This is a genomic window from Burkholderia sp. 4NA327C6 (genome assembly GCF_005502655.1).
Lineage (GTDB): Bacteria > Pseudomonadota > Gammaproteobacteria > Burkholderiales > Burkholderiaceae > Burkholderia > Burkholderia contaminans.
Genome location: NZ_SCNZ01000050.1, coordinates 1 through 55870 on the forward strand (window position 1 = coordinate 1; position 55870 = coordinate 55870).

Annotated in this window: 57 protein-coding genes (1 of these 57 cut by a window edge); 29 read left to right on the plus strand and 28 right to left on the minus strand. The window is 67.1% G+C overall.

The features are described 5' to 3' along the window. The first annotated feature begins 193 nt into the window (after positions 1 to 193). From fae to FFS49_RS34125, 4 genes are all read left to right on the plus strand, one after another. Entirely contained in the window at positions 194 to 718 is a 525-nt protein-coding gene (fae, locus tag FFS49_RS34110) for a formaldehyde-activating enzyme (RefSeq protein WP_039369876.1), read from the plus strand. A gap of 48 nt (positions 719 to 766) precedes the next feature. After that, a complete protein-coding gene (locus FFS49_RS34115; protein ID WP_105815803.1) occupies positions 767 to 1789 on the plus strand; it encodes an aldo/keto reductase in 1023 nt (340 codons plus the stop codon). A gap of 45 nt (positions 1790 to 1834) precedes the next feature. Next, positions 1835 to 3286, plus strand: coding sequence for an NAD-dependent succinate-semialdehyde dehydrogenase (locus FFS49_RS34120; protein ID WP_039369870.1), 1452 nt, complete (start codon positions 1835 to 1837; stop codon positions 3284 to 3286). Positions 3287 to 3453: 167 nt separating this feature from the next. After that, positions 3454 to 4788, plus strand: coding sequence for an MFS transporter (locus FFS49_RS34125; RefSeq protein WP_224756071.1), 1335 nt, complete (start codon positions 3454 to 3456; stop codon positions 4786 to 4788). 161 nt (positions 4789 to 4949) lie between these two features. Here the strand turns inward: FFS49_RS34125 and FFS49_RS34130 are convergent, their stop codons facing one another. Next, a complete protein-coding gene (locus FFS49_RS34130) occupies positions 4950 to 5243 on the minus strand; it encodes a type II toxin-antitoxin system RelE/ParE family toxin (protein ID WP_105815801.1) in 294 nt (97 codons plus the stop codon). Between the two features lie 2 nt (positions 5244 to 5245). Beyond that, entirely contained in the window at positions 5246 to 5503 is a 258-nt protein-coding gene (locus FFS49_RS34135; RefSeq protein WP_105815800.1) for a type II toxin-antitoxin system ParD family antitoxin, read from the minus strand. Positions 5504 to 5728: 225 nt separating this feature from the next. On the opposite strand from FFS49_RS34135, the gene FFS49_RS34140 reads away from it, so the two are divergent. Genes FFS49_RS34140 through FFS49_RS34150 form a run of 3 tightly spaced genes read left to right on the plus strand, consistent with a single transcriptional unit; the run spans position 5729 to position 7620 of the window. Then, positions 5729 to 6448, plus strand: coding sequence for a hypothetical protein (locus FFS49_RS34140; RefSeq protein WP_105815799.1), 720 nt, complete (start codon positions 5729 to 5731; stop codon positions 6446 to 6448). Between the two features lie 30 nt (positions 6449 to 6478). Next, on the plus strand, positions 6479 to 7282 hold the full coding sequence (locus tag FFS49_RS34145; RefSeq protein WP_226285523.1) for a hypothetical protein: 804 nt from the start codon (positions 6479 to 6481) through the stop codon (positions 7280 to 7282). Continuing rightward, complete coding sequence (locus FFS49_RS34150; RefSeq protein WP_105815797.1) at positions 7279 to 7620, plus strand: hypothetical protein; 342 nt, start codon at positions 7279 to 7281, stop codon at positions 7618 to 7620. The genes FFS49_RS34145 and FFS49_RS34150 overlap by 4 nt, the downstream gene beginning before the upstream one ends. Before the next feature lie 160 nt (positions 7621 to 7780). On the opposite strand, the gene FFS49_RS34155 is transcribed toward FFS49_RS34150, so the two are convergent. Continuing rightward, on the minus strand, positions 7781 to 8656 hold the full coding sequence (locus tag FFS49_RS34155; protein ID WP_105815796.1) for a LysR substrate-binding domain-containing protein: 876 nt from the start codon (positions 8654 to 8656) through the stop codon (positions 7781 to 7783). A gap of 218 nt (positions 8657 to 8874) precedes the next feature. Between FFS49_RS34155 and FFS49_RS34160 the strand changes: the two genes are divergently transcribed. The 6 genes from FFS49_RS34160 to FFS49_RS34185 all read left to right on the plus strand — a co-directional run bounded on the left by FFS49_RS34160 (position 8875) and on the right by FFS49_RS34185 (position 17576). Then, positions 8875 to 9813, plus strand: coding sequence for a LysR substrate-binding domain-containing protein (locus FFS49_RS34160; RefSeq protein ID WP_011356424.1), 939 nt, complete (start codon positions 8875 to 8877; stop codon positions 9811 to 9813). Between the two features lie 325 nt (positions 9814 to 10138). Next, the gene (gene aldA / locus FFS49_RS34165; RefSeq protein ID WP_105815795.1) at positions 10139 to 11563 is read left to right on the plus strand and encodes an aldehyde dehydrogenase; all 1425 of its coding nucleotides are present in this window, start codon (positions 10139 to 10141) and stop codon (positions 11561 to 11563) included. Between the two features lie 132 nt (positions 11564 to 11695). Continuing rightward, entirely contained in the window at positions 11696 to 13027 is a 1332-nt protein-coding gene (locus tag FFS49_RS34170; RefSeq protein WP_105815794.1) for an MFS transporter, read from the plus strand. Then, on the plus strand, positions 13024 to 14241 hold the full coding sequence (locus tag FFS49_RS34175; protein ID WP_039369842.1) for a mandelate racemase/muconate lactonizing enzyme family protein: 1218 nt from the start codon (positions 13024 to 13026) through the stop codon (positions 14239 to 14241). Before FFS49_RS34170 ends, FFS49_RS34175 begins: the two co-directional genes overlap by 4 nt. A gap of 15 nt (positions 14242 to 14256) precedes the next feature. Continuing rightward, on the plus strand, positions 14257 to 15924 hold the full coding sequence (locus tag FFS49_RS34180; protein ID WP_105815793.1) for a GMC family oxidoreductase N-terminal domain-containing protein: 1668 nt from the start codon (positions 14257 to 14259) through the stop codon (positions 15922 to 15924). Positions 15925 to 16205: 281 nt separating this feature from the next. Beyond that, the gene (locus FFS49_RS34185) at positions 16206 to 17576 is read left to right on the plus strand and encodes an acetate kinase (protein WP_105815806.1); all 1371 of its coding nucleotides are present in this window, start codon (positions 16206 to 16208) and stop codon (positions 17574 to 17576) included. A 114-nt stretch (positions 17577 to 17690) separates the two neighbouring features. On the opposite strand, the gene FFS49_RS34190 is transcribed toward FFS49_RS34185, so the two are convergent. From FFS49_RS34190 to FFS49_RS42205, 4 genes are all read right to left on the minus strand, one after another. Beyond that, positions 17691 to 18410 carry a hypothetical protein gene (locus tag FFS49_RS34190; protein WP_137910222.1) on the minus strand — a complete coding sequence of 240 codons (720 nt, stop codon included), beginning with the start codon at positions 18408 to 18410 and terminating at the stop codon, positions 17691 to 17693. A gap of 8 nt (positions 18411 to 18418) precedes the next feature. Continuing rightward, positions 18419 to 19111 carry a C39 family peptidase gene (locus tag FFS49_RS34195; protein ID WP_105815791.1) on the minus strand — a complete coding sequence of 231 codons (693 nt, stop codon included), beginning with the start codon at positions 19109 to 19111 and terminating at the stop codon, positions 18419 to 18421. Positions 19112 to 19114: 3 nt separating this feature from the next. Next, positions 19115 to 19555: a hypothetical protein gene (locus FFS49_RS42750; protein ID WP_039369838.1), complete on the minus strand. Its 441-nt coding sequence runs from the start codon at positions 19553 to 19555 to the stop codon at positions 19115 to 19117. Positions 19556 to 19786: 231 nt separating this feature from the next. After that, positions 19787 to 20767 carry a hypothetical protein gene (locus FFS49_RS42205; RefSeq protein WP_171026876.1) on the minus strand — a complete coding sequence of 327 codons (981 nt, stop codon included), beginning with the start codon at positions 20765 to 20767 and terminating at the stop codon, positions 19787 to 19789. 293 nt (positions 20768 to 21060) lie between these two features. Here FFS49_RS42205 and FFS49_RS34220 point away from each other — a divergent pair, with 293 nt between their 5' ends. Then, a complete protein-coding gene (locus FFS49_RS34220; RefSeq protein WP_137910220.1) occupies positions 21061 to 21480 on the plus strand; it encodes a hypothetical protein in 420 nt (139 codons plus the stop codon). A gap of 640 nt (positions 21481 to 22120) precedes the next feature. Here FFS49_RS34220 and FFS49_RS34225 read toward each other — a convergent pair. The 3 genes from FFS49_RS34225 to FFS49_RS34235 all read right to left on the minus strand — a co-directional run bounded on the left by FFS49_RS34225 (position 22121) and on the right by FFS49_RS34235 (position 25029). Beyond that, entirely contained in the window at positions 22121 to 22942 is an 822-nt protein-coding gene (locus FFS49_RS34225) for a betaine/proline/choline family ABC transporter ATP-binding protein (protein WP_105815790.1), read from the minus strand. A gap of 14 nt (positions 22943 to 22956) precedes the next feature. Further along, a complete protein-coding gene (locus FFS49_RS34230) occupies positions 22957 to 23922 on the minus strand; it encodes a proline/glycine betaine ABC transporter permease (RefSeq protein ID WP_071333309.1) in 966 nt (321 codons plus the stop codon). 69 nt (positions 23923 to 23991) lie between these two features. Next, positions 23992 to 25029, minus strand: coding sequence for an ABC transporter substrate-binding protein (locus FFS49_RS34235; RefSeq protein WP_069250603.1), 1038 nt, complete (start codon positions 25027 to 25029; stop codon positions 23992 to 23994). Between the two features lie 564 nt (positions 25030 to 25593). Here FFS49_RS34235 and FFS49_RS34240 point away from each other — a divergent pair. The 3 genes from FFS49_RS34240 to FFS49_RS34250 all read left to right on the plus strand — a co-directional run bounded on the left by FFS49_RS34240 (position 25594) and on the right by FFS49_RS34250 (position 29018). Further along, complete coding sequence (locus FFS49_RS34240; protein WP_105815789.1) at positions 25594 to 26745, plus strand: porin; 1152 nt, start codon at positions 25594 to 25596, stop codon at positions 26743 to 26745. A gap of 327 nt (positions 26746 to 27072) precedes the next feature. Then, positions 27073 to 27882 (plus strand): OXA-1043 family class D beta-lactamase, encoded by an 810-nt coding sequence (gene blaOXA / locus FFS49_RS34245; protein WP_105815788.1) that lies wholly within the window; start codon positions 27073 to 27075, stop codon positions 27880 to 27882. After that, a complete protein-coding gene (locus tag FFS49_RS34250) occupies positions 27879 to 29018 on the plus strand; it encodes an acyltransferase (RefSeq protein ID WP_105815787.1) in 1140 nt (379 codons plus the stop codon). Before blaOXA ends, FFS49_RS34250 begins: the two co-directional genes overlap by 4 nt. 129 nt (positions 29019 to 29147) lie before the next feature. On the opposite strand, the gene FFS49_RS34255 is transcribed toward FFS49_RS34250, so the two are convergent. The 7 genes from FFS49_RS34255 to FFS49_RS34290 all read right to left on the minus strand — a co-directional run bounded on the left by FFS49_RS34255 (position 29148) and on the right by FFS49_RS34290 (position 36878). Further along, positions 29148 to 29888, minus strand: coding sequence for a hypothetical protein (locus tag FFS49_RS34255; RefSeq protein WP_105815786.1), 741 nt, complete (start codon positions 29886 to 29888; stop codon positions 29148 to 29150). Between the two features lie 33 nt (positions 29889 to 29921). Continuing rightward, positions 29922 to 31313 (minus strand): alkaline phosphatase, encoded by a 1392-nt coding sequence (locus tag FFS49_RS34260; protein ID WP_039371465.1) that lies wholly within the window; start codon positions 31311 to 31313, stop codon positions 29922 to 29924. A 32-nt stretch (positions 31314 to 31345) separates the two neighbouring features. After that, the gene (locus tag FFS49_RS34265) at positions 31346 to 32779 is read right to left on the minus strand and encodes an alkaline phosphatase (protein WP_071333319.1); all 1434 of its coding nucleotides are present in this window, start codon (positions 32777 to 32779) and stop codon (positions 31346 to 31348) included. Positions 32780 to 32933: 154 nt separating this feature from the next. Further along, on the minus strand, positions 32934 to 33524 hold the full coding sequence (locus tag FFS49_RS34270) for a methyltransferase domain-containing protein (RefSeq protein WP_071333320.1): 591 nt from the start codon (positions 33522 to 33524) through the stop codon (positions 32934 to 32936). A 341-nt stretch (positions 33525 to 33865) separates the two neighbouring features. After that, on the minus strand, positions 33866 to 34306 hold the full coding sequence (locus tag FFS49_RS34280) for a GNAT family N-acetyltransferase (protein WP_071333321.1): 441 nt from the start codon (positions 34304 to 34306) through the stop codon (positions 33866 to 33868). A 106-nt stretch (positions 34307 to 34412) separates the two neighbouring features. After that, the gene (poxB, locus tag FFS49_RS34285) at positions 34413 to 36134 is read right to left on the minus strand and encodes a ubiquinone-dependent pyruvate dehydrogenase (protein WP_071333322.1); all 1722 of its coding nucleotides are present in this window, start codon (positions 36132 to 36134) and stop codon (positions 34413 to 34415) included. A gap of 243 nt (positions 36135 to 36377) precedes the next feature. Next, positions 36378 to 36878, minus strand: a complete 501-nt coding sequence (locus tag FFS49_RS34290; protein WP_071333323.1) for an Lrp/AsnC family transcriptional regulator — start codon at positions 36876 to 36878, stop codon at positions 36378 to 36380. A 197-nt stretch (positions 36879 to 37075) separates the two neighbouring features. On the opposite strand from FFS49_RS34290, the gene FFS49_RS34295 reads away from it, so the two are divergent. Next, a complete protein-coding gene (locus FFS49_RS34295; RefSeq protein ID WP_105815785.1) occupies positions 37076 to 38092 on the plus strand; it encodes a 1-aminocyclopropane-1-carboxylate deaminase in 1017 nt (338 codons plus the stop codon). Between the two features lie 173 nt (positions 38093 to 38265). On the opposite strand, the gene FFS49_RS34300 is transcribed toward FFS49_RS34295, so the two are convergent. The 3 genes from FFS49_RS34300 to FFS49_RS34310 all read right to left on the minus strand — a co-directional run bounded on the left by FFS49_RS34300 (position 38266) and on the right by FFS49_RS34310 (position 40937). Beyond that, entirely contained in the window at positions 38266 to 39279 is a 1014-nt protein-coding gene (locus FFS49_RS34300) for a hypothetical protein (RefSeq protein WP_105815784.1), read from the minus strand. Positions 39280 to 39401: 122 nt separating this feature from the next. Continuing rightward, complete coding sequence (locus FFS49_RS34305) at positions 39402 to 40229, minus strand: hypothetical protein (RefSeq protein ID WP_071333326.1); 828 nt, start codon at positions 40227 to 40229, stop codon at positions 39402 to 39404. Positions 40230 to 40349: 120 nt separating this feature from the next. Then, positions 40350 to 40937 carry an SEL1-like repeat protein gene (locus FFS49_RS34310; protein ID WP_105815783.1) on the minus strand — a complete coding sequence of 196 codons (588 nt, stop codon included), beginning with the start codon at positions 40935 to 40937 and terminating at the stop codon, positions 40350 to 40352. 358 nt (positions 40938 to 41295) lie between these two features. Here FFS49_RS34310 and FFS49_RS34320 point away from each other — a divergent pair, with 358 nt between their 5' ends. Genes FFS49_RS34320 through atsR form a run of 3 tightly spaced genes read left to right on the plus strand, consistent with a single transcriptional unit; the run spans position 41296 to position 44531 of the window. After that, a complete protein-coding gene (locus tag FFS49_RS34320) occupies positions 41296 to 42168 on the plus strand; it encodes a helix-turn-helix domain-containing protein (RefSeq protein WP_039369754.1) in 873 nt (290 codons plus the stop codon). A gap of 42 nt (positions 42169 to 42210) precedes the next feature. After that, the gene (locus FFS49_RS34325) at positions 42211 to 42714 is read left to right on the plus strand and encodes a molybdopterin-dependent oxidoreductase (RefSeq protein ID WP_039369751.1); all 504 of its coding nucleotides are present in this window, start codon (positions 42211 to 42213) and stop codon (positions 42712 to 42714) included. Next, a complete protein-coding gene (gene atsR / locus FFS49_RS34330) occupies positions 42711 to 44531 on the plus strand; it encodes a hybrid sensor histidine kinase/response regulator AtsR (protein WP_105815782.1) in 1821 nt (606 codons plus the stop codon). The genes FFS49_RS34325 and atsR overlap by 4 nt, the downstream gene beginning before the upstream one ends. A 44-nt stretch (positions 44532 to 44575) precedes the next feature. Here atsR and FFS49_RS34335 read toward each other — a convergent pair whose 3' ends face one another. Both FFS49_RS34335 and FFS49_RS34340 read right to left on the minus strand, forming a co-directional pair. Continuing rightward, complete coding sequence (locus tag FFS49_RS34335; RefSeq protein WP_039369746.1) at positions 44576 to 44995, minus strand: secondary thiamine-phosphate synthase enzyme YjbQ; 420 nt, start codon at positions 44993 to 44995, stop codon at positions 44576 to 44578. 10 nt (positions 44996 to 45005) lie between these two features. Then, positions 45006 to 45332 carry a thioredoxin family protein gene (locus FFS49_RS34340; protein WP_039369742.1) on the minus strand — a complete coding sequence of 109 codons (327 nt, stop codon included), beginning with the start codon at positions 45330 to 45332 and terminating at the stop codon, positions 45006 to 45008. A 228-nt stretch (positions 45333 to 45560) separates the two neighbouring features. Here FFS49_RS34340 and FFS49_RS34345 point away from each other — a divergent pair, with 228 nt between their 5' ends. The 5 genes from FFS49_RS34345 to FFS49_RS42755 all read left to right on the plus strand — a co-directional run bounded on the left by FFS49_RS34345 (position 45561) and on the right by FFS49_RS42755 (position 48842). Next, positions 45561 to 46262: a flavin reductase family protein gene (locus tag FFS49_RS34345; protein ID WP_105815781.1), complete on the plus strand. Its 702-nt coding sequence runs from the start codon at positions 45561 to 45563 to the stop codon at positions 46260 to 46262. Between the two features lie 187 nt (positions 46263 to 46449). Further along, positions 46450 to 46782 carry a DUF2322 family protein gene (locus FFS49_RS34350; protein WP_105815780.1) on the plus strand — a complete coding sequence of 111 codons (333 nt, stop codon included), beginning with the start codon at positions 46450 to 46452 and terminating at the stop codon, positions 46780 to 46782. Between the two features lie 108 nt (positions 46783 to 46890). Then, on the plus strand, positions 46891 to 47760 hold the full coding sequence (locus FFS49_RS34355) for a hypothetical protein (protein WP_105815779.1): 870 nt from the start codon (positions 46891 to 46893) through the stop codon (positions 47758 to 47760). A gap of 210 nt (positions 47761 to 47970) precedes the next feature. Further along, a complete protein-coding gene (locus tag FFS49_RS34360) occupies positions 47971 to 48603 on the plus strand; it encodes a LysE family translocator (protein WP_105815778.1) in 633 nt (210 codons plus the stop codon). A 77-nt stretch (positions 48604 to 48680) separates the two neighbouring features. After that, positions 48681 to 48842, plus strand: a complete 162-nt coding sequence (locus FFS49_RS42755) for a hypothetical protein (RefSeq protein ID WP_224756014.1) — start codon at positions 48681 to 48683, stop codon at positions 48840 to 48842. Between the two features lie 99 nt (positions 48843 to 48941). Here FFS49_RS42755 and FFS49_RS34370 read toward each other — a convergent pair whose 3' ends face one another. From FFS49_RS34370 to FFS49_RS34380, 3 genes are all read right to left on the minus strand, one after another. After that, positions 48942 to 49637, minus strand: a complete 696-nt coding sequence (locus FFS49_RS34370) for a YebB family permuted papain-like enzyme (RefSeq protein ID WP_105815777.1) — start codon at positions 49635 to 49637, stop codon at positions 48942 to 48944. Between the two features lie 136 nt (positions 49638 to 49773). Next, positions 49774 to 50343 carry a hypothetical protein gene (locus FFS49_RS34375; protein WP_039369798.1) on the minus strand — a complete coding sequence of 190 codons (570 nt, stop codon included), beginning with the start codon at positions 50341 to 50343 and terminating at the stop codon, positions 49774 to 49776. Between the two features lie 229 nt (positions 50344 to 50572). After that, on the minus strand, positions 50573 to 51031 hold the full coding sequence (locus tag FFS49_RS34380) for an Lrp/AsnC family transcriptional regulator (protein ID WP_006486309.1): 459 nt from the start codon (positions 51029 to 51031) through the stop codon (positions 50573 to 50575). A 124-nt stretch (positions 51032 to 51155) separates the two neighbouring features. Between FFS49_RS34380 and FFS49_RS34385 the strand changes: the two genes are divergently transcribed. The 3 genes from FFS49_RS34385 to surE all read left to right on the plus strand — a co-directional run bounded on the left by FFS49_RS34385 (position 51156) and on the right by surE (position 53151). Then, positions 51156 to 51890 (plus strand): AzlC family ABC transporter permease, encoded by a 735-nt coding sequence (locus FFS49_RS34385; RefSeq protein WP_105815776.1) that lies wholly within the window; start codon positions 51156 to 51158, stop codon positions 51888 to 51890. Continuing rightward, on the plus strand, positions 51883 to 52191 hold the full coding sequence (locus FFS49_RS34390; RefSeq protein ID WP_011356491.1) for an AzlD family protein: 309 nt from the start codon (positions 51883 to 51885) through the stop codon (positions 52189 to 52191). The genes FFS49_RS34385 and FFS49_RS34390 overlap by 8 nt, the downstream gene beginning before the upstream one ends. Positions 52192 to 52371: 180 nt before the next feature. Next, entirely contained in the window at positions 52372 to 53151 is a 780-nt protein-coding gene (gene surE, locus FFS49_RS34395) for a 5'/3'-nucleotidase SurE (protein WP_105815775.1), read from the plus strand. A 96-nt stretch (positions 53152 to 53247) separates the two neighbouring features. On the opposite strand, the gene FFS49_RS34400 is transcribed toward surE, so the two are convergent. The 3 genes from FFS49_RS34400 to FFS49_RS34405 form a co-directional block, all read right to left on the minus strand. Next, a complete protein-coding gene (locus tag FFS49_RS34400) occupies positions 53248 to 54069 on the minus strand; it encodes an SDR family oxidoreductase (protein ID WP_105815774.1) in 822 nt (273 codons plus the stop codon). Positions 54070 to 54083: 14 nt separating this feature from the next. Next, positions 54084 to 54224: a hypothetical protein gene (locus FFS49_RS42210; protein ID WP_171026877.1), complete on the minus strand. Its 141-nt coding sequence runs from the start codon at positions 54222 to 54224 to the stop codon at positions 54084 to 54086. Between the two features lie 220 nt (positions 54225 to 54444). Then, a protein-coding gene (locus tag FFS49_RS34405) for a GH92 family glycosyl hydrolase (RefSeq protein ID WP_105815773.1) crosses the window boundary here: on the minus strand, positions 54445 to 55870 show its 3' portion. Its footprint extends 1241 nt past the window's final position; only the last 1426 of its 2667 coding nucleotides appear in the window; the start codon falls outside the window, past its right edge; it ends in the stop codon at positions 54445 to 54447.

Sequence of the window (55870 nt, forward strand, 5' to 3'; positions counted from 1 at the left end):
CCCCCCTGCCGATCCCGCCCCGCCCGCCGTCGCGACAACGGCCGAGGCCCGCCCGGCGGGCATTCGCGTGCCGGATTCAGGGCTTTCCCGGAGACGACGAAAACTCATAGCCCGATCAGAAATCATCGATTCACCGGCCGCATCACGGCCCACCACAATCGCCCCACACCCCACTCATCGACGAGACACCGCAATGACCGCATCCCAACCCAGGCAGCTCTACATCGGCGAAGGCTTCGAAGGCCCCGGCGTCAACCTCGCGCACATCAACGTGCTGGTCGGACCGCGCAACGGCCCGGCGGGCCAGGCGTTCGCCACCGCACTCGCGACGCCGTCGGCCGGACACGCGCCGTTCGTCGTGATCGCGCAGCCGGGCGTGCCGACCAAGCCGCTCACGCTGTACGTGAACAAGGCGCAGATCGCCAGCGATTTCCATGGCAACGCCACGTGGGGCGCATCGCAGGCCGGCATCGCGAAGGCCGTGGCCGAAGCGCTCGAGAACGGCACGCTGCCGCCCGAAGCGGAGAACGACTGGGTCGTCGTGTCGGCGAACTGGGTGAACCCGCAGACCGACGATCTCGACGCCGTGTTCGAGAACAACTATCGCGCGTGCCGCAGCGCGATCGTCGCCGCGATGGAAGGGCTGCCGCATCGCGACGCGGTATTCGCCGCCGCGCGCGACGTGTCGAACCCGTTCTACACCCCGAAGAAAAACTGACGACGACAAGCGGCCGACGCGCGACGGACGGCCGCATCTGGAGGAAACATGGAATACGTCCGCCTCGGCCAGTCCGGCCTGAAGGTGTCCCGCCTGTGTCTCGGCACGATGAACATGGGCACCCCCGAATGGAAGCCCTGGATCTTCGACGAAGCGCAGAGCGAGCCGATCGTGCGCCGTGCGCTCGACGCCGGCGTCAACTTCATCGATCTCGCGGATTTCTATTCGACGGGCGTCGGCGAGGAAGTGGTCGGCCGCATCCTGAAGCGCAACGCGCGCCGCGAGGAGCTCGTCGTGACGACCAAGGTCGGCTACGACATGGGCAGCTATCCGAACGCGGGCGGCCATTCGCGCAAGCACGTGCTCGACGGCATCGACGGATCGCTGAAGCGGCTCGGGATGGATTACGTCGACATCTTCATGCTGCATTTCTTCGACGTGAACACGCCCGTCGAGGAAACGATGAGCACGCTGCACGACATCGTGCGGGCGGGCAAGGCACGCTATATCGGCGTGTCGACGATGTACACGTGGCAGTTCGCGAAGATCATGCAGGCCTGCGAACGAAACGGCTGGGACAAGCCGATCAACATGCAGCTGCAGCTGAACCTCGCGTATCGCGAGGAAGAGCGCGAGATGGTGCCGTACTGCATCGACCAGGGCGTCGGCGTGTCGGTGTTCAGCCCGCTCGCGCGCGGCCTGCTCACCTGCGAGCCGCAATCGACGCGCAACCAGACCGACTTCTTCACCGCACAGATGTACGGCGATGCGTCATCGCTCGCGATCGCCGCATCGGTCGCGAAGGTCGCGAAGCGCCGCGGCGTGCCGCCCGCGCAGATCGCGCAGGCGTGGGTGCTGAACCGCCCCGGCATCGCGAGCATGCTGGTCGGCGCGGATTCCGTCGCGCAGTTCGACAGCGCGCTCGGCGCGCTCGAAACGCAGCTCACCGACGAAGAGCTGCACGAGCTGGAACGCAACTACACGCCGTGCGACCTGATCAACGACTACACGGCCGGCAAGCGCATCGCGCGCGAGTCGCGTCCGGCGCAGGGCAGTTTCGCGACGGACTGACGCACTGAAGCACGAAGCTCCGAGGCACTGAAGGAACGACACACAATGAATGAATTTCTGAGGACCGGCCATTTCATCGGCGGTGAATGGCATGAATCGCATGGCGCAAGCGATGCGACCTATCCGGTGCTGAACCCGGCGACCGGCGAGACGATCGCGAAGGTCGCGAAAGGCGGCGCCGACGACACGCAGCGCGCAATCGATGCGGCCGCACACGCGTTTCCGGCGTGGCGCGCACTGACCGCAAAGGAGCGCGGCGCCCGCGTGAAGCGCTGGGGCGAACTGATGCTCGAAAACCGCGACGCGCTCGCCGAGCTGCTAACGCGCGAGCAAGGCAAGCCGCTCGCGGAAGCGCGTGGCGAAGTCGCGTACGCGGCGAGCTTTCTCGAATGGTTCGCGGAAGAAGCGAAGCGCATGTACGGCGACGTGATCCCGAGCCCGAAGCCGAACTCGCAGATCGTCGTCACGCGCGAGCCGGTCGGCGTGGTCGCGGCGATCACGCCGTGGAATTTCCCGCTGGCGATGATCACGCGCAAGGCCGGCCCCGCGCTTGCGGCCGGCTGCACGATGGTGCTGAAGCCGTCCGAGGAAACGCCGCTGTCGGCGTTCGCGCTCGCGGTGCTCGCCGAGCGCGCGGGCGTGCCGGCCGGCGTGTTCAACGTGGTGTCGGGCGACGCGGTCGCGATCGGCGAAACGCTGACGAGCTCGTCCGTCGTGCGCAAGCTGTCGTTCACGGGCTCGACGCGCGTCGGCAAGCTGCTCGCGAAGCAGTCGGCCGACACGCTGAAGAAGCTGTCGCTCGAACTCGGCGGCAACGCGCCGTTCATCGTGTTCGACGATGCCGATCTCGATGCGGCGGTCGAAGGCGCGATCGCGTCGAAGTTCCGCAACACGGGGCAGACCTGCGTGTGCGTGAACCGCTTTCTCGTGCAGGACGGCGTGTACGACGCGTTCACGCGCAAGCTTGCGGATGCCGTGCGCAAGCTGCGCGTCGGCAACGCGCTCGCGGGTGAAGTCGACCAGGGGCCGCTAATCAACGAGGCGGCGCTCGGCAAGGTCGAGCGGCACGTGGCCGACGCCACCGCGAAGGGCGCGCACGCGCTCACCGGCGGCAAGCGTCACGCGCTCGGCGGCACGTTCTACGAGCCGACCGTGCTGACCGGCATGACGGCCGACATGCTGATCGCCGAAGAGGAAACCTTCGGCCCCGTGGCCGGCTGCTTCCGCTTCGCGACCGAGGAAGAGGCCGTGGCCGCGGCCAACGACACGCCGTTCGGGCTGTCCGCATACTTCTACACGCGCGACCTCGGCCGTGCGTGGCGCGTGTCGGGTGCGCTGGAGAGCGGCATGGTCGGCGTCAACGACGGGATCATCTCGACCGAAGTCGCGCCGTTCGGCGGCGTCAAGCAATCGGGGCTCGGCCGCGAAGGCTCGAAGTACGGCCTCGACGAATACGTGGAACTGAAGTACACGCTGATGGCCGGCCTCGGCCGCTGACCCCCGGCCGCTCCCCGCGGTCGCCCCGCGCCGCGCGCCGTCCGGCCGCGCGGCGCCCTGCACGGCACGCGCGGCGGCGCGCCGCCTGCGCGCGCCGTTGCGCGCCCGATAACAATCCAGGAGGCAGCTTGACTCAAGCCAACGTTCAATCCGGCACCGCACGCGCGTTGCCGCTGTCGCGTGGCGCCGATGCGCCGCACCGCCCCGTCGCGCTCGACGACGTGCCGCTCAACCGCTTCCACGTGAAGATCGCCGGCCTGACGTTCGGCGCGCATTTCACCGAGGGCTACACGCTCGGCACGATCGGCTACGCACTCGCCGCGCTCGGCAGGCAGATGCCGATCGATGCGTTCTGGATGGGGATGATCGGCAGCTCCGCGCTGATCGGCATTTTCTTCGGCAGCCTCGTGTTCGGCTGGCTGTCCGACCGGATGGGCCGACAGAAGATCTTCCTGACGAGCTTCGTGATCATCACGGCGGCCGCATTCGCGCAGTTCTTCGTCACGTCGCCGCTCGAACTGTGCGTGCTGCGCGTGCTGATCGGCTTCGGGATGGGCGGCGACTTCACGGTCGGCCATGCGATCCTCGCCGAATTCTCGCCGCGCAAGCATCGCGGCGCGCTGCTCGGCTCGTTCAGCGTGATCTGGACGATCGGCTATGTCGCCGCGAACGTGCTCGGTCTTGCGTACAGCGACGCCTCGCCCGATGCCTGGCGCTGGCTGCTCGCGTCGGCCGCGTTGCCCGCGCTGATCGTGCTGGTGCTGCGAATCGGCACGCCCGAATCGCCGCGCTGGCTGCTCGGCAAGGGCCGGGAGAAGGAGGCGCGTGCGATCGTCGCGAAGCATTTCGGCCCGCACGTGATGCTCGACGGTTCGACCGAGCCGCATGCGCATGGCAGCTTCGCGCGGCTGTTCCAGCGTGACCTGATCCGCCGCACGATGTTCAACTGCGCGTTCTTCGTGTGCCTGGTGATTCCGTATTTCGCGATCTACACGTTCCTGCCGACGATCCTGAAGACGATCGGCCTCGCCGAAGGTTTCGGCGCGGACCTGCTGCTGAACGGCTTCCTGGTGCTCGGCGCGCTGATCGGCATCTGGCTGACGATCCGGCTGTCGCGGCGCGGCTTCCTGATCGGCTCGTTCGCGGTGACGTGCGCGTCGCTCGTCGCGCTGGCGGTGCTGCCGTCGTCGGCGGCCGTCGCGATGATCGTCGCGTTCGCGATCTTCACGCTGACGATGTCGGCGTTCAGCAACCTCGTGGGCGTGTTCCCGCCCGAGTGCTTCCCGACCGAAGTGCGCGCGAGCGGCGTGGGGCTCGCGATCGCGTGCAGCCGGCTCGGTTCGGCGATCGGCACGTTCCTGCTGCCGGTCGGCATCGCGACGCTCGGCTTTCACGCGACGATGTTCGCGCTCGCGGGCGTGCTGCTGGTGGGGATGATCGTATCGATCGCGTGGGCGCCGGAGACGAAGCATCTGACGCTGGAGGAGGCGTCGGGGCATTGATGCGGGCGGCGGGTTGGGTGACCGCCTGTTTCATCGCGCTCGATCAAGGCTTTCGTATCGACACGCCGCTGATGCGCTGTGGCGATGCTGCGCTCGATTCGAACGAACCCGGCCACGGCCGGGTTCGTTCATTCCGGACGCGATGCGATGCGTGCGGCCGCTCAGAACAGGATCGAAGCGTAATCCCGCGCGCCATGCAGGACGTGAAGAATGTCGATCCGAGCCGGCGGATCGCCGACGACCCGATAGAAGATCTGGTAGTTGCCGTACACGCGGTGCCGCACGCCGTGACGCTCGAAGCGCGGCACCAGCGGAAACGCCAGCGGCATCGCGGCAAGACTCAGGCATATATCGCGAATCTCCCGCACGAACGTCACGGCACGTTGCGGGTTGTCGCGTGCAATGTAATCGGCGATCGCTTCGAGTTCGGCAATCGCAAAATCGGACAGGCGCACGGTCAGGCCTGACGATCCGCCAGGGCCCGATACTTCGCCTCGAGGCGATCGAAGACTTCCGCCGCATCGGCGCCGCGTCCGGCTTCCGCATCGGACAGGCTGCGCGCGATCACAGCGTCCAGCGCGTTCAGCTGTGCCTCGCGATCCTGGATCAGGCGCACGCCTTCGCGAAGCACTTCGCTCTTGGATCCGTAGCGCCCCGATTCGACCAGCTTCGCGACGTAAGCCTCCAGCTGCTGGCCGAGTTCTGCACTGATCATGTCGACCTCCCGACCGGATTGAATTCGATCCGTCGAGCGTATCGCAGCTATCAACTGTTATCAAGAAGATGGTCTCCAAAAGATCGGCGCAAATACTTTCGACGTGCTGATCGGACGGACAGAACCGGACGTGCGTCAGGCAGGCTGCTCTGGCGCCGGACATTCATCCGGTTTTCGTGCGCATTCGTGTAGCCTTGCCGGACCCTCACCGTGCGAGCAGCGATCATGATTGAAGACATCGTCACGCCACAACCCGGCCTGAAGGTCTACCCGCCAGACGCCGACGTCTTTGCCGAGTCCAACGCCGCACTCGCGCGCCACCTGCATCCGCTGGTGTCGATCGACCTGTCGACGGTCAATCCGTCGTGGGAGGGCTGGATCCACCTGCTCAGCCCCGTCGAACCGTACGACGGGCTCGTCGGGCAGGACACGGCCGCGTATCACAACGACTATCTGCGCGCGAACTGGATCGGGTTCCGGCTCGACGAGAACAACCGCTACACGCTGCTCGGCGACCCGCGCTACTTCTATCTGGAGAACCCGCCCGGCGCGCATGACGCGGGCTATCGCGCGGAGCTGGAGGCGCACTACGCCGAGCAACAGGCCAGCATCGAAACCGCGCGCAAGCGGTTCGCCGAATACGGCGTGCTCTACTCGTCCAACCAGTACGCGCCGGACGAACGGGATTTCAGCCAGGAAAAACCGTGCAACCTGATCGACCAGCTCGGTGGATCGGTCGGTTGGGGCAACTGGTCGGGCACGTCGGATTTTCCGGTCGACGACAGCAATCCCGACGACGTCCGGCCGATCGGCCCCGACGGTGCGCGTTTTCGCTTCGTCGCCCGCGTCACCGGCTGGGAATACCGCGCGATGGGCGCGGACTCGATTCTCCTGTTTTACGAACCTGCCAGCCGCGTGGCGCTGCTGACGTTCGACTGGTCGTAGGGCGGGCAGGACGGGCGGTCGCGCCGTCTCGTGATCGGCCGTTTGGCGGACTCTGCCCGCCGGATTCGCGCCGATATGCTGGGGGCTTTCCACTCATCTCCGGAAGCCATGCCCGCTCAACCTGTCGATCTCGGTCATGTCCTGCCGTACGAGACGTCGTACTTCGACGATCGGCTCGAGGTCGATCGAAACGACCTCGATATCGCCGCGTTGCTCGGGGTGAGCGGCAGCGTCCCCGACGAACTGCTCGTTTCGTTGTGCGGCGCGCCGGCCGGATCGGACATTCAAGCCTATCTCGACAGCGCAGACAGGCTGACATTCAGCGTCACCCATTCCGCGTTGATCCGATCCGAAAACCGCATCGCCGTCTTTCGAGAATCGGACACGTTCGCACTCGAACTCAAGACTATCGATCTGGCTGATAGCGCTATTGCCGGGCTCGGAGCGGCCATGCTGTGGCGGATCGTCAGGGCGTGCGATACGCTGGGAATCACCCGCATCAACGCATTGGCAGCGGGTGGCCGCAAGGCTGCGCCAAAGCCCGGCGGCCGTCGACTGTTTGGGTACTACGCCTGGCCTCGGCTCGGTTTCGATGCGCCCATTCCCGACCGGCAAACCGACGAAGCAGCCCTGTTCCAGTATTTCCAGAGCGACCCGGTCGGTCTGGCCGACGGGTCGCTTCGATCTCTGCACGCACTCTATGCGACGCGATTCGGGCGAGATTTCTGGCGCGTCGCGGGATCGCATCGCTGGATGACTTTCGACGTTACGCCGCACGGAAAATCCGTTCAGACGCTGCAGAATTACTTGATCGAAAAGGGGATTTACGAATGAACGCAAAGCACACTCCGATCGCAGGGTTCCGGATCACGCGCCGTGGCCGCCCGACGAGCGAACATCGTCCCGTTCGCCTCTCGGAAGCCCGCCGCCTCCTGGATGCGGTCGTCACGCGCGAACTCCATCACAGCCTGGCTCGGGTCATGCGCAAATCTGCCGTCGAGCACGACGCACGGGCCGCCGTCACATCCGCCTCCCCGCCGAAACGAGCCGTCTTCAACGTGGGACGCATCGATCCCGCGAAGTGCCAGTTGCCGATCATCTCGGATGCCGAAGCAGAAGCCATGGCGCGCAGGGAAACACTCACGCACTTCGGACACGCACCCGATCTGTGATCGGCTGAACACAACCACACATCCCGACCGACAACGATCGTACCGATCTCCCCCTTGGTAACGATCGTTGACACAGACAGAAGGCCAAAGCAAAACACGACAGACGCGGACTGATCCGATTTTTCCAGCATCCCGATCGGCCGCGTCCCACGAGCAGCCCCTACCCCCTCTTCCCCGCCTGCTCCCGCAACCACGCAGCAAACGCGACCACCGGCTCGACCGCCACGCTCTCCGGCTCGACATCGAGCCAATACCCGAACGGCCCGATCGGCTGCACCGGCGACAGCCGCACGAGGCTGCCCTCGCCGATCTCCTCCTCGATCATGTTGAGATCGACCACCGCGAGCCCCGCGCCCTTGCGCGCCGCGCGGATCGCCTGTTCGAGCGTCGAAAACTCGATACCGTCGCCGATCCGCGCCGGCGGCACGCCCGCCTGCTCGCACCAGTCGGCCCACAGCGTCAGGCGCTTGCCTTCGTGCAGCACATGCAGCGACGGCAACCGGCCGAGCAGCACATCCAGCGCATCGCCGCGATAACGCGGCGCACCGACGAGCGCGTGCCGCTCCATCATCAGCAGCTCCGACTGCATCCCGGCGCGCGCCGCGCGCCCGAACCGGATGTGGCAATGACAATCGTCATCCGGCTCCGTGCGGATCGACAGCTCGACGTCGGGCAGCGCCTCCGCGAGCGTGCCGAGCCGAGGCGAGAACCACTGCGTCGCGAACGTCGGCGGCAGCGACACCGTCAGCCGCCGCTTCGCACCTGGCCGCGTGGCGGCGATTTCGCCGACGCCCCGTTCGATCGTGTCGAACGCCTGCCCGATGAACGGCAGCAACCGCTCGCCGGCATCGGTCAGGCGCACGCCCTTGTGATCGCGCTCGAACAGCCGCGCGCCGAGCGCTTCCTCGAGCAGCCGGATCTGCCGGCTCACCGCCCCCTGCGTCACGCACAGCGAAACCGCCGCGCGGTTGAAGCTCAGGTGACGCGCGGTCTCCTCGAAAAATCGCAGTGCGATCAACGATGGCAGGCGTCGCATGATGTGTGTCCCCTTCGTTCGTCTCGGTCGTATCGTTCGTGTTGCTGCCGGCACCACCGGCCCTCCTGCGGGCAGCCTTGTCGCGACCAGGCGTGCCAGCCGCCTGACCGTCAATCCCCGGCACCCTCCGTCGCCGCCATTCATCGCCCCGCGCCCGCGGCCACCCGCCTACAATAAGCATCCCGCACCAAACACGACACCGCCCCGTGAGACGCAAGATGCCGGCGCTGAATGCGCTGAAAGCCTTCGAGATGGCCGGCCGCACCGGCAGCTTCACGCGCGCGGCCGAGCTGCTCAACGTGACGCAGAGCGCGGTGAGCCGCCAGGTTCGCCAGCTCGAGGGCCAGCTCGGCGAAACCCTGCTCGAGCGCCGCCATCACCAGCTCGAACTGACCGCGGCCGGCCGCGTGCTGCTGCGCGCGCTGCAGCAATCGTTCGACAAGATCGAGCTGACCGTGCGCAGCCTGCAGGAAAAAACCCACCTGAACCGCCTGCGCGCGAACGTGCCGCCCACCTTCGCCGCGCGCTGGCTGATGCCGCGCCTCGGCCGGCTGCGCGACGCGCATCCCGAATTCGAGCTGAGCCTCACGACCCGCATCCACGACAGCCTCGGCGAATCGCGCGTGCTCGACTGCGCGATCCGGTTCGGCGACGGCGAATGGGACGGCTTCGACAACGCGCTGCTGATGCAGGAGCAGCATATCGCCGTCTGCGCGCCCGCGCTGTATGCGCGGCTGCGACAGGACGGCGCGCCGATCGACCTGAACCGCTTCACGCTGCTGCACGTGCTCGCCACCGACGACCAGCGCTACCTGACCTGGCAGCACTGGCTGAAAGCGGCCGGCATCGCCGACGTCGACACGCGCGGCGGCTACGAATTCGACCTGCTCGACCATGCGATCCGCGCGGCGATCGACGGTCTCGGCATCACGATCGCCGACCGCCACATGGTCGCGCGCGAACTCGCGACCGGGCAACTGATGCAGGTGCTCAACGTGCACGTCGACGGCCACCAGTCGTACTGGTTCGTCACGCGGCCCGAGCAGACGAACCTGCCGCACATCGTGCAGTTCCGCGACTGGCTGCAGCAGGAAGTGTGGCTCGCGAAGCGCCATCTCGAACCGTCGTCGCCGCTGCCGCAGGTACCGCTGGCCTAGCGCGCGCCCAGACCCGCCCCCGCCTCAACCGCCCTCGACCACCCGCCGCGGGCCACACCTTACCGGCTCCCGCGCCGGTCCGCACTCGGACCAGTCGGAAAATACGACAGGGCCGCCGCCCGCGCCCCGTCCCGCCATCCCCACGGCAGCCTTGCCGGACGGGCGACTCCGGCCGATTTGCCGAGTAACGTGCGTTTTTCTCATGCTAGGCACGAAAATAAGTCGTTTGTCGTGCGCTAAACGCATGAAGAGAATGGCCTCCATCCCGTGCCGCGCGTGTCGCCACTCGAAGCGATCCGCCTGCATTCATCGGAGGAGTCACTTCATGCGCACCGAACGCAACTACGTGAACGGCCGTTTCGTCGCCCCGGAAAGCGACACGTTCATCGTCGTCCACAATCCCGCCACCGAAGCGCCGTTCGCACGCGTGCCGGCCGCGACGCCGGCCGACGCACGCGCCGCCGTCGACGCCGCGGCGGCCGCACAGAAGGCATGGCGCAAGCTGCCGAGCGCCGAGCGCGCCACCTACCTGCACCGCTTCGCCGACGCGCTGACCGCACGCGCATCCGAAATCGGCGCGGCGCTCGCGCAGGAATCCGGCAAGAGCGTCGAGGACGCGTCGAACGAAGCCGTCTACGCGGGCCAGATCACGCGCTACCACGCCGAGTGGGCGCGCCGGATCGAGGGCGAGATCATCCCGAGCGACACGCCCGACGAGAACCTGTTCCTGCAGCGCGAGCCGATCGGCGTCGTCGCGTGCCTGATCCCGTTCAACTACCCGGTCTACACGCTGCTGCGCAAGGTCGCGCCCGCGCTGATCGCCGGCAACACCGTGGTCGTGCGGCCGAGCAACCACACGCCGGTGTCCGCGTTCGAGATCGCCAAGGCCGCCGACGATGCCGGCTTCCCGCCGGGCGTCGTCAACATCCTGACGATGGACCACGCGACGGCCGAAGCGCTGTGCACGCATCCGGCCGTCGGGATGATCACGCTGACCGGCAGCGTGAACGCGGGCCGCAAGGTGCTCGACTACTGCAAGGCGAACATCGCGAAACCGTCGCTCGAACTCGGCGGCAAGACGCCCGCGATCATCGAGCCCGACGCCGACCTCGAACGCGCGGCCGCGGCACTCGTCGCATCGAAGACGACCCATTGCGGCCAGCTCTGCACGGCGATCGAACGCGTGTACGTGCACGACAGCGTGCACGACCGCTTCGTCGCGCTGCTGAAGGAGAAGATGGCGGCCGTGCGCATCGGCGACCGTGCGGAAGACGCTTCGCGAATGGGCCCGCTCGTCAGCGCATCGGCGCGCGCGCACATTCACGAGATGGTCGAACGCGCGATCGCAGCCGGCGCGACGCTCGAAACCGGCGGTGCGATTCCGGCCGGCCCCGGCTTCTTCTACCCGGCCACGCTGCTCACCGGCGTGCGGCAGGACATGGAGATCGTGCAGGAGGAAACCTTCGGCCCGATCATGCCCGTGCTGCGCTACACGACGATCGATGAAGCGATCGCGCTGGCGAACGACCACCAGTTCGGCCTGTCGTCGGTGCTCTACACCGAGCGCTACCGCACCGCGATGACCGTTGCGAACGCGATAGAAGCCGGCGAGCTGTACGTGAACCGCACGCCGGCCGACCCTTACCAGGGCTTCCACGCCGGCTGGAAGCGCTCGGGCCTCGGCGGCGACGACGGCAAGCACGGCATGCTCGAATTCACGCAGACGCGCCTCGTCGTCATGAAGTACTGACGCCGTCACGCCGACGCACCGCTTCCGGCGCGCGCATCCAGACACCACGCCGCGCGCGCCGCCCCTGACCCAACCCGAACATAAAAAATCTGCAGGCCTCCGTATCACGGGCGCCTGATGGAGGAAGACATCATGCCGACCCAACCGTCGACACCCACCGCGTCGCTCGCGTTGCAAAACGAAGCGCTCGACGCACACGCGTCGCAGCATGCCCGCGCGCAACGCTACCTGCAACTGCTGCTGCTCGTGATCGCCGCGGGCGCGATCTACCCGATGCTGTATCTGCGGCAGGTGTACCAGCCGACGATGCTGCAGTTCTTCCATATCGACGACGTTCAGCTCGGCTACCTGTATTCGTCGCTCGGCACGATCTTTCTCGTCAGCTATCTGCCGAGTGGCTGGCTGGCCGACCGCCTGTCGCCGCGCTGGCTGATCTGCTTCTCGCTGCTCGCGACGGGCGCGCTCGGGCTCGTCTACGCGACCGGGCCGTCGTTCGACATGCTGGTGCTGATCTTCGGCGGCTGGGGGCTGACCACCGGCCTCACGTTCTGGGCCGCCGTGATCAAGCGCGTGAACATGATCGCCGGCCCCGACGAACAGGGCCGCTTCTTCGGCCTGCTCGACGGCGGCCGCGGCCTCGTCGAGGCGCTGCTCGCGACGATCGCCATCACGCTGTTCGCGTACGTGACACAGGCGCGCGGCGGCACCGATGCGGCCGGCTTCAGGCTCGTCGTCCACCTGTACGCGTTCTTCTGCATCGCGCTCGGCGTGCTGCTCGCGCTGGTGAAGGATCCGTCGAACACCGGCGACCGTGCAGCGGCCGCGAAGCGCACCAAGGGCAGCGTGCTGGCCGACCTGAAGACGCTCGCGGCCATTCCCGAACTGTGGCTCGTCGCGGCAATCGTGTTCTGCGGCTACCAGGTGTTCTGGGCGACCTACAGCTTCTCCGCGTACCTGCACGAAGGCAATTTCGGACTGACCGCGACGGCGGCCGGCTTCATCACGACGCTCAAGCTGTGGATGCGCCCCGTCGGCGGCATCGGCGGCGGCTTCCTCGGCGACCGCGTATCGAAGGTGTCCGTGCTGTTCTGGGCGCTGGTGCTCGCCGCGCTGTCGCTGGTCGGGCTGATCGCAGCCCCGCCGCACAGCCCGCAGGCGATGCTCGTCGTGCTCGTGCTGTTCATCGGCATCCTCACCTACGCGATCCGCGGCCTGTACTGGTCACTGCTCGACGACTGCAAGGTGCCGACCCATTGCGCGGGCCTCGCGATCGGCCTGATCTCGGTGCTCGGCTATTCGCCCGACGTGTTCGTGCCGCTGATCAACGGCTACGTGACGCAGGCCTGGCCGGGCGCGCACGGCTACCAGCTCTATTTCGGCTATATCGCGGCCATCGCGCTCTGCGGCGCAGGCGCCGCCGCATTCCTCAAGTACCGCCTCAACCGCATCCAGGAGTCCGCATGAAGATCGTCTCGCTCGAAACCCATATCGTCGCCGTGCCGCCGCCGCATGTCGGCGGGATGTACTGGATCTTCGTGAAGCTGAAGACGGACGACGGCATCGAAGGCGTCGGCGAGATCTATTCGGCGACGTTCGGCCCGAAGGCGATGGCGCCGATCATCGACGACGTGTTCGAACGCCATCTGCTGAACCGCGACCCGCATCACGTCGAACGGCTGTTCCGCCAGGCGTATTCGAGCGGCTTCACGCAGCGGCCCGATCTCACGATGATGGGTGTCGTCAGCGGCCTCGAGATGGCGTGCTGGGACATCATCGGCAAGGCTGCGGCCAAGCCCGTGTACGAACTGCTCGGCGGCAGGATCCACGAGCGGCTGCGCTCGTACACGTACCTGTACCCGAAGAACGCGAAGGGCGAATACGACTACGACGATCCCGATCTCGCGGCCGAATGCGCGGCCGAGAACGTGAAGCTCGGCTTCACGGCCGTCAAGTTCGACCCGGCCGGCCCGTATACGGCTTACTCGGGCCACCAGTTGTCGCTCGAAGTGCTCGACCGTTGCGAACTGTTCTGCCGCCGCGTGCGCGAAGCCGTCGGCAGCAAGGCCGACCTGCTGTTCGGCACGCACGGCCAGATGGTGCCGTCGTCGGCGATCCGGCTCGCGAAGCGGCTCGAGAAATACGACCCGCTGTGGTTCGAGGAGCCGGTGCCTCCCGGCCAGGAAGAAGCGATCGCGCAAGTCGCGAAGCACACGTCGATTCCGATCGCGACCGGCGAGCGCCTGACGACCAAGTACGAATTCCACAAGCTGCTGCAGGCGGGCGGCGCGTCGATCCTGCAATTGAACGTCGCGCGCGTGGGCGGCCTGCTCGAAGCGAAGAAGATCGCGACGCTCGCCGAAGTGCACTACGCGCAGATCGCGCCGCACCTGTACAACGGCCCCGTGGGCGCGGCCGCGAGCATCCAGCTCGCGACGTGCACGCCGAACTTCCTGATCCAGGAAAGCATCATGACGTGGGGCGGTTTCCACGCGGAAGTCGTGAAGACGCCGATCCGCTGGGAAGACGGCTACATCATCCCGTCGAACGAACCGGGCCTCGGCATCGAGCTCGACATGGACGTCGTGAAGCGCCATACGCCGTACACGGGCGAACGGCTTCACCTGCAGATGGGCGAACACCCCGTCGACGTAAAGGATCTCGCCCCCGCGAAGGGCTGAGCGCAAAGGACACACATGAGCTACGACTACATCATCGTCGGCGCGGGCTCGGCCGGCTGCATCCTCGCGAACCGCCTGAGCGAATCGGGCCGGCACTCGGTGCTGCTGCTCGAAGCGGGCGAACGCGACGCGTCGTTCTGGTTCAAGGTGCCGGTCGGCTTCACGAAGACCTACTACAACCGCCGCTACAACTGGATGTACTACAGCGAGCCCGAGGCGCAGCTCGCCGAGCGCAAGCTGTACTGCCCGCGCGGCAAGGTGGTCGGCGGGTCGGGCTCGATCAACGCGATGGTCTACGTGCGCGGCCAGCGCAGCGACTACGACGACTGGGCGAACGCCGGCAACCCGGGCTGGGCGTACGACGACGTGCTGCCGTATTTCCGCAAGCTCGAAACCCACGCGGCAGGCGTGACCGATCCGCAACATCATGGCTCGACCGGCCCGATCCACATCACGTCGATGAAGGCCGACGTGCATCCGATCGTCCACGAGTTCCTGAAGGGCTGCGGCCAGCTGAACCTGCCGCGCACCGACGATTTCAACGGCGCGCAGTTCGAAGGTGCCGGCATCTACGACCTGAACACGAAGCACGGCGAACGTTGCTCGAGCAGCTTCGCGTACCTGCGTCCCGCGCTGGGCCGTTCGAACCTCACGCTGCGCTCGGGCGTGCTCGTGCGGCGCGTGACGTTCGACGGCACGCGTGCGACCGGCGTGGTGGTCGCGGGCGAGCACGGCGACGAAACGCTCGTGGCCACGCGCGAGGTGATCCTCTCGGCCGGCGCGGTCGATACGCCGAAGCTGCTGCAACTGTCGGGCGTCGGCGATCCGTCGCTGCTCGCGCGCCGGCGCGTACCGCTCGTGCACGCGCTGCCGGCCGTCGGCCGCAACCTGCAGGACCACCTGTGCGTGAGCTTCTACTTCAAGGCGAACCGGCCGACGCTGAACGACGAGATGGGGACGCTCATCGGCAAGATGAAGATCGGCTTGCGCTACCTGCTGACCAAGCGCGGCCCGCTCGCGATGAGCGTGAACCAGGCGGGCGGCTTCTTCCGCGGCACGGACGCAACGCCGGAGCCGAACATCCAGCTCTACTTCAACCCGTTGTCGTACCGGATCCCGAAGAGCGACCGCGCAAGCATCAAGCCCGAGCCTTATTCTGGTTTCCTGATCGCGTTCAACCCGTGCCGGCCGACGAGCCGCGGCACGATCGAGATCGCGTCGAACCGCGCGGAAGATGCCGCGAAGATCCACATCAACGCGCTGACCACGCAAAAGGATCTCGACGAAGCCGTGCAGGGCAGCAAGGTGATCCGTGCGCTGATGCGTGCGCCGGCGCTGAAGTCGATGACCGTCGAGGAGATCTCGCCGGGGCCGCAGGTCGATTCCGACGAAGCCATGCTGCAGTATTTCCGCGAGCAGTCGGGTTCGATCTACCACCTGTGCGGCTCGTGCGCGATGGGGCCGGACGCGGCGACGTCGGTGGTCGATGCGTCGCTGCGCGTGCACGGGCTGCAGGCGCTGCGGATCGTCGATGCGTCGGTGTTCCCGAACATCACGTCGGGCAACATCAACGCGCCGACGATGATGGTCGCGGAGAAAGGCGCGGACCTGATTCTGGCCGACGCGCAACGCACGGAAACCGCCGGCGCGCCGACGCCCACCCGCGAAACCGTCCCGCACTGACGCGCCGCCGCCCCCTCCTGCATCGTCCGATCGGGACACCGCCCGCCGGCACACGGGAAAACACTGCCATGAACGCGCCCGCGGCCCGTGTGCACAGGCTCGAAACGTGCATTCGGTTCTGACGAAAGTCCCCGAGAAACGGGTGGCTCGCGTGCGACGTGATGCGCGTTCGGCAAACGCGCAGCGTGACGCGAAGCGAAGCGATCCAGGGCAACGCACGCGCCGGCCTGCCGGCGGTGTGCCCCGGGGGGGAACCGCAGGCCCGATGGGGGAGACGCGCCGTGAAACGCATGCCATTTCGCTGCATCCGTGCCATCACGTATGCAAGCGTGCTGCTCTTTCAGGCCCAGGCGCAGGCGCAGTCGCTGGACGCCCAGTCGACCCAGGAGAACATTTCCGCGCTGCGTCACGAAGTCGATCGTCATCTGCAGGAACTGAGCGCGCTCAAGCGCAAACTGGCCGATGAAGAAGCCCATCTTTCGCGCCTGAGCCGGGCGCTGGACGACCGCGAACTCGCGTCCCGACGCGGCGCGGGTACCGGCCCCGGCGATGCCGGCGGCTCCGGCGACGCGGCGCCGTCGGCCGATACCGGCGCCCCGGGCGGCGCACCCGGCACGGCCGGCAACGTGCAATCGGCGGCCGGGCCCGCCGCGCCGCCGAGCCAGCCGATCGGCCAGGCGCCGGTGGCGGAAACCGCCCCGCCGCCCGTCGCGCCGATCTTCGATCAGCCCGGCGTGCTGACGCCGAAGCACAAGTTCGTCGTCGAGCCGTCGTTCCAGTTCAACTATTCGTCGTCGAACCGCGTCGCACTCGTCGGCTACACGATCATCCCCGCGCTGCTGATCGGCCTGGTCGACGTGCGGGAAGTCAAGACGACCACGCTGACCGGCGCGGTCGCGGTGCGCTACGGGATCACCAACCGGATGGAAGTCGAAGTCCGCGTCCCCTACGTGTACTCGACGAACGACACGATCAGCCGCGAGATCTTCACCGGTTCCGCCCAGGACAACGCGTTCAACAGCCACGGCAAAGGCCTCGGCGACGTCGAAATGACGCTGCGCTACCAGTTCAATACCGGCGGCCCCGACAAGTTCTATTACATCGGCTGGCTGCGCTTCAAGACCGCCACCGGCAAGAGCCCGTTCGACGTCGTCACCGACTGCGTCACGCGCTGCGTCGGCAATGCCACCGGCACCGGCCTGCCGCTCGAGCAGCCGACGGGCTCGGGCTTCTACGCGATCCAGCCGGGCCTCACCTGGCTCTTTCCGTCCGACCCGGTGGTGTTCTTCGGCAACTTGAGCTATCTGCACAGCTTCAGCCGCGACAATCTCAGCCTCACGATTCGCGACGGGCAGAAGGATTTCATCGGAAAATTGCAGCCCGGCGACATCTGGGGTTTCAACATCGGCATGGGCCTCGCGCTGAACGAGAAAGCATCGGTGAGCCTCGGCTACGACCAAAGCATCGTGCTGCCCACGAAACAGAACGGCCAGACGATTCCAAGCTCGGTGCGCGTGATCCTCGGTTCACTGCTCGTCGGCTACTCGTACCGGCTGTCGCCGAAGACCACGCTGAATCTTTCGATCGGCGCCGGCCTCACGCGCGACACGCCGGACGTGGTCATGACGCTGCGCGTGCCGATTGCATTCTGATCGCCGACATGCGCCGACATGCGCCGACATGCGCCGCAGCGGGCTGCACGACGCACGCCGGCACCCGCGTGCCATTACCCGCTCATCCGCCGGTCATCGACCGCTCACCGATCCTCATCGTCCCGGCAACGCGCCGAGCAGCGCATTGTTCAGCGTCGACATCACGTTCAGGTTCTTGAACGTCGCCAGTGTGTTGACGGTCGTGTTGATCGTCGTCAGCGCCTGGATCTGCTGGTTGTTCAACGTGTTCTGGATCACCGCGCCGGTCAGCGCCGGCAGCGCGGCGGGCTGCGCGGCGTTGCCGGCGCCCACCTGGATCAACGCGCCCGCGTTCGCGGCCGCCAGCGCCTGCGCCTGTTGCGCGGTGATATGACTGATGTCCGGGATGTTGAAGCTGGTCGTCGTGACCAGCGTGCCGTCCACGAACGCGACACGCGACACGCCGAACGAAATCTTCAGGCCGCTCGGCATGTCGAAGCCGCCGCGCATCGCATCGAGGCGCGTGTCGCTGAGCGCGATCGCGCCGGTTGCCGCCCAGTTTCGTCGTGGCGCGCCGCCCGGCTCCGGCTCGGAGGCCGGCGGCCCGGCGGCCGCGCACGCCGCCATCGCGAGCGGCCCGGCACGCAGGATCGGCGTGCCCTCGGCCCCCGACTCTGCAGGCGCCGTATCGACGCCCGCGTTCGCGGCAGCTGCCGGCACGACGCTGCTCGCCTGCGCGACAGGCTCGACAATCGCGGTCGGCGCGCCGTCCTGCAGCGCCGCCGCACTCACGGACGTCGCCCCGCCGCACACCATCGCGGCGATGCCGGCGATCCTCCTGGTCTCGGATCTCATGACGATCCTCAATAGTCGCTCGGGCCGTGCTTCGGCATCACGACGTTGTACAGGCCGTCGCGGGCGATGCCGGTGTAGAGCGGCGCGCTGGGCGCGACGCGCCAGTCACGCGGATCGTTGAACACCGCCCGCTCGGGCCGGTTGTGGATCACGAAAATCACATGGTCTTCCCACATCTGCTCGAAACTCGCCAGCGACATCGGCCGCGTGCCGGTGGCCGGATCGCCGACGAGCACACGCCCGTCACGCAGCCCCTTCACGACCACGAAATGGTGATAGCCGTGCTCGGTGATCAACACGATCGCCGGCGTGTGCGTCCTGGCAAGCGTCTGCAACGGCAACTCGAAGCCGTCCGCGACGAAGCCGTGCGCTTCGAGAAAACGACGGATGTCGAGCAGCGAGAAGCCCTGCTGGCGGATCTTCTCCTGATTGCCGTTCTCCCACATCTGGGCGAAGGCGGTCTGCTCGGTCATCGGATAGTCATACTGATAATTCAGCAGCGTCGCGACGGCGGCCGACCCGCAGCTGAAATCGTACTGCTGCTTGACGGTGCGCTTGAATCGCGCTTCCTTGAGACTCGTGACGTGCATCGCATAACCGGCGCCCGCCGGATCGACGACCGTCATCTCGTCCGCCGATGCAGGCGGCCCGGATAGCGCGTACGCGAGCGCCACGATGCTCGCGGCGGCAAGCTGTCTCATCGCTCAATTCCCGAAGCGCACGTTGAGCACCGTCGCGTTCTGAATCAGCACGTTCGCGCCGGTATTCTGGATGACCGTCGGCAGACCGCTCGCATTGGCGAACGAGCCGTCGGTGATCGAATTCGAGCCGGTCGACACCCGGTTCGCGACGTTGTCGGCCACCGTGCCGGTCAGATAGTTCTGGCCGATCAGCGCGTCGCCGCCCCGATGCTCGTCGAGCTGGTCGGGCGTCATCGCGACGCCGAAGCTGGCCGCTTGCGCGGCCGCGGCCGGATCGGCCTGATCCGCACGTGCGGCGGGTGGGGAAGGGGCAGCGCCCGGCGCAACGCCGGCGGCCGACTCCACCGCAACGGTTCGCGCCTCGTCAGCCATGGCATGGGCCGTCAGGCCCGGCAGCAGCGCTGCGGGCAATATCACCTGCGAAAGTGCCGTTCGGATTCGCATGGCTGTCTCCTTGGTCCCTGCGCGAGCCGGCACGAACCGGCCGCACGGGGAGCGGAATCCGCGTGATCGTCGATCGACGTAAATCGGCCCGGCCTGCGCCGACGAGAGCGAGACGGCCATTCGGCCATCCCGCCCTTGCCGGCGCGCCAGTCCCTTGGCGATGGAATGCGAGCCGCGGGTTCGCCTGCGCCCGCGTCGACGCATCCGGCTCGCCGGGACCAACCGGCCGTTCTAACGTCCTACCGACAGGTTCGCCTGCACGGTCACGGCCTGCTGGACGAGCGACGCCATGCCGCTGTTCTGGTTGGCGACCATGATGCCCGCCGCGGTCTGGCCAACGCTCGCCATTGCGTTGGACATGTTGAATGTCCCCGCATTGACCGTATTGGCTCCGCCTGCGCCACCCGCGCCGCCGACCGCGCCGTTACCGACGCCGCCGTTGCCCGTGCCGCCTGCGCCGCCCGCGCCGCCCATCGCGCCCACCGCGCCGCTACCCGCGGTAGCGCCGCCGTTGCTGGCCGTCGTCGTCGCGCCACCGTTCGTCGCGCCGCCGCCCGTGCCCGCGCCGCCGGCTCCACCGTTGCCCGCCGCGGCCGTCGCCGCGCCGCCGGTGCCGCCCGCGGCCGCACCGCTGCCGCCGGTACCCGAGCCCGATCCGCCCGAAGCCGTCGACGTACCCGCCGACCCTGCGCCACCCGTGCCGCTACCCGAACCGCTGCCGGTGCCCGTGCCCGTACCGGTGCCGCTGCCGGCCGATGCCGACGCGCTTCCGCTGCCATGATTCCTGGCCCACGCGGAACCTGCACCGGCCGTGCCCGTGCCGCCGCCCCAGCCTGTGCCGGCGCCCGTGCCGGAGCCGCCTACGCCGACCGAAGCCGCGATGGCGCCGCCGCCCTTGCCGGAGCCATAGCCGCCGCTCGCCGTGGCATTGCCGCCGGTCCCGCCGCTGGCGTCAGGCGAACCGCCGGTTCCGCCGCCGCCGCCGTTGCCGGTGCCGGCCGTCGCGCTGCCGTTGCTTGCGTTGCCGGCCGTGGCGCTGCCGTTATGCGCGCTGCCGCCTTTCCCGCCGCCGCCGCCCGCGCCGCCGCTGCCGCCGTTACCGCCCGCGCCGCCGTAGCCGTAGCCGTTGCCGCCCTTGCCACCGCTTCCGCCGGCCGCGCTGCCCGAATTGGTCGCGTTGTTGCCGATGCCCCAGACCTGGACATTGCTCACGTACCCGTCGAGTTTGCTGATTGCGACGATCTTGGTGCTGTTGTAGGAATCCTGATAGACGCTCGCGCCAGGCGAGACTTCATTTGCATTGGACCCGGTGGTGCTGGTCTGGCTTGAGCTGACCGCGTTGCTGAGCGTGTTCGATCCGTCATCCGCTGTCTGGCTGCACGTCGAACTGGCATTGCTACTGCATGGATTCGCCATCGCGTAGCCGCTGCATCCCAGGGCGAGAAGCGCAGCGGACGCCAATAAAGTCTTACGCATGAAATCCTCCTGAAGTAACGAGGAACGGCTTGGCCGACCGCACCAATCCGGACGACATCACGCATCGGCGATGCCACGCCTCCGAGCGGCCCGAATACAAAGAGACCGTGGGATTTTTCACGCGACATGGCCTGCCCCGCGCGACGCCGGCACGCGATTCATGTTTCAACGCTGAAACGTGCCGATCGGCACGATACCGTGGCGTCCGCGATGCGCAGAGGCCTTTCCCGTTTGCATTCAAGGGCTTGCCGATCAGGCCAGCGCGGGCACGGCAAATGCGCCATGTTTCATTTTTGAGATTGCCGTCGGGGCGGATTCAGGCATGTCTGCCGCGCCGGATATTCGAGCTCGATCGCAAACCCGCGCACCGCCAGGGGCGCGCGCGAATTCGTTCCGGCAAGGCGTTAAAAACCCGGATAAAGCGCCATTCGGAAATGTTTCGAATGTGATAGGTCGCTTTTTCTTCGGCGCCCGTCCGCGGCGAGCGCCGGCACGCGCGGATCGGGTGATCGACAGGTACGAGGATTTCGGCCGGCGGACGCGATGGAATGGCGACGTAGAACCTTCTCGCTACTCGTCCGCCGGACGAGACAGGATGTCGCCGCCGATCGCGGAAGGAGAACGCGATAACCGCTCATCTCGGGCAACCCGGCCTGCCACGCGGCCTCGCCGGGTGGCTCTTCAGCAGCATCATTCGCCGCTACAACCGGGCGGAAAATGTGTGGACGCTGTCGCTGCTCGCGATCGGCGAAGGTGAGCGGGCGCTCGAAGTCGGGTTCGGCCCCGGCGATGCGATCAGGCTCGCCGCTGAAGCCGCACCATCCTGCCGCATCGCGGGCGTCGCTCATTCCGCGACCATGCGGCCGCCGCAATGGAGCCGAAATTCCGGTTGGTGCCGGTTCTGTTGGACTACTGATTACGGATCTGCGCTCGATGAGTGTGACGAAACCGCCGCGTGTCCGCGAGGCTCGCGGCGGTTTTTTCGTGGACGATCACGTGTCATCGCCGTCGCGCCGAAAAAAACACGCCACCCGTCGCGGCGTGCCTTTCTTCATACGTCCTCCCCGGCTTCCCGCCCGTGCGGCCTCGTCAGTTCACGCTCGACCGCTTCTCCACGAACCGCCGGACATAATCATCCGCCGGCCGCGACAGGATATCGTCGGGCGTCCCGACCTGCACGAGCGTGCCGTCGCGCAAAATCGCGATCCGGTCACCGATCCGCAGCGCTTCGTCGAGATCGTGCGTGATGAACACGATCGTCTTCGCGAGCGTCGCCTGCAGCTCGAGCAACTGATCCTGCATCTCGGTACGGATCAGCGGATCGAGCGCGGAAAACGCCTCGTCCATCAGCAGCACGTCGGTATCGGCCGCCAGCGCGCGCGCCAGCCCGACACGCTGCCGCATCCCGCCCGACAACTCGTCCGGATAGTGATCGCCATAGCCGTCGAGCCCGACCTTCGTCAGCCAGTTGCGCGCGGCCTCGGCCGCATCGTGCCGCTTCTCGCCGCGCGTGCGCAGCGCATACGCGGCGTTGTCGAGCACGGTCTGGTGCGGCAGCAGCCCGAAGTTCTGGAACACCATGCTGACCTTAAAGCGGCGCAGCTCGCGCAGCCCGTGCGCGTCGAGCTTGATCACGTCGCTGCCGTCGATCACGATCTCGCCGGCCGTCGGCTCGATCAGCCGGTTGAAATGCCGCACGAGCGTCGATTTCCCGGAACCCGACAGCCCCATGATCACGAAGATCTCGCCCGACTCGATGCCGAGGCTCACGTCGTTGAGCCCGACGTTGCAGCCCGTTTCGGCCAGCACGTCGGCCTTGCGCTTGCCCGAGCGCAGCAGGTCGAGCACGCGTGCATGCGCAGCCTGCGGCCCGAACAGCTTGTACACGTGTTTGACGTCGATGGTCGCCATGTCTGTCTCCGTTCCTAAGCCCGCGACGACTGCGTCGCCTGATTCGAATCGACGCCCGCCGACTGCGCCTTGCGCGGCAGCCGGTACGGCACGCGCGACGCACCCTTCTGCCGGCGCTGCTGCGCGAGCCGCCGCCGGGCGCGGCGTTCCTGGCCGAAGCCCTGGCTGATCCGGTCGATCACGATCGCAAGGATCACGATCGCGAGGCCGGCCTGCGTGCCCTTGCCGACGTCGAGCGTCTGGATGCCCGCGAGCACGTCCTCGCCGAGCCCGCGCGAGCCGATCATCGACGCGATCACGACCATCGACAGCGCCATCATCGTCGTCTGGTTGATGCCGGCCATGATGCTCGGCCGCGCGAGCGGCAACTGCACGTTCACGAGCAGTTGCCAGCGCGTCGTGCCGAACGCGCGCGCGGCTTCAGTCACGTCCGGATCGACCTGGCGGATGCCGAGATCGGTCAGGCGGATCAGCGGCGGCAGCGCGTAGATGATCGTCGCGAGGATCGCGGGCACCTTGCCGAGGCCGAACAGCATCAGCACCGGGATCAGGTACACGAAGCTCGGCAGCGTCTGCATCACGTCGAGCACGGGCAGCAGCATCCGGCGCAGCCACGCGCTACGCGATGCGAGGATGCCGACCGGCACGCCGATCGCGACCGACAGCACCGTCGAGACGAGCATCAGCGCGAGCGTCTGCATCAGCTTGTCCCACAGGCCGAAGCAGCCGATCGCGTAGAGCAGCAGCATGAAGAGCACGCCGAGGCCGATGCGGCGCGTCGCATTCCACGCGATCGCGCCGACCACCAGCAGCACGAGCCACGGCGGCGCCACGCGCAGCGCGCCTTCGAGCGGCACGAGCAGGTAGCGCAGCACCAGTACGCTGAAGTGATGGAAGCCGTCGCCGTATTGCGCGACGAACGTCTCCAGCGCGCCGTTCACCCAGTCGGCGATCGACAGGTGCAGGAAGAAGCCGTTCATTTGATTCTCCGTCGCGCCGCGAAGGCGCGTGACGGCGGCGGCGGGCGCGGGCCCGCCACCGCGCGCAGGTTACGCGCCCTTCAGGCTGCCGGCGATCTTCTGCGCGACGTCGGCCGGCACCCACTGCTTCCACATGTCCTGGCGGGTCTTCAGGAACTGCGTGGCCATCGCCGCGCCGTCGATCTTCTTCGTGGTCATCTCGAGGATCGTCTGGTTCAGGAAGTCCATCGGGAAACGCACCTTGCCGAATACGCCGACGAGATCGGGGTTCGCATCGGCGAACGGCTTCGACACGCCGACCGTCAGCCGCGACACCATGTACGACGACGCGCACTGGTGCGTGCTGCTCTCGTCGCGCAACGTCTTCCAGCATGCTTCGTTATAGGCCGGCATCTTCAGCGCGGTGAACTTGTATTTCGCCATCAGCGCGGCCGGGCCCCAGTAATAGAACACGATCGGCGCGCCGCGCTGGTAGGCGGACGCGATCGCCGCGTCGAGCGCCGCGCCCGTGCCCGGATGGAAGTTCGTGTACGACTGGTCGAGCTTCAGCACGCGCAGGAGGCGCGTGTTCACGCGCTCGCAGTCCCAGCCCGTCGGGCAGTTCAGGAAGCGGCCCTTGTCCGGTTCCTCCTCGTCGGCGAACACCTGCTTGTACTTCGGCAGATCGTCGACCGACACGAGCCCCGGCGCGACCGGCTTGATGTTGCGCGCCGGATCGCCCTTCACCACGTAGTCGGGCACGAACCAGCCTTCCGTCGTGCCGCCCGGCAGCGTGTCGCCGATCAGCTTCACGGCGCCCGACGAGACGGCCTTCGCGGTGATCTCGCTGCGCCCCGTCCACTGCTCGGCCCAGATCTGCAGGTCGTTGCGCGCGAGCGCCGTTTCGGTGGCGGCCGTGCTGCCCGGCACGACGTCCGTCTTGCAGCCGTAGCCCTTCTCCATGATCTGCCGCAGCACTTCGGTCGCGAACGACCCGCTTTCCCATGTGATGCCCGCGAAATGGACCGTCTTGCCGTCGGTGCACGCGCCGCCGGCCGCGTGGGCGGCAGGCGCGGACAGGATCGCCGCGGCGGCGAGAAGGACCGTTTTCAGTCGTCGAATCTGCATGGTGGGTCGTCTCCAAATCGAATCTGTTGTTTGTGCGTCGCGGCATGCGCGGCGACCGGCGAATCGTGAACGCATCCACGTCCGGTCAGCCTGCATGTTTCCGCCGCCAATTTGTTTAGGGAAACGAGTAATTCCGATCATTGCAATCGGCAGCGCCAATCGATCTTCCGGCACACCTGCCAGGCCCGCCGGACGGGCCTTCCAGCCGATTTCCCGAGTCCGGCCACGGCCCCGCGCGGGCCATGTCGCGCCCCCGCTCGGCCGTTGCCGGACCGACGTTGAACCGCGACGCCGCACAACCCGTTTCGACTGTCGAAACGGCCTGTCGCGACCCCATTGGCGAACCCGATCCCATCCATCGAAATTACTCGCTTTCGATTCCTTGTCGGCTTGGGAAGAATGCGCGGTGTCATCGGAGGAGACACGACCCGACGCCGCCGGTTGCCGCGCCTTGCGCGACCTGGCGCCGCACGCGCTGCATCGGGTTGCCCCGGATGACGGGGCGCGCCTCGCCGGACGCGCTCACGACAACCGATACAAGCTGGATATCCCGGAGATCTCTCAATGAAAAAGACCCTGACGGCGCTCGCCGTAACGGCAACCTTCGCAGCCCCCGTGTTCGCGCAAAGCAGCGTCACGCTGTACGGCGTGATCGACGAAGGCCTGAACTACACGAACAACGTCGGCACCGGCCACGTCTACGAAATGGCGAGCGGCTACGCGCAGGGCAGCCGCTGGGGCCTGAAGGGCAGCGAGGATCTCGGCGGCGGCATGAAGGCGATCTTCCAGCTCGAGAACGGCTTCGACGTGAACACCGGCCGCCTCAACCAGGGCGGCCGCATGTTCGGCCGCCAAGCGTACGTCGGCCTGAGCCAGACGCAGTACGGCACGCTGACGTTCGGCCGCCAGTACGACTCCGTCGTCGACTATCTCGCGCCGACCACGGCCAACGGCAACTGGGGCGGCTACCTGCTCGCGCATCCGTTCGACAACGACAACACCGACAACTCGTTCCGCCTCGACAACACGGTGAAGTACGCGAGCCCGAACTTCGGCGGCTTCCAGTTCGGCGGCGCATACAGCTTCAGCAACAGCACGAACTTCTCGGACAACCGCGCGTACAGCTTCGGCGCGCAGTACCAGAACAACGGCCTGCTGATCGGCGCCGCGTACCTGCAGGCGAACCGCCCGGGCGACGGCTCGGCCGGCGCGATCACCGCGAACGACGCGAGCTACATCGCCGAGCGCATGCGCGTGTTCGGCGCGGGCATCAACTACACGTTCGGGCAGGCGACGGTCGGCTTCGCGTACACGAACTCGAACTACAAGAACCCGACCGGCAACGGCTACCTCGGCACGCCGGGCGCGATCATCGCCCCGGGCGCGACGGTCAGCGCGATCAAGTACCAGAACTTCGAGGTGAATGGTTCGTACCAGGTCACGCCGGCGTTCATGGTGGGCGCGCAGTACGTGCTGTCGCTCGAGAAGTACGACGCATCGACCGGCAACGCGAAGCCGAAGATCCACTCGGCCGGGCTGATGGCCGACTACAACCTGTCGAAGCGCACCGACGTGTACGTGCAGGCCGCGTACCAGCACATCGCCGGCGACAAGACGAACTCGATCCTCGACAACGCGTTCATCCCCGGGACCGACGCGCCGTCGTCGACGTCGAACCAGGTGGCCGTGCGCGTCGCGCTGCGCCACAAGTTCTGATGTAACCCGGTTCTCCGTTCTTCACGCGACACCCGCGCGGGTCTGCCCGAGGTGTCTTTGCCCGCCCGCAAGCGCAAGCCTGCCGGCGGGCTTTTTCATGGTTCGTCGCAACGCGTGACCGGTCGATGTCGCCGGCATCGGTAGAAAGCGTGCGCTTGTCCCGTCAACCGTGACAGGTCAACGAACGACCATCCGTCGATACACTGTGCGCTTCCGCGACGGCCGCCATCCCCACGATCCCCGATGCCTGCCGCCGCCTTCCTTGCGCACGGCACGCCGCTATCCGCCCGCACCGCGCGCTTGCCGCCCATCTCCGAGGAGTGTCACTTGAAGCCCTGGCGCCGCGCGCTGTTCACCTTCGCCGCCGGCCTCCTGGCCGCCGCGACTTCCGATGCCCACCCGATCTGCACCGTCGTCGCCGATGCCGCCACCGGCCAGGTGCTCGCGCAGCAGGGCGACTGCACGACCCGCGTCACGCCGGCGTCCACGTTCAAGGTCGCCATCAGCCTGATGGGCTTCGATGCGGGCGTCCTGAAGGACGCGCACACGCCGACGCTCGACTTCCACGCCGGCTACCCCGACTGGGGCGGCGCACCGTGGCGCGAGCCGACCGATCCGGCGCGCTGGATGAAGCTGTCGATCTTCTGGTACTCGCAGCAGGTCACGCAGGCGCTCGGGCAGGCGCGCTTCCAGCAGTACACGACCGCGTTCGGCTACGGCAACGCGGACGCGACCAGTCCGGCGGGCGAACTGAACGGCGTGATGGGCGCATGGGTCAACGCGTCGCTGCGCATCTCGCCGCTCGAACAGGTCGACTTCATGCGCAAGATCGCGAACCGGACGCTGCCCGTCAGCGCGCACGCGTACGACATGACCGAGCGCATCACGCTGATCGACACGCAGCCCGGCGGCTGGATCGTGCACGGCAAGACGGGCACCGGGTCGCCGGGGCGCAAGTACGATGCGTCGCGCGCGTACGGCTGGTTCGTCGGCTGGGCGGCGAAGGGGCCGCGCAAGGTCGCGTTCGCGACCCTGATCCAGGACGACGAGCGGCAGACGCCGAACGCCGGCCTGCGCGCACGCGATACGTTCCTGGCGACGCTGCCGGCCCTCGCCGAACCGGGCAGCCCGCAATGAGCACCTGCCCGCGCAATGCGCGGATCGACCTGCTGCGCGGCGTGTCGATCGTGCTCGTGCTGCTGCACCACTTCAACATCCCGTACTCGCTGCGCGACACGTCGCTCGCGCGCGTATTCGGCTGGGACGCGGTGCATGCCGTGGCGCGCAACGGCAACTACGGCGTGACGATGTTCTTCGTGATCTCCGGCTACCTGATCACGTCGAATGCGCGCCGCCGCTGGGGCAGCCTCGGCGCGCTCGACGTGCGTGCGTTCTATGTGTCGCGTATCGCGCGCATCGTCCCGTGCCTGCTCCTGCTGCTCGCGCTCGTCAACGGCCTTGCGGCGGCCGGCGTGCCGATCTTCCAGAACCATGAACCCGAGGGCATCGCCGTGTCGTTCTGGCTGGTGAACCTCGCGTCGCTGACGTTCTGGATGAACGTGCTGATCGGCGCGTACGGGTGGGTCAACTACGCGCTCGGCGTGCTGTGGTCGCTGTCGGTCGAAGAGGTGTTCTACCTGTCGTTTCCGCTGCTGTGCATCGCGTTGCGCCGCGATGCGCGGCTGGTCGCGTTCTGGGTGGTCATCGCCGCGATCGGGCCCGTGTACCGCTTCACGCATGCCGGCGACGAAGGCGGGTTCCTGTATGCGTACTTCGCATCGTTCGACGGGATTGCGATCGGCTGCTGCACCGCGCTGCTGGCCGAGCGCGTGAACGGGCAGCGGCTGGCCGCGCCGCTCGTGCAGTGGCTCGTCGCGGCGGCGATGGCCACGCTGTATCTGGCGTGGCCGATCGCGCAAAGCCATGTCGCCGGCGTCACCGCGATGGCGCTCGGCACGGCCGTGCTGCTGATCGGCGCGCACGTCGACGGCGAGCGCGTGCAGGGCCGCCTGCTCGCGCCGCTGGGCCGCGCCGGCAAGCTCAGCTACGAGCTGTACCTGTTCCACCTGATCGTGCTCGGCGGGCTGCGCACGTTCTGGCCGCCGTCGGCCACGCACGGCGACACGAAGCTGCTGTTGCTGATTGCATATCTGGCGTTGTCGGCGGCGCTGAGCGCGGCGATCGCGCGCGGCTATGCGACACCGCTCGACCGCTTCGTCAAGCGGATCGCATCGCGGCCTTCAGCGCGCGTGCCGGACGGCGCGCGCTTCTAGCGCGTCATCGGTTATCGCTGCGGGGCCGCCGGGAGAAGAAGAAAAAATCGGCCAGGGCCCGGCCGTATCGCTCGACGATACCGGCCGGCCTGACCGCAAGCCCCGCGTACAAAGGGTCGACATCGTCGATCAGTCGAGATAATCCGCGTATTCCTTGCGCGAATAACCGGCGAGCGTCTGCCACGGCAACGTCTCGCGCCGAGCAGCCGTCGCCGGGGTCAGCGTCAGCTTGCGCACGACGCGGCCGTCGGCGCTCCGGAATTCGACCGACAGCGGCGCCTGCAGCTTCTCGCTCCACAGGATCCGATTCACGCCGCGCGCGCCCGGGGTGTCGACCGCCTGCTCGTACCAGCGGGTGCCGGGCGTGTCGCCGCGCTTCGCCACCGCGAGCCGCTTCAACTGCGACGGCGGCGTGACGTAGTACGCGTTGTCCCACGAGCCGTCGAAGCCCGTGGTTTCGTACTCGGCCGGCGGCACGCTGACGACCGTGCGGTTCCCCGTGTCCACGTACTCGATGCGGGCCGTCTTGCCGTCGTACGTCACGTGCCGCGCGGCCGCCTGGAAGTTGAAATGCTTGTGGCCCGCGTGGGCGGCGGCCGGCTGCACCCCGGTGCGAGCCCCCGCGTCGTGATCATGGTCGTGATCGTGATCATTACCGTGACCGCCGGCCGCCGCGACGGGCAGCACGCGCTCGACCCACACGTGCGCGTCGCGCCGCACCATCCGTTCGCGATACATCGTCGTGCGCGTCACGCCATCGGCCGACACCGTGCGGCTCTCGTGCACCAGCACCGCGTCGAGATCGGCCGCTGCAAGGGCCGGCAGCGCAACCCACCCGCAAGCGAGCGCGCAAAGAAGCTGACGTTTCATCGGGCGTTCCCGTTCCTCATGCCGTCAACGGATTCAGAAACCGAACGCCGAGCGCACGAGACCGAACACCTTCGTGTTGTCGATCGTGCCCTTGAACGCCTTCGCGTCCGCGCCGTCGGCGAACAGCATCACGTCGCCGCCGCCGTGCGTCTCCGAGCCCGCGCTGCCCATCCGCACACCGACTTCCTGCAGATACGCGTCGTTCGTCGCGGTGGCCGAATCGACCGACGCGCGCACGTTCGGCCGGTTCGCGCCGTTGCCGAACACGAGCGTCGTGTAGGTGTTGCCGTCGGCGTCCTTGCTCGGCTGGCCGTCGCGATAGTTGCGGCTGATGTCGAGAATCGGGTTGCCGCGCTTCGAATAGCCGTTGATCGTCATCGTGTGGTCGTGGTCGGCCGTCACGACGATCAGCGTGTTCGACAGGTCGACCTTCGACAGCGCGACGCGGATCGCTTCGTCGAATGCCGCCGTGTCCTCCAGCGCACGCTTCGCGTTGGTGCCGTGCAGCGCGTGATCGATCCGGCCGCCTTCGACCATCAGGAAGTAGCCGTTCGAATTCTTCGACAGCACGTCGATCGCCTTCGACGTCATCTCCGCGAGGCTCGGCTGCGTCGGCCCCTCGCCCTTGCCCGCGACGCGGTCGAGTTCGTACTCGAGGTGGCTCGTCGAGCTGAAGAGGCCGACCAGCTTGCCGTTGCCGGCCTGCGCGAGCTGGTCCCTGGTCGCGACGACCGTGTAGCCCTTCGCCTTCATCTCGTTGAGCAGGTTGCGCCCGTCCGCGCGGCCGCGCTTGTTGGCCACCGGATCGAACGGTGTCCAGTGGTTGCGCCCACCGCCCATCAGCACGTCGACGCCGTCGCCGAGCGCCGCGTTGTAGCCCGCGCCGCCCGGCGCGGCCTGCGCGGCGATGTCGTACTGCGCATCGCGATGGCAGATGTGCGAATAGGTCGCGGCGGGCGTCGCGTGCGTGAGCTCGGTCGTCGTGATCGCGCCCACCGCCTTGCCGCGCGCCTTCGCGAGCTCCAGCAGCGTCGCGACCGGCTGGCCGTTGCCCGGCGCGCAGTTGTTGACCGTCTTGTTGCCGTTGGCGTCGTTGCCCGGCGCGACCGCGCGCGTGTCCGACGACATCGACAGCACTTCGTTGTTCATCTTCACGCCGGTCATGTACGCGGCCATCGACGGCGCGCTGTCGGTCGTCTGCGCGTCGTTCGAGAAAGTCTTGACGCGCGCGGTGCGGGCCAGCTTCTCCATCGTCAGTTGTCCCGACTCACCGACCTTGTAGATCCGGCTCGCCGTCACGGTCGTCGGCCCCATGCCGTCGCCGAGAAAGAAAATCACGTTCTTCGCCTGGCCGGCGGCCTGCGCCGCGCCGCATGCGAAACCGGCGACGGCCAGCGCCGCCGCGATGCACTTGATGGTCGACATCCTGTATTCCCCTGTACCCGTGTGGTCGGCGCTCAAAGCTGCACCGCGTTGCGCACCAGCTCGAAGACCTTGTTGTTCTCGATCACGCCGTGGAACGCATCCGCGCCGCGGCCGATCGCACCCAGGAACACATCGGTGCCGCCGTGCGTCTCGCTGCCCTTGTCCATGCGCACGACCGCCTCCTGGCGATAGTCGTCGGCGCCCGTCACCGCGTCGGTGAGCGCCGTGCCCGCGCGGCTGCCCTGCACGCGGTTCTCGCCGTTGCCGAAGCCGATGATCGTGTACGGCGCGCCGTCCGCATCCTTCGCGACCGAGCCGGTCTGGTAGCTGCGCAGCACGCCGAGCACGCCGGGCTTGCCCGCCTCGGTCTTGCCGGTGCGCGCCGCATAGCCGTTCAGCACCAGCGTGTGGTCGTGATCGGCCGTGACGACGATCAGCGTGTTCTTCAGGTCAGGATCGGTCTGGCGCACCTTGTCGATCGTGGCCTTGATTGCGTTGTCGAACGCCACCGTGTCCTGCAGCGCGCGCTTCGCGTTGGTGTCGTGCAGCGCGTGGTCGATCCGGCCGCCTTCGACCATCAGGAAATAGCCGTTCGGGTTCTTCTGCAGCACGTCGAGCGCGCGCGTCGCCATGTCGGCGAGGCTCGGCTCCTTGGTCGCGCCGCGATCGAGGTCGTAGCTCATGTGGCTCGACGAGAACAGGCCGACCAGCTTGCCGCCCTTCGTCGCATCGGCGGCCAGCAGGTCGTCGCGGTTCTGCGCGACCGCATAGCCCTTCGCCTTCAGCTCGTTGACGAGGTTGCGCCCGTCGGTGCGCTTGCCGCCGCCGTCCTTCGGCACGAAGAATTGCGTGCCGCCGCCGAGCACGACGTCGACGCCGTCGCCCAGCGCGCCGTTGTAGCCCGCGCCGCCCGGCACGAGCTGCGCGGCGATGTCGTTCTCGGCGTCGCGATGGCACACGTGTGCGTACGTTGCGGCGGGCGTGGCATGCGTGACGCGCGTGGTCGTCACGACACCGGTAGCCAGCCCCTTCGCCTTCGCGATCTCGAGCAGCGTCGTCGCCGATTTGCCGTTGTTCGCGCCGCAGTTGCCGGTGAGGCTCGCGGTCGGCTCGATCGCCTTCGTGTCGGGCGTCATCGAGATCACTTCGTTGTTGGTCTTGACGCCGGTCATGTACGCCGACATCGACGGCGCGCTGTCCGTCACCTGCGCATCGTTGGAATAGGTCTTCACGAACGCGGTTTCGGGCAGCGTGTCGATCGTGAGCGCGCCGTCTTCACCGACCGCATAGATGCGCGCGGCCGTCATCGTCGTGATCCCCATGCCGTCGCCGAGGAAGAAGATCACGTTGCGCGCCGCCGCCTGCACGGGGCCAGGCGCCGTGCTGGTCGGGCCGTCGTCGCTGCCGCATCCGGCCAGTGCAAAGGCGCCTGCACACAGCAGCGCCGCCAGTTTGATTCGATTCATGTCGCCCGTTCCCCCCGCCATTGACGCTTTCGAAATGAAAGGCGATGGTAGGAACCTGATGTGACGGCAATGTGAAGGGTAACTGGAAGAATGCGAAGGGATTATGAAAGTTGAAAGCGAGGCGCCACGGTCGAGCGCCCCGCGTGAAGCCGCGTCATTCCGCGTGTTCGGCGGTGACGCTGCGCACGGTCACGATGCGCGCCGGCGGTATGTTTGCCCACACGATCCGGCTGCCGCAGGCAACAAATGCCGAATCGCCGAGCGGATGACGGCCAGGCGGCCGCAGGTCGTACGTGAACTGAATCATCACGCCGTCGGCGGACAGCACGCGATGGCACTGATCGACGATCGCCGCCACGTCCTGCCGCGGCAGCGTGCGCAGCGGCAGGCACGACACGATCGCGTCCACGCGCGCATCGGGCGGCAGCAGCCGCTCGAGCTGCCGTGCGTCGCCCGATACGATCGTGATGCCGGGAAAGCGTCGCCGCAGATGCTGGACGAACGCCGGCGAACGCTCGACCACCACGAGCCGCCGCGGCGCGACGCCGCGTTCGAGCAACGCCGCGGTGATCGCGCCGGTGCCGCCGCCGAGCTCGACGACCAGCCCGTCGCCGTCCGGCACCGCATCGGCCATTTCGCGCGCCAGCTGCCGCGAACTCGGGCACAACGCGCCCACCGCGGCCGGACGGCCCACCCACTCGCGCACGAACAGTGCCGAGACACGCCACGCGTTCGGCCACATCATCGGCGGCCCTCCGGTGCTTGCGCGGTCAGCGGCGGCGTGCCGATGATCGCGCGGAACGGGGCTACGGCGACACGGGTAGGGTTCATGCGCATCCTCCTGGGCGAATCGGTCCGTCGCTTTATGCGCGACGGTCAATCGATTCTAGGAAACACAAACTTAAGCCGACGTGAAGATTGACCCTGATTTGCCTGACCAATTCGTGCCGGATCAGCTGGTGCGCGCTCGTTCAGGAGTCGATGCGCTGCTGGAAATGCGCCGGATAGCGCTCGCCGACGATCCTGATTTGCTGCAGTGCGGTCCCGATCGCGGCGAGATCGTCGGCGGTGGGCACGACCGCTCGTTCAACGCGTCGAGCGCATCAGGATGTTCGCGAACGGCAAGCCTTCGTCGTCCTCGTCGCGCCGCGAAATTTCGTCGAAGCCGAGCCGTGCATAGAACGCGCGGGCGCCGAGATTGTCGGCATACACCTCCAGATCGAGCGCGCCCTTGAGCGCGAGCGCATGCTCGACCAGCGCGCGGCCGATCCCGTGGCCGTGCATGGCCGGCGCGACGAACAAGCCGCCGATCGAACCATCGAGCAGGCCGATGAAACCGACCGGCTCGCCAGCCCGACACGCGACCCATGTTTCCGCCTTGGGCAGATAAACCGCTTCGATCAGCGCGCGCTGCTCGCGCAGCCGCGCCTCGCCGAGAAACGCATGCGCGAGCAGCGACGCATCGAACCAGATGGCCGACAGCGTGTGCAGGTCGGATGCCTCGTAGGCGCGAATTTCGATTGCCATGTTTGGGGTGTTGTTCAATGCGTGCTGCGCAGACGAATGCACCCCGGTGCGTTCGTCGATGCGTTGTGCCGCGCGCGCTGCCCGACGCACCGCGCGCGGCACCGCATTACCGCAGGTTGGTTCTCGCGAGCTCGACGATCTCGTCGCCGCGCCCGCTGAGGATCGCGCGCAGCATGAACAGGCTGAAGCCCTTCGCATGCGCGAGTTCGATCTTCGGCGGCATCGCGAGCTCGTACTTCGACGTGACGACGTCGACGACGGCCGGCCCGTCATGCGCGAACGCCATGCGCAGCGCTTCTTCGACGTTCTCCGAATGCTCGACCCGCACGCTGAAGATGCCCGCGCCCTTCGCGATCGCCGCGAAGTCGGTCGGGCTCAGGTCGACGTTCGTGTCGAGATAGCCGGCCGCCTTCAGCTCCATCGACACGAAGCCGAGCAGACTGTTGTTGTACACGACGATCTTGATCGGCAGCTTGAGCTGGCGCGCGGTCAGCAGATCGCCGAGCAGCATCGACAGCCCGCCGTCGCCGGACAGCGACACCACCTGCCGCCCCGGATGCGCGCCCTGCGCGCCGAGCGCCTGCGGCATCGCGTTCGCCATCGACCCGTGATTGAACGAGCCGTGCAGCTGGCGCTTGCCGTTCATCGTCAGGTAGCGCGCGGCCCACAGCGTGGGCGTGCCGACGTCGGCCGTGAAGATCGCGTCTTCCGCCGCGACTTCGTCGACGATCTTCGTCAGGTATTGCGGATGAATCGCACGCCCCGGCGGCTCGGCCACCGCGAGATCGTCGAGCCCCTTGCGCGCCGCCGCGTAGTGCTTCAGCGCGTTCTCGAGGAAGCGCCGCTGCGTCTTGCGCGTGAGGCGCGGCAGCAGCGCCGCGATCGTTTCCTTCACGGTGCCAACGAGGCCGAGCGCAAGCGGCGCGCGATGGCCGAGCTGCGAACCCTTCCAGTCGATCTGCGCGACCTTCGCGTTCGACGGATAGAACGGCCGGTACGGGAAATCCGTGCCGAGCATCAGCAGCGTGTCGCACGATTCCATCGCGTGATAACCCGAGCTGAAGCCGATCAGCCCCGTCATCCCGACGTCGAACGGGTTGTCCCATTCGACGAACTGCTTGCCGCGCAGCGCATGCACGACCGGCGCGCCGAGCGTGTCGGCCAGCGCGACCACCTCGTCGTGCGCGCCCTGCGTGCCGCTGCCGCACAGCAGCGTGACCGCGTCGGATGCGTTGAGCAGCGCCGCGAGCCGGTCGAGATCGGCGTCGGCCGGCAGGATCGACGGCGGCGCCGATTCGCTCCACGCCGGCAGCTCGTCCGGGCCGTCGCCGAGTGCGATGTCGCCCGGCAGCACGATCACCGCGACGCCGCGCTCCTCGATCGCGGTGCGCATCGCGCGCGCGAGCACGCGCGGGAACTGCGATGCGTTCGTCACGAGTTCGGCGAAGTGGCTGCACTCGCGGAACAGCTCCTGCGGATGGGTTTCCTGGAAGTAGCCGAGGCCGATCTCGGTCGACGGAATGTGCGCGGCGATCGCGAGCACCGGCTGGTGATTGCGATGGCAGTCGTACAACCCGTTGATCAGGTGCAGGTTGCCGGGGCCGCAGCTGCCCGCGCACACCGCGAGCCGCCCGGTCGACGCGGCATCCGCGCCGGCCGCGAACGCGGCGCTTTCCTCGTGCCGCGTATGCATCCAGCGGATCGAGCCGATCTGGCCCAGGCTGAACGACAGGCCGTTCAGGCTGTCGCCCGTCACGCCCCAGATGCGCTCGACGCCTGCTGCCGCCAGCGTCTTCGCCAGATATTCCGCCATCGTCTGTTTTGCCATGCTGCCCTCGCTCGTTGATGGGTCGTCACACGAAAGAATCGGCCGCGGTGCCCGCCTTCGCCACCGAACGAACGAGCATACGCGATCGTTTCGCGACGCGTCGTGAAGGTGCAACGCGCTTGCGTGCGTGTCGTTCGGTCCCTTTCGGCGGTGTCGGGCGACTGTCGCCGTTTCATCGGCAAACAGACGGATTGACGGGCACGCCCGGCGCCGCTCCGGCGTGCCTTCGTCGAATACGCACGCCTACAACGGCAGCGCATGCGTCGAAAGAATCTCCTTGAGCACCATGAACGAGCGCACCTGCCGCACCCCCGGCAGGTACAGCAGCTGTTCGGCGTGCAACCGGTTGAAGCTGTCGTTGTCTCGCGTGCGCACCAGCATGAAGTAGTCGAACTCCCCGGTCACGACGTGACACTCGACGCATCCCGACACTTTCTGCGCGGCCTTCTCGAATGCCGCGAACGCTTCGGGCGTCGAGCGATCCAGCACGAAGCCGATCACGACCAGCATCCCCGCGCCGAGCGGCTTCGGGTCGAGCAACGCGACGATGCCGCGGATCAGCCCCATTTCCTTCAACCGCTCGACGCGCCGCAGGCACGCCGGTGCGCTCAGCTTCACCTTCGCCGCGAGGCTCACGTTGGAGATCGACGCGTCCTGCTGCAGTTGCCGCAGGATCGCGCGGTCGATGCGATCGAGCGCCGATGCGGCGTCGGCCGGCGATGCGCGGCCTCGCTCTAATTTCATTGCGTCATTCTCCTGTTCAACGATTCCAAATTGCTTATCGCGTGCTCATAGCGTCGATAACGTAGGCCGACGCAATTGATTTCGCAAGCTCATTTCTCCCGCTTCTGCCTATCATTTTTCTCGTCGGAACACGGCCGGCCAGCCGCCCCCGAACGATCCGATTTCCCGCCCTGTCCCCTGCTTTCCGGAGCCCGCCGATGAACCTGCAACGTTTCTCCCGTTATCCGCTCACGTTCGGCCCGACGCCGATCCAGCCGCTCAAGCGCCTGAGCGCGCACCTCGGCGGCAAGGTCGAGCTGTATGCGAAGCGCGAGGACTGCAACAGCGGCCTCGCGTTCGGCGGCAACAAGACGCGCAAGCTCGAATACCTCGTCCCCGACGCGCTCGCGCAGGGCGCGGATACGCTCGTATCGATCGGCGGCGTGCAGTCGAACCAGACGCGCCAGGTCGCGGCCGTCGCCGCGCATCTCGGGATGAAATGCGTGCTCGTGCAGGAGCATTGGGTCAACTACGATGACCCGGTGTACGACCGGGTCGGCAACATCCAGCTGTCGCGCATGATGGGCGCGGACGTGCGGCTCGTGTCCGACGGCTTCGACATCGGCATTCGCCGCAGTTGGGAAGAAGCGATGGAGAGTGTGCGGCAGGCGGGCGGCAAGCCATACCCGATTCCGGCCGGCTGCTCGGAGCACCCGCTCGGCGGGCTCGGCTTCGTCGGTTTCGCGGAAGAAGTGCGTGCGCAGGAGGCGCAACTCGGCTTCAGGTTCGACTACATCGTCGTGTGCTCGGTCACGGGCAGCACGCAGGCGGGGATGGTCGTCGGGTTCGCGGCCGACGGGCGCGCCGACCGCGTGATCGGGATCGACGCGTCGGCCACGCCCGAGCGCACGCACGAGCAGATCACGCGCATCGCGCGGCACACCGCCGAGCTCGTGGATCTCGGCCGGCTGATCACCGCCGCGGACGTCGTGCTCGACACGCGCTACGCCGGCCCCGAATACGGGCTGCCGAACGACGGCACGCTCGAAGCGATCCGCCTGTGTGCGCGGCTCGAAGGCATGCTGACGGATCCGGTGTACGAAGGGAAGTCGATGCACGGGATGATCGACAAGGTACGGCTCGGGGAATTCGAGCCGGGGTCGAAGGTGCTGTATGCGCATCTCGGCGGCGTGCCGGCGTTGAGCGCGTATAGCGAGATTTTCCGGAACGGTTGACGAAATCGAGATGAAACGCCGGCGCGCCGGGGGTCACGTGCCGGCACCTTGATCGCAGAGATCGTCGGATTGGTGACGAACGAAAGCAAGCGGGGCGGTCACCGTCTTATCGGTGCCCACCCCGCAGCGGAAAAGACAGAAAAGCGGCCGCGCGACGCAGCCGCCTAGTTCGCTCAGTTCTGCGTGAGCGGATTCAGCGTCGTGCACAGGAAACCCGTGCAGTTCTTCGGCGTGAAATAGAACGATGCCATCGCGAGCGGCGGCGTGGTGCCGAGCGCCATGTCGCTCAAGTATGCGCTGCCCTGCCCGCCGAACGTGTTCGACTGCTGGACGAAGCTCGCGCCGGTCGACTGGATCGTGGCCGACTGATACGTGAAGGTCGGCGACTGCGTCTGGTCCTTCACGTAGACCCACGAGATCGCCGTGCCGAACGCCATCGCCCCCTTCGCGCGATACCCCTTCGCCCCTTCGCTGTTGGCCTGCGCGATGAAGTCGCTGACGGTCGACGCCGGCGCCAGCGCGTCGTACGTATAGGTCGCGCTCGACGCGTTGTTCTTCATGTAGATGTTCGCCTGCACCGACGCCACCACGATCGGCCCCAGGAACCAGTAGCCCGACTGGCCCTGGCCGTTCGCCTGCGTGAGGAACGCATTCGCATCGGCCGGCAAGCCGGTCGTCGTGTACGTGTATGTGGCCGACGAGCCGCCGTCCTTGCGATAGAGATCGCCGTACGTGAGCGGCCCTTCGTAGCGGTAGCCGCTCGACCCTTGCGCATTGGCCGTGTTGACGAAGGACGTCATGTCGGCCGGGGCGTTCTGCAGCTGGTACGTGTAGGTCTGCGCGGTGCCGTCATTCACGAAGATCGACTGCGTGCCACCGTTGGCCGCGCTGTAGAAGTAGTCGCCCAGATATCGGTAACCCTTCGCGCCTTCGTTGTTGACCAGCGTCAGGAAGCTCGCCTTGTCGGCCGCGACAGGCTGCGCCTCGTAACGCCACGTCAGCGTGCTGCCGCCCGAGCCGCCGGAACCGCCCGATCCGCCATTGCCGCCGCTTCCCGTGCCGCCGGTTCCACCGGTGCCGCCGTTGTTGCTCGTACCCGATCCACCGGACGCCGCGGGCGAGGAATCGTCGCCGCCGCAAGCGGTCAGCGCCAGACAGGTCAATGCGATCAGAGCAACGGCTTTCATCGGGATCACCTCGGTGCAAACAGGGACGAACGGAGCCGGTACGCGCGGATCACACCGCGCGCACGGACAGTCGAGCGTCAGAATCAGGAACCGGCCGGCGGCGAACCGCCGGCCCGGGAACGTCAGTTGACCTGGAGCTGGCCACCGCGGCCGAGGCCGCCCTTGACGTCCTGCGCCTTGTAGCTGCGCAGCGCAACGACCATCTTGTTGTACGCGTCGATGAACGCGACGACGGTCGCCTTGCCTTCCGGCGTCGACGAGAAGCCGGCGAGCGCGCCGCCCACGCCGCCGCCGAAGCCGCCCAGCGCCGCGCCGTAGTTGGTCGCCGTCGAGCTGCCTTCCGACGCCGCGATCTGCACGGCCGAGCGCACGTCGAACAGCGTCAGCGTGACGACCGATGCCTTCGTCTGCAGGTGGCCGGCCACCGCGGCGACCGCGCTGTTGCCGATCAGCCCGCCGATCATGCTGCCGATGCCGCCGATCGGCGAATCGTTGATGACGATCTGCGGTTCCATGTAATAGTCGGCCGCGACACGCTGGCCCTTCTGCTGCTTCGAGCCCGCGCGGTATTCGCCCGAGTTGCGCTGCAGCTGCGTGATGCGCGACAGGCGCGCGTCGCTTTTCTGGTTGCCGATCGACGTGATCACGAAGCAGTTCGACTGTTGCACGGCCAGGCGCAGCAGCGGGTCGATCGTCGTCATCTTGGTCGCGCTGCCGAACGGACCCCACCAGTCGGCGTTGCGGCCGTCATCGACGGCGATCGTGCCGAGCGGCGACGCACAGCGCTGCAGCCCCGAATCGGCGCCGGCGCTCGCGCCGCCCGCGGCGGCACCGGTCACGCCCGCGTTCTGGCCGCCGGGCGTCACCACGCCGCCGCAACCCGCGACGGACGCGCAAAGCGCTGCCACCAGCGCACCTTGAGTGAGACGTTGGGAAAGGATGGTCTTCATGTCGTTGTCGATCGATTAGAGTCGTTGTTCGGCTTATGTGTTCGTGCGAACTTCGATAAGCCCCCCGGCTGGCGCGCGATGGTGGTCTCCCCGCTGCTGCCCCCGTTGCTTCAGGCCCGGTCAGTAGTACCAGTACGTCTGCTGCCAGACGCCGTAGTACGGATAGCCCGAGTACCAGTAGCCGTAATAGCGATCACGCCATTCCGTGCGCCATTTCCAGTCTTCTTCGTCTTCCTTCTTGGCCTTGCGCGCCAGGTCGAGCAGCTTCTTCGACTCCTTGTCGCCGCGGCCGGCGGCGATCGACAGCCACTTCTCCGCCTCGCGCGCGTCGGAGCCCATTTCCTCGAGGCCGAACAGGTAGAAACTGCCGAGCGCCTTCTGCGCCTGCAGGTCGCCCCGCTCGGCGGCTTCGCGCATCCACTTGAGGGCCTGGTAGCTGTCCTGGCGCACGCCGTCGCCGCGGAAATAACGCAGGCCGAGGTCGTAGGCGGCCTTCGGCTGGGTCTTCGCGGTCTGCTTCAGCGCAGCGATGCGCGGGCTTTCCTGCTCTTCCGAATCGTCCCTTTTTTGATAGGACACCTGATCTTTAGGACGGTCCGAACAGCCTGTGTCGTCGCAGATCCGCACCGTGTTGCTGGTGATCGACGGATCCTGCGCGCACGCGGCCAATAGCAACAGCAGCCCCGGTGCGAATAAACGGCGGTACATTGTTACTTCCCTCAGGTTTTATTGGCGCCGCAATTCTGCGAGCTATCCCACCCCCGTGAGCTCGCACCCGGCGGCGTGCGGCGCAACGGATACAATCCGCCAACGCCGACACGCATTCCAAGGCTCTCTCAGGTTCTCTCTTCGAATCGTTCTGTCACTGCTTCTTTGCCGGCGTTTTCGATGGTCCGACCGGGGCCGGTATCGATCTCCAAACATGACGCGACAAACAATAGTGACGTGGTGAGCAATAATAATGAAGAAAAACGGCATGTCAAGGTCATTCGCATTTTCAAAGTTTGCATGGCGCGTCAGTTTTGATATGCTCACCCTCGCAAAAACCCTTGGAGACCCCATCGAGATGTCCACCACCGAGCAGGCCAACGTCGATCTGATCACCGCCAACAAGGTGCGCGACCTACTGAACCGGAACGGCATTCCGCCGCGAAGTCACAACACGACGATCGCGAATGTGCTCGGCCTGAGCTTCTCGGTCGTCACGCGCAAGATGAAAGGCCTGATCCCGTGGAATCTGTCGCAGTTGCAGGACATCGCGACGCACTTCGGCGTGCCGCCGGCGATCCTGCTCGACGACAAGGGCACGCAACCGGCCGCCGCCGAGATGATCGACGCGACGCTCGTGATCGAGTCGCGGCGTTTCCGCTGCCGCGCCGCGATCTCGTCGAAAGCCAGCAGCCAGGCCGAGACGGACTTCGTCGCGCTGCAGTGGCAGGGCGAATGGCTCATCACCGAGCGTCAGCACGCGCGCGAGGGGCGCACGTATCCGGTCGACGTCATCGAGCTGCGTTCGACCCAGCCGAACGTGTATGCGGCGCGCATCGCGGTGGTGGACGATTCGCAGGACGTCGCCGAAACGGTTTGTGAATATTTCATCGAGAAAGGCGTGAACGCGATTCCGTACTTCGACGGTGCAACGTTCCGCAAGGCACTGGAAGTCGAGGATTTCGACGGCTACATCCTCGACTGGATGCTCGGCGACCAGACCGCCGCCGAACTCGTGCGCGGCATCCGCTCGAGCGAGAACAGCGGCGCGCCGATCTTCCTGCTGACCGGCAAGATCTCGACCGGCGAAGCCAGCGAGGACGAGATCGCGCACATCGTGTCGCACTACAACGCGCGCTGCGAGGAAAAGCCGGTGCGCCTGCCGATCCTGTTCGCCGAAGTGGCGCGCGAACTGAAGATCACGCTGCCGGCCGCCGCCGCCGCGAACTGAGGCTCCAACGACAAATCACCACTGCACGACCGAGGGCAAGACATGCGAATTTCGACCATCTGGACCAAGAGCCTGCTGACGGCCTGCCTGCTCGGCATGGCGGCCGCGACCTGGGCCGCTTCGTCGTTTACGTTCACCGTCGACGGCAAGATCGACAAGCACAACCAGCAGGGCAAGAAGGCGTACGTGTTTTCCGAGCAGGCGCTGATGGCGCTGCCGCAGCACACGATCGTCACGTCCACGAGCTGGACGCCGAAGGCGGCCTTCACCGGCCCGCGCCTGTCCGACATCCTGAAGACCGTCGGCGCGCACGGTACGCAGATCGAATTCCGCTGCATCGACGAGTACACGTTCACGATTCCTGTATCCGATGCCGATCGCTACGGCGTGATCCTCGCGCGGACGATGAACGGCAAGGTGCTCGGCAACGACAACTACGGCCCGCTGTGGATCATGTACCCGCGCGACCAGTATCCCGATGAACTGAAGACGCCGCTCGGCGAAGCCAAGTTCGCGTGGCAGATCATCGGCCTGACGGTGAAATGAAACGCCGGCGATGGAAAAATAGAAAAATCATCCTGGTCCTCGGCTCGCTGTGGATCATGGGGTTCGCCGCGTGGGCGTTCCTGCTGTGGGACCTCCTGGCCACCTCGGTCAACGAGGGCGTGCTCGAAGGGCCGCGCGAAGGCGTGTTCTGGACCGCCGCGCAATACCGCAACGTCTACACACGGTTCGACCGGCAGCTGATCCTCTACGCAACGCACCAGGACGACGACTTCAATCACGTGCAGATGCAGCTCGACAGCCTGTCGGTGTCGTTCGGCTTTCTGCAGCGGCCGTCGGAAGTGTCCGAATACTGGCTGCGCATCCCGCGCGCGCGCAACGAGATCGACGCGCTCGGCGACTTCATGACGCGCCTGAAGCGCGAAGTACCGTTGCTGCGCGATTCGCCGAAAAACGCGCAGCAGGTGATCGACGAGGTCAATGCGTACTGGCCGAAGGTCAACGGTCTCGCGAACTATTTCCGCGCGATCGAAATGGCGCAGCGCGACTTCACGTTCCATCAGCTGAAGGAAAAGCAGCGCGCGATCCTGATCCTCGGCATCGTGCTCGGCGTGATCCTGTGCGCGCTGTTCCTGCTGCTGTTCTATACGATGCGCACGCGTGACGACCTGCTCGAACGGCAGGACGCGGCGCTCGATGCCGAACGCAAGGCGTCCGACCGCGCGTTCGAAATGATCGAGGCGAAGAACGCGTTCCTCGGGATGGTCAGCCACGAGTTGCGCACCCCGCTGCAGGCGATCTGCGGATCGGTCGAGATCCTGCTCGCGCGCCCGCAGTCGGAGGCCAACCTGAAGACAATCCGGCGGCTGCAGAATTCCGCGTTGTCGCTCGAGGCGCTCGTCAAGGATCTGACCGACTACATCAAGCTGCGCTCGACGAAGCGCCTCGCCGAACGGGAAACCGTCGGCATGGCGTCGCTGCTCGCCGAGGTGCTCGACCCGCTGCGCGAGAAGATCGCGGCCAAGCGGATCGCGATCTCGCAGCAGGTCGAGCCGCACGACCTTGCGATCCGTTCCGATCGCAAGCTGCTGCGCCAGGTGCTGTCGAACCTGATCGAGAACTCGGTCAAGTACACGCTCGGCGGGTCGATCGACGTGTCGATCACACTCGCCGACGCGCCGGCCGGCCCGCAATTGAAGATCGCGGTGCGCGACACGGGCGCCGGCATCGCGAAGCCGCACCTGTCGAAGATCTTCGAGCCGTTCTATCGCGCGAACGACGCGGTCGGACTGCACGTGGACGGGATCGGCATGGGGCTCGCCGTCGTGCGCGAAATCGTGACGACGCTGCGCGGGCATGTGGACGTGCGCAGCGTCGTGGGCGAAGGCAGCGAGTTCGTCGTGACGCTGCCGGCCGAAGTGCCCGGCATCGACACCGCCGGCAACGCGGCCGGCGACGCGCTCGCGCTGCCGCACGCGGCCGCGCACCGCGACCGGCGCGCGCTGGTGGTCGACGACGACGACAACGCGCGCGAAACGCTCGGCGCGATGCTGTCGGCGCTCGGCATCGAAGCCGATCTGTGCGGCACCGGGCAGGACGGCGTCGCGCGCTTCGGTACGAGCCATTACGACATCGTCGTGATCGACCTCGAACTGCCGGACTTGAGCGGCTTCGAAGTCGCGCGGCGCATTCGCACGGTCGCGGTACCCGACGACAACGGCCGGCATCCCGCGATCCTCGGCGTCAGCGCATATGAATCGGCCGCGCTGCGCGAGAACAAGCAGGTATTCGACGCATTCCTGCCGAAGCCCGTCCACCTGCGCGAACTCGGCGCGCTCGTCGAGAAGCTGTTCGCCTGAGCCGGTGCGCCGGCGATGCGCGGCGTGTTGCCGCTTGTAGCCGCTTACTCGCCGATCAGGTGCAGCACGATATCCCGGCGGTGCGCCGCGCGGCGATGCTCGAACAGGTAAATCCCCTGCCACGTGCCGAGCACCATGCGCCCCTGCTCGACCGGGATCGACAATTGCACCTGCGTGAGCGCCGTGCGCAGGTGCGCCGGCATGTCGTCGGTGCCTTCGGTGTCGTGCTCGTAGCGCGTGGCGTCCTCGGGCGCGAGCGTCGCGAAGTAGCGCTCGATGTCGCGCTGCACCGACGAATCGGCGTTCTCCTGGATCAGCAGCGACGCCGAGGTGTGGCGACAGAACACTGTGAGCAGGCCGGTACTGATGGCCTGCTGGTCGACGAACGCGCGCACTTGCGACGTGAATTCGACGAGGCCGCTGCCGCGCGTGTCGATGCCGATATGCGTGATCGCCTGTTGCATCGTCGTGACCTCAGGCCAGCGCGGCGAAGCCGTCGGCTTCGATCTGTTTCGCGTCGGCGGGGCGCACGACGCGCGCGACTTCGACGCCATCGCGCAGGAACACCAGGGTGGGCCACAGCTTCACGCCGAACGAGCGGCCAAGCGGGCGGCCCGGGCCATCCTCGATCTTCAGGTGCCGCACGGCGGGATGCGCGGAAAACGACGCGACGATCGCCGGCTGCGCGCCCGCGCAGATCCCGCACCAGTTCGCGCCGAATTCGATGACGGTCGGGCCGCCCAGTGCGTCGACTTCCGCGCGCGTCGGCGCGTTGGCGGTGTAGCGTTGCTCGGTATCCATCAAGCCCTCGTGTACGTTGGCGACCAGGGCCGCGCGCGCTCGTGCGACGCGGCGGGCGCGGCCTGCGATTTCCTACTGTAGCGGAAAAGCGCGCGCGATGCCGGGCGGTCCTGACCGGCGCAAATCGCGTTCCTGCACACCTTCCGGAATGACACGACAAGATTCGGAGCGCCGCGACGCCGCGACAGGATCAGCATGCGGACTGATCCCTCAACGAAGGCACCGATCATGAACGCTCCGCATTGCGTCACCGAACCGAACATCCTCTATTTCGGCACGCCCGTCGTGCTGGTCAGCACGCTGAACGAAGACGGCACGGCCAATCTCGCGCCGATCTCGTCCGCGTTCTGGCTCGGCTGGCGCGGCGTGATCGGCATTGCCGCCAGTTCGCAGACCACCCGCAACCTGCTGCGCACCGGCGAGTGCGTGCTGAACCTGCCGTCGTCGGCACAGGCCCACGCGGTCGACCGGATCGCGCGTACGACCGGCACATGGCCGGTGCCGGACGGCAAGCGCGCGAAGGGCTACGTGTACGAACCCGACAAGTTCGGCACGGCCGGGCTCACTGCCGCGGCTTCGCAAACCGTCGCGCCGCCGCGTGCGCTCGAATGCCCGGTGCATATGGAAGCAGTCGTCGCGACCACGCACGGAATCGGCGAGGAAGCGCCCGACGTGCGTGGCCACATCCGCGTGTTCGAGTTGCGCATCCAGCGCGTGCACGTGCATCCCGACCTGCTGATGGACGGGCATGCGGACCGCATCGATCCGGACAAGTGGTCGCCGCTGATCATGAGCTTCCAGAAGTTCTATGGCCTCACGCCGCATCAGGTGCATGCGTCGCGACTCGCCGAGATTCCCGAGCGCGCGTATCGCAGCCCGGACATCGAGCGCGCGCGTGATGCGGGCGTGCCGGCCGGCGCCGGGCGGTAGTGGCGTGGAACGCGATGGCCGGCACGGTGGGGCAATGCCCGCTGCCGGCTGAACCGGATCGTTGCCGCCGGCCGATGGCGCGGCGCACGGCCGGCGCCCTCGTGCCGGCCGGTGTGGGGAGACCGATCGGATAAGATACGGCCGGCCATGCTCATTGGCCCCTGACCGAACCGACGGAGTGTTTTCAGTGATTCAACCGACCCCAGTATTCAAGGACAACCTCGCGCAACTGCCGGCCATCGACGGCGTCGCGCGCATCGATCTCGTCGGCGCGAACGGCGACGTGGTCGCGACCATCGAGAACCAGCCGGGCAAGCAAGGCTCGCTCGCGGTGTACCACTACCTGAAGCAGGCATTCGGCACGCTCGACGCGAAAGCCGCCGAGCACGGCCTCGCGGTGTTTGCCGAACATACGGCCGACGCACGCAACCGCCCGGGCGCGCATCCGAACGTCGATCGCCTGCTGGCAATCGTCGACGGCGGCGAAGCGCTGCGGATCGACGTCGTCCCGAAGGGCTGAATCGCCGGCGGCACGCCGGTACGCTGCCGGACAGTGCGCGCGACCGCGACACGCGGGCGAAAGCCCACGGACGTCGCGCCCGTATCCCTTTCCCCGGAGACAGCCTGCGTGGCCCGTTTCGTTGCGTTGCCTTTTGCCCGCCGTCCGGCTTCGATCGTGTCGATCGCGGCTGTTGCGTGTGCCGCGCTCGGCGGCACCGCCTCGGCCGATCCGCTGCGGACGGCCTCCGATATCGCCGGTGCGTCGCTGGTGCCGCTCGGCGCGCTGCCGCACTCGCCTGAGAACGGCTCGCTCGCCCCGTTCTGCACGCGCTATCGCGCGAAGACGACCACCGCGGCCGGCCGTGAAGTCGCGAAGCGCGACTGGATCGTGACGTCCGAGGCACCGCTCGGCCGCTATACGGTCGTCACGTTCGCGAGCGGATTCAGCGCCGGCACGAGCGCGATCTGTTTCGCGCGCAACGGCAACGTCGGCGTGTTCGACGGCACGACGCTCGTCGCGCTCGGCTACACCGCGCGCAAGGCCGGCTGGCAGCTCGGCACGGCCGACCGGCTGGAAAACGGCGCGCTGCTGATCTGGGGCGGCGACGGCCCGGCGCCGCCCATCGGCGAACTTCACGAAGAGAACGGCGGCCTGCGCCTGACCCGTGTCGCGGCTGAAAGCACTTACTGCCAGGGCCGCGCGGTCGTGCCGAACGTGTACGGCAAACCGCTCGACGTCGCGCGCCGGATCCTGATCGCGAAAGGCTGGCAACCGTTGCGCCCGCGCGAGAAACCGGATGCGACGGACGGCGCGGCGACGCTCGCGAAGCACGGCATCATCGAAGCCGAAGCGTGTTCGGGCACCGGCGTGGGCTATTGCGCGCTGCGCTACCGAAACGCAGCCGGCGTGCTCGGCGTGACGACGGTCGGTGGCGAGCCGGACAAGCCGTCGGCGAACACCGTGATCGATTATCAGGTGGCCTGCCGCAAACCTTGAGGGGTGCGGCGATCGACCGCGCAAGTCGCTGCATCGGTGTGCGCCTTTGATGCGATTTCGAGTAGTGCCGACGTGCCAGGGGCAGCGCACGTGCATTGGTGGTCGGCCTCGACGGCCAGCCGAATCATCGTCCGTTCGTTCGATTGACCGGCCTCGCGCGCCCTCCTAAACTGACCTCCCTTTTACGCTTCATCCACGAAAGGGACGCCCATGATCGACCTCTCCACGCTCGCGCTGTTCTCCGGCGCGTGTCTCGCACTGACCGCCACGCCGGGCCCCGACATGCTGCTGATCGCGTCCCGCAGCGTGAGCCAGGGCCGGCGCGCAGGTTTCGCGACGCTCGCGGGCATCCAGGCCGGCACCTACTGTCACGCGCTCGCGGCCGCGCTCGGGCTGTCGCAGCTCTTCGTCGCGGTGCCGCTCGCGTATGACGCCGTGCGCTTCGCGGGCGCCGCCTATCTGCTGTATCTCGCGTGGAAGACGTTCCGTTCGGATGCAACCGCACTGTCGCCCGTCGCGTCGCCGCGTCGCCACTCGACCGCGACGATCTTCCGCCAGGGGCTGACGACGAACCTGCTGAATCCGAAGATGGCGCTGTTCGTGCTCGCGCTGTTTCCGCAGTTCGTGCGGCCCGAGTATGGTTCGATCGCCGTGCAGATTCTCGTGCTCGCGACGGTGCTGAACCTGATCGGCATCGTCGTGAACGGCGCGGTCATATTGTCCGCAAGCCGGCTGAGCCAGCGGATCGGCGCGCGCCGCCGCCCGTCGAAGCTGCCGCAATATCTGCTCGGGTCGGTGTTCGTGGGGCTGGCGGCGCGGTTGGCGGTGGCGGGGCGGCAGTAGTCGTGAACCTGTCGGGGAATCACGCTGGTGCAATCGAATGAACGAGGTTTGATGTGGGAACGTATGAAGATCTGCGCATGCGCGCATTGTCCGACCCCGAGTTGCGCGCTGAATACGAACGACTGAACCGCGAGGAATTTGCAGCGCTCGATGCAATGCTTGCCGCGCGGCGAGCGGCCGGCGTAGCGTCGGCCGATATCGTGGAAGGCACGGAGCCGAGCGCGCCCACGGTGGAGTAACACCGGCTCGCGTTCGTGGCGAGCCGGCGTGCGCCATCACTCGATACGCCGCTCAAGCGGGCGTCGTCCGGTGACAAAAGGTGAGTGATCTCGCTCGAGTCATACGCTATCGTCGCCTTCGGACACGTTTTCAACGCCCTCGCGCGTATCCGCCACGACCTTCAATGCCCCGCTACCCAACAAGCTCGCCGGCGTCACCGTGCGACGGCGCCACGGAATCCGGCCGAAGTACCAGATCCGCCAGAAGCCGAGCGGATGATCGGGGTTCCGGCGCAGCAGCATGTCGAAGGTCTCGACGTCGCCGAGCACGATCCGCGTCGCATCGCGCACGACTTCGCGCACGAAGCGCGAGCAGAACTGCCGGCGCGACGCGAGATTGAACCCCGTGTCGTACACCACGCCGATCCGGCACATCGCAGCCTCCACGAGCCGGCGCCGCTGCGCGGCATCGAGCGGCTGCTTCAGCCGCGCGATCACGCACGCGCCGCGATCGGAGCGCGCGAGAAACCGCGACATCGTCGTGACGCGCGATAACGGAAACGTGCTCTCCGCAATCAACGGCTCGCCGCCGCGCTCGCCGATGACGATCCCGACATGATTCGTCCACGAGCGCGTCGCGCTCGCCACTTCGAGAAACGGCCGCACGGTCACGCGGATGAAGACGATGTCGCCGATCTCGGGCTCGACCGGCAACGGCATGTCATGCGGATCGTGAGCACTCGCGGAGAAGCGACGCCGCCGGCCCGCTTCGGGCGAACGGATCATGAGCGGCCGGCAGCCGGTATCGACAACCATACGGACCTCGCGCGAGTGGAGATGGCGCGAGCATGTCAGCCGCCGCCGCGCGCCGCACCCGCTTCTTGCGCAAGGGCGGATATCCGCGCCGCCGGGAGGCGAATTTCGATACCGGCGCGCGGACGCCGCGCGGCCTTCAGCGTGTCGCGCCCAGCGCCACGCGCAGCCGCTCCATCAACTGTGTGTAGTACCGCAGCACGTCGTCCTTCGGCACGACATTCGCAGTCGCGAAACGGTCCGACCACGCCGGTTTCCATTCATACGCGCCGTGCACGCTGCGATCGCCGTCGGGCGCCTGGATCAGCGAGCGGATCCGCGCATCGCGGCCCGGGCCCGTATGCACGTCGAACAGCGCGTGGATGTACGTGTGATACGCGTCGTACACGTCGTCGTCGAACAGGTAGCGGTAGATGTGGAACGTGCGGTCGAGCTCGCGCTTCGCGCGGATCACGTCGTCCGGCGAGATGTCCTTCCAGTAGCCGATCCACGTGTAGAAACACAGCAGCGCATTGAGCTGCGGCGCGACCGCGTCGTACAGCGCGAGCCGCTTCTCGATCAAGCGCTGGTTGGTCCACTGCACGAGTTCGAGCCGCTTCAGCCGGCGCGCGACGAGCCAGCCGAGACACGCGACCGACAACGGCGTCAGCACGCCGAGCACGAGCTTGACGATTTCCAGCGAATTCCACGGCGTGTTGATTGGCTGCATGAATGGCCCGACAAGAAGAAACGCATCCGCATCAGCGCACGACCCGGCGCGCAGCGCCGCCTGCCCGATCGCGTCGACATTGACCGTTAGTTGCTTGCGCATCGAACGTCGCGCGACATCACGGGCGACATGCTCGAAGCAGTGTGATTCGTCAGTCTATCGGGCGATTGTCACCGAGCCGTGACCGTTCGTCGACCCGTCCGTCTCGTAGCCACGCACCCGCGTTGCGCTAGGTCGGCAGCGCCGACGTGAGCTTGACCTTCTGCATCGGGATGTCGGTCTTCACGCTCAGCACGCCCGGAATACGCGTGAGGTATTCCATCTGGAAGCGCCGGTAATCGTCGATGTCGGCCGCGACGACGCGCAGCAGGAAATCGCAATCGCCCGCCATCAGGTGGCACTCGACGACTTCCGGCATCTGCTGGACGGCCTCGGCGAAACGGTTCACCGATTCCGCGTCCTGCCCCTTCAGCCACACGCGGGTGAAGATCGTCAGCCCCTTGCCGACCTTCGCGGGATTCAGCACGGCCACGTATTTCTCGATCACGCCGGCTTCCTCGAGGAGGCGCACACGCCGCAGGCACGGTGACGGCGACAGCCCGACCTCATGCGCGAGCTCCACGTTCTGCATGCGGCCGTCGCGCTGGAGCGCGCTCAGGATCCGGCGGTCGATGGCGTCAAGTTTCATTGGCATTCGATTCCAAAAAATTCACAAATCACGCGTTCAATGCCAAATTCTGATAAAAATCTGGCCACAACGCAACCCGATTCGAGTCAAAAAAGCAGACAATTCCTCCCCCGAAGGAGGAGTAATGAGCAGTAGCGTTTCAACGTCGTCAGGGCTTCGCGACAAGCCCGCCCATGTCGCCGAGATGGGCCGCGGATTGCGCGCGGCGCTGCCCGTCATGCTGGGTTTCGTGCCGTTCGCGCTCGTGCTGGGCGCGCAGGCCGCGCAGAAAGGGCTGAGCCTGTTCGAAGTGCCGATGATGACCGGCATGAACTTCGGCGGCGGCTCCGAATTCGCGGCGATCCATCTGTGGTCGTCGCCGCCGCACATCGCGCTGATCGTCGCGATGTCGTTCCTCGTGAATTCGCGCCACATCCTGATGGGCGCCGCATTCGAGCCGTATATCCGCCGCCTGCCGCGCCGCCGCGCGTTCTTCGCGCTGTTCTTCATGTGCGACGAAAGCTGGGCGATGTCGCTCGCCGACGCCCGCGCCCGCTCGGCCACGCACATCAGCGTGCCCTATTACGCCGGCATCTGCATGGGCCTCTACCTGACGTGGATCTCGATGACCACGCTCGGCGCGGCCGTCGGCCCGACGATCGGCAACGTCGAGCAATATGGCTTCGACATGGCGTTCACGGCCGTGTTTCTGGTGCTGCTGCGCGGGATGTGGAAGGGAATGCGTGCGAGCCGCCCGTGGTTCGTGAGCCTCGTGGTCGCTGCGGCCACGCACCTGGCCGTGCCCGGCGCGTGGTACGTCGCGGCCGGCGCCTGCGCGGGGCTGATCGCCGCGCTGGTGTGGGAGCCGCGCGATGCCTGATTTCCCGGATTTCAGCACGGTCGCGACGATCGTGCTGATGGCGTCGACCACCTATCTGTCGCGCATCCTCGGCTACGTGCTGCTGCGCAACCGCACGCTGAGCCCGCGGATGGCGTCGGTGATGGAAAACGTGCCCGGCTGCGTGCTGATCTCGGTGATCGCGCCGGCCTTCGTGTCGACGCGCCCGGCCGACCTGCTCGCACTGGCCATCACGTTGATCGCGGCGACGCGCCTGTCGATCCTGCCGACCGTCATCGTCGGCGTCGTGTCGGCCGGCCTGCTGCGGCACCTGCTCGGCTGAACGGTTCCGCCGCGCCGCGCACGCCGCGGCACAGCCACCGACGAACGGGCGCGCGATGCGCCCGTTTTCATATCCGCATCCCTCGCGCGACACGACGATCCTCACGCGGGAATGCTAGCCTTGTGGCTTGCGCCACGCTGCATTCCCCTCTCATTGCCCAACTCCGTGAGGATCGCCCCGATGCAAGAAAACCGTCCGCTGTTCGACCGCGTCCTGCTCACCAACGACGACGGATTCGACGCCCCCGGCCTCGACGTGCTCGAACAGGTCGCCACGCAACTGGCCCGGGAAGTGTGGATCGTCGCACCGGCGGAAGACCAGAGCGGCACGTCGCACTCGCTGAGCCTGCACGAACCGCTGCGCGTGCATCGCAAGGGCGAGCGCCGCTTCGCGGTGCGCGGCACGCCCGGCGATTGCGTCGCGATCGCGATCAGCCATCTGATGAAGGACGCACGGCCCGACATCGTGCTGTCCGGCGTGAATCGCGGCGGGAACCTCGGTACCGAAACGGTGTTTTCCGGCACGGTGGGCGCCGCGATGACGAGCATGCTGGTCGGCGTGCCGGCCATCGCGCTAAGCCAGGCCTTCACCGATCGCAACGCGGTGCCGTGGGATACGGCGCGCGCGCTTGCGCCGGACGTGATTCGCCGGCTCGTGGCCGCCGGCTGGGACAGCGACGCGTGCCTGAACGTGAATTTCCCGCCGCGGCCCGCGCAGGACGTGCGCGGCCTCAAGGTGACGAACCAGGGCGCCGGTACGCTGCAGGGTGTCGAGATCGTGTCGGGACGCGATCCGCGCGACATCGAGTATCACTGGCTGAAGCTCGCCCGCGCGCCGCGCGACGACGATGCGGATTCGGAAACGGTCGCGCTCGGTGACGGGTATGTCGCCGTCACGCCGCTGAAGTTCGAGCGCACGCACGATCAGGCGTTCGCACGGTTGCGGTCGAGCCTCGGCTGATCCACGCACGCCAGCGACGAAGCGGTCGCGGCGATCGCACGCGTGATGCCTGTGCGCGCATGCGCGGCTGCTTCACTGCTTCACTGCTTCTACGCTTCACGTCAGGTTCATTCCCCCGTCGAGCATCACGATCTCGCCCGTCACGTAATCGGACGCGACGAGCATCGCGACCGTCTGCGCGATGTCGTCCGGCGTCGCCGCACGGCGCATCGGCGCGCGCTCGCGCCAGAGCTGCTGCGCGTCGGTCCAGTCGGCCGTGAGCGGCGTATCGACGAGCCCCGGCGCAACCGCATTGACGCGGATCGCCGGCGCGAGCGTTTTCGCGAGCAGCCGCGTCGTGTGATTGAGCGCCGCCTTCGCCGCCGCATACGGAATCGACGCGCCCTTCGGCCGCACGCCCGCATGCGAGCTGACGTTCACCACGCAGCCGGCCCGCCCGTGCGACGCCGCCTCGCGCAACGCAGCCTCCGCCTCGGCGACGAGCCGGAACGGTGCGATCACGTTGATCTCGTGCATCTCGCGCCACACGTCGGGCGTCGCCGCAGCGAGGTCGTCGTGCGGAATCACGCGGCTGACGCCCGCGTTGTTGACGAGCACGTCGAGCCGCCCGTGCACGGCAACCGCTTCGCGGATCAGCCGCACGCGTTCGGCGTCGTCGGCGAGGTCGGCCTGCACATAGGCCGCGCCGAGTTCGCGCGCCATCGCGCGCCCCACGTCGGCCGAGCTGCGCGAATGCAGGATCACCGCGTAGCCGTCCGCCGCGAGACGGCGCGCGATCGCCGCGCCGATCCCGGACGTCGAACCGGTGACGAGCGCGACCGGCCGATGCAGCCGCGACGCGCGCGGCTCGGCGACGGTTTCGGTTTCAGGTTCCGTTTCGGAAATCGGGGCAGACATCGGCGGGAGCGGCGCATCCATATCGGGGAACCCTGTCAGTGGCGTTCCCGCATCATAAGCGCGACGACGCCCCATGACACGAACGTGACGGTGGCCACCATCGGGATTGAATCGGTCCGGCCGAAGCGGTCGGCCGTCAGGCGCCAGATTCGTTCGATGCCGAGCCGGAGCAGCATGAGCGCATTGCCGGCCTGAACGGAGGCCGTCGCCTGCCGTCGCGGCCGCGTGTTACGTGGTGGCCGCCGAAGCAGCCACCACGTCGGCGCATGGCATCCCCGCCGCGCGGCCCGAAGACGGATTCCCGGAGCAGGCCGCTTCCTGCCTCGCGGCCGCGGCCCGCACCGTCACATGAAGGGAAGGAGAAGCGGCCCGCGTCACACGGGCCGCTTGCGGCCGCTACTTGCCGGCCAGCGCCAGCGACGGCGCGAGCGCGCTGTTCGGATCCTGCCCGTTCCAGGTGCTGACCCATGCGTCGTTCGGCGTCGCGCCCATCACGAAGTCGAGCGTGCCGCCGGCCTTCATCTCGTCGTACGTGATGTACGGCCGATGCAGCGGCGTGCCGTTCAGGCTGACCGACTGGACGTAACGATTCACCGATGACGGCGCGCCGCCGCCGGCCGTATGCGCGGTCACCCTGAAGCGCCGCGTCGCGCCGAACTTCAGGCCCTTTCCGTCCCCGCCTGCCGACGCAACCGGAATGTCAATCGTCGCTTCCTCGAACAGCGGCGTGCCGAGGTAGAACACGCCGCCCACCGGGTTCAGCGAATAGATGCCGAGCGCGGACAGCACGTACCACGCGGACAGCTGCCCGCAATCGTCATTGCCGGGAATCGCCGAATCGCGCACGCGGCGCGGGTCGGCCAGCACGGCCTTCAGGCTGTCGCCGCTCAACAGCGCGCGATCGCCGGCCGTCAGCGTCAACGAGTACATGTCGTCCATCACCGTGCGCACGCGATCCTGCGTCTTCGACGGCATGCCCGCGACGTCGTACAGGTACGGCAGGTGGTTCGCCGGCTCGTTGCCGGCGAAGAACTGGCCGCTGCGGCCGGTCAGGTCCGGAAAGCCCTGGTTGTAGAGGAAGGTCAGCGGGTTCGCCGGATCGAACGTGCGATCGAGCTGCGCGATGAACTGGCTCTTGCCGCCGAGCAACGCGACGAGGCCCGGGAAGTCGTGGAAGATGTTCCACGTATCGACCCACGAATTCGATTCGGAGAAGTCCGTCTTCTCCGCCGCCGTCGGATCGAAGCCCGCCACCCAGTTGCCCTGCGAATCCTTCGGCTGCGCAAACTTCCAGCCGTTGTTCGGCACCGGGTTGAATACGTTGCGGTAATTCTGGCTGCGCTGCAGGTAGGGCCCGTAGTCGGCCGTGCTCTTGCCCGCCGCCTTGCCGACTGCCGCCGTCGCCCAGTCGTCGAACGAATAATCCTGCGTCGTCGACACCGATGCGTTGTCGCCGGCGTACACGTAGCCGCTCTGACGGTACTGGTCGAAGCCGTGCGCGCTCGCGCTCTGCGTGGTCGTCAGCGCGGTCCAGATGTCGTCGATGCCCGCGCTCGTCAGGTGCTTCAGGTACGCATCGGCGATCAGCGGGATCGACGGGTGGCCGGCCATCGTGAAGGTTTCCGTCTGCGCGAGCGGCCACACCGGCAGCTCGCCCTTGCCGTTCTGCCTGAACTGCGTGAGCAGCGACTTCACCCAGCCGTCGACGCGCTCGGGCTGAACCAGCGTCATCAACGGCGACTCGGCGCGGAAGGTGTCCCACAGCGAGAACGTCGACGAATAGTCGAAGCCCGGATTCGCATGCTTGCTCGTGGCCGGCGGC

Bases quoted from the DNA above. Each gene is read 5' to 3' on its own strand.
- fae (WP_039369876.1), top strand. From the start codon at position 194: ATGACCGCATCCCAACCCAGGCAGCTCTACATCGGCGAAGGCTTCGAA.
- FFS49_RS34115 (WP_105815803.1), top strand. From the start codon at position 767: ATGGAATACGTCCGCCTCGGCCAGTCCGGCCTGAAGGTGTCCCGCCTG.
- FFS49_RS34120 (WP_039369870.1), top strand. From the start codon at position 1,835: ATGAATGAATTTCTGAGGACCGGCCATTTCATCGGCGGTGAATGGCAT.
- FFS49_RS34135 (WP_105815800.1), bottom strand. From the start codon at position 5,503: ATGATCAGTGCAGAACTCGGCCAGCAGCTGGAGGCTTACGTCGCGAAG.
- FFS49_RS34140 (WP_105815799.1), top strand. From the start codon at position 5,729: ATGATTGAAGACATCGTCACGCCACAACCCGGCCTGAAGGTCTACCCG.
- FFS49_RS34150 (WP_105815797.1), top strand. From the start codon at position 7,279: ATGAACGCAAAGCACACTCCGATCGCAGGGTTCCGGATCACGCGCCGT.
- FFS49_RS34155 (WP_105815796.1), bottom strand. From the start codon at position 8,656: ATGCGACGCCTGCCATCGTTGATCGCACTGCGATTTTTCGAGGAGACC.
- FFS49_RS34160 (WP_011356424.1), top strand. From the start codon at position 8,875: ATGCCGGCGCTGAATGCGCTGAAAGCCTTCGAGATGGCCGGCCGCACC.
- aldA (WP_105815795.1), top strand. From the start codon at position 10,139: ATGCGCACCGAACGCAACTACGTGAACGGCCGTTTCGTCGCCCCGGAA.
- FFS49_RS34170 (WP_105815794.1), top strand. From the start codon at position 11,696: ATGCCGACCCAACCGTCGACACCCACCGCGTCGCTCGCGTTGCAAAAC.
- FFS49_RS34175 (WP_039369842.1), top strand. From the start codon at position 13,024: ATGAAGATCGTCTCGCTCGAAACCCATATCGTCGCCGTGCCGCCGCCG.
- FFS49_RS34180 (WP_105815793.1), top strand. From the start codon at position 14,257: ATGAGCTACGACTACATCATCGTCGGCGCGGGCTCGGCCGGCTGCATC.
- FFS49_RS34190 (WP_137910222.1), bottom strand. From the start codon at position 18,410: ATGAGATCCGAGACCAGGAGGATCGCCGGCATCGCCGCGATGGTGTGC.
- FFS49_RS34195 (WP_105815791.1), bottom strand. From the start codon at position 19,111: ATGAGACAGCTTGCCGCCGCGAGCATCGTGGCGCTCGCGTACGCGCTA.
- FFS49_RS42750 (WP_039369838.1), bottom strand. From the start codon at position 19,555: ATGCGAATCCGAACGGCACTTTCGCAGGTGATATTGCCCGCAGCGCTG.
- FFS49_RS34225 (WP_105815790.1), bottom strand. From the start codon at position 22,942: ATGGCGACCATCGACGTCAAACACGTGTACAAGCTGTTCGGGCCGCAG.
- FFS49_RS34230 (WP_071333309.1), bottom strand. From the start codon at position 23,922: ATGAACGGCTTCTTCCTGCACCTGTCGATCGCCGACTGGGTGAACGGC.
- FFS49_RS34235 (WP_069250603.1), bottom strand. From the start codon at position 25,029: ATGCAGATTCGACGACTGAAAACGGTCCTTCTCGCCGCCGCGGCGATC.
- FFS49_RS34240 (WP_105815789.1), top strand. From the start codon at position 25,594: ATGAAAAAGACCCTGACGGCGCTCGCCGTAACGGCAACCTTCGCAGCC.
- FFS49_RS34250 (WP_105815787.1), top strand. From the start codon at position 27,879: ATGAGCACCTGCCCGCGCAATGCGCGGATCGACCTGCTGCGCGGCGTG.
- FFS49_RS34255 (WP_105815786.1), bottom strand. From the start codon at position 29,888: ATGAAACGTCAGCTTCTTTGCGCGCTCGCTTGCGGGTGGGTTGCGCTG.
- FFS49_RS34260 (WP_039371465.1), bottom strand. From the start codon at position 31,313: ATGTCGACCATCAAGTGCATCGCGGCGGCGCTGGCCGTCGCCGGTTTC.
- FFS49_RS34265 (WP_071333319.1), bottom strand. From the start codon at position 32,779: ATGAATCGAATCAAACTGGCGGCGCTGCTGTGTGCAGGCGCCTTTGCA.
- FFS49_RS34270 (WP_071333320.1), bottom strand. From the start codon at position 33,524: ATGATGTGGCCGAACGCGTGGCGTGTCTCGGCACTGTTCGTGCGCGAG.
- FFS49_RS34280 (WP_071333321.1), bottom strand. From the start codon at position 34,306: ATGGCAATCGAAATTCGCGCCTACGAGGCATCCGACCTGCACACGCTG.
- poxB (WP_071333322.1), bottom strand. From the start codon at position 36,134: ATGGCAAAACAGACGATGGCGGAATATCTGGCGAAGACGCTGGCGGCA.
- FFS49_RS34290 (WP_071333323.1), bottom strand. From the start codon at position 36,878: ATGAAATTAGAGCGAGGCCGCGCATCGCCGGCCGACGCCGCATCGGCG.
- FFS49_RS34295 (WP_105815785.1), top strand. From the start codon at position 37,076: ATGAACCTGCAACGTTTCTCCCGTTATCCGCTCACGTTCGGCCCGACG.
- FFS49_RS34300 (WP_105815784.1), bottom strand. From the start codon at position 39,279: ATGAAAGCCGTTGCTCTGATCGCATTGACCTGTCTGGCGCTGACCGCT.
- FFS49_RS34305 (WP_071333326.1), bottom strand. From the start codon at position 40,229: ATGAAGACCATCCTTTCCCAACGTCTCACTCAAGGTGCGCTGGTGGCA.
- FFS49_RS34310 (WP_105815783.1), bottom strand. From the start codon at position 40,937: ATGTACCGCCGTTTATTCGCACCGGGGCTGCTGTTGCTATTGGCCGCG.
- FFS49_RS34320 (WP_039369754.1), top strand. From the start codon at position 41,296: ATGTCCACCACCGAGCAGGCCAACGTCGATCTGATCACCGCCAACAAG.
- FFS49_RS34325 (WP_039369751.1), top strand. From the start codon at position 42,211: ATGCGAATTTCGACCATCTGGACCAAGAGCCTGCTGACGGCCTGCCTG.
- atsR (WP_105815782.1), top strand. From the start codon at position 42,711: ATGAAACGCCGGCGATGGAAAAATAGAAAAATCATCCTGGTCCTCGGC.
- FFS49_RS34335 (WP_039369746.1), bottom strand. From the start codon at position 44,995: ATGCAACAGGCGATCACGCATATCGGCATCGACACGCGCGGCAGCGGC.
- FFS49_RS34340 (WP_039369742.1), bottom strand. From the start codon at position 45,332: ATGGATACCGAGCAACGCTACACCGCCAACGCGCCGACGCGCGCGGAA.
- FFS49_RS34345 (WP_105815781.1), top strand. From the start codon at position 45,561: ATGAACGCTCCGCATTGCGTCACCGAACCGAACATCCTCTATTTCGGC.
- FFS49_RS34360 (WP_105815778.1), top strand. From the start codon at position 47,971: ATGATCGACCTCTCCACGCTCGCGCTGTTCTCCGGCGCGTGTCTCGCA.
- FFS49_RS42755 (WP_224756014.1), top strand. From the start codon at position 48,681: ATGCGCGCATTGTCCGACCCCGAGTTGCGCGCTGAATACGAACGACTG.
- FFS49_RS34370 (WP_105815777.1), bottom strand. From the start codon at position 49,637: ATGGTTGTCGATACCGGCTGCCGGCCGCTCATGATCCGTTCGCCCGAA.
- FFS49_RS34375 (WP_039369798.1), bottom strand. From the start codon at position 50,343: ATGCAGCCAATCAACACGCCGTGGAATTCGCTGGAAATCGTCAAGCTC.
- FFS49_RS34380 (WP_006486309.1), bottom strand. From the start codon at position 51,031: ATGAAACTTGACGCCATCGACCGCCGGATCCTGAGCGCGCTCCAGCGC.
- FFS49_RS34385 (WP_105815776.1), top strand. From the start codon at position 51,156: ATGAGCAGTAGCGTTTCAACGTCGTCAGGGCTTCGCGACAAGCCCGCC.
- FFS49_RS34390 (WP_011356491.1), top strand. From the start codon at position 51,883: ATGCCTGATTTCCCGGATTTCAGCACGGTCGCGACGATCGTGCTGATG.
- surE (WP_105815775.1), top strand. From the start codon at position 52,372: ATGCAAGAAAACCGTCCGCTGTTCGACCGCGTCCTGCTCACCAACGAC.
- FFS49_RS34400 (WP_105815774.1), bottom strand. From the start codon at position 54,069: ATGGATGCGCCGCTCCCGCCGATGTCTGCCCCGATTTCCGAAACGGAA.
- FFS49_RS42210 (WP_171026877.1), bottom strand. From the start codon at position 54,224: ATGCTGCTCCGGCTCGGCATCGAACGAATCTGGCGCCTGACGGCCGAC.